Origin of the sequence: Pseudomonas sp. PDM04 (assembly GCF_014851765.1) — a bacterium.
Taxonomy (GTDB): domain Bacteria; phylum Pseudomonadota; class Gammaproteobacteria; order Pseudomonadales; family Pseudomonadaceae; genus Aquipseudomonas.
Map to the genome: position 1 here is coordinate 1,315,011 of NZ_JACVAI010000001.1, position 57,671 is coordinate 1,372,681.

A 57,671-nucleotide genomic window follows, 5' to 3' on the forward strand; every position below is an offset into this window, starting at 1 on the left:
CAACCCAGCCGAAATCCGACCTCAACCTCATGCCACCGCCGCTGCAGGAGCGTGACATGTGGGGTGTCACGCCGTTCGACCAGCTGATCTGCCGGATCGAGTTCAAATCCATGCGCTACGACGGTCCGTTCACGCCGCCGTCGCTGCAGGGTTCGATCGTTTATCCCGGCAACTTCGGGGTGTTCGACTGGGGCGGTATCTCGGTCGACCCGGTACGCCAGATCGCCTTCGTGAACCCGAGCTACATGGCGTTCAAATCGAAGATGATCCCGGCCGCCGAAATCGCCGCCCAAGGCCCGCGCAAAAGCGAAACCGAAGGCGTGCAGCCGAACAAGGGCGCGCCCTACGGCGTGGTGCTCGAAGCGCTGCTGTCGCCGATGGGCCTGCCGTGCCAGGCACCGGCCTGGGGGTATGTGGCGGCCATCGATCTGACCACGGCCAAGGTCCTGTGGAAACACAAGAACGGTACCGTGCGCGACAGCTCGCCGGTACCGATCCCGCTGAGCATGGGCGTTCCGAGCCTGGGCGGCACCTTCACCACCGCCGGTGGCGTGGGCTTCCTGAGCGGCACCCTCGACCAGTACCTGCGTGCCTATGACGTGAAAAACGGCAAGCAACTGTGGGAAGGCCGCCTGCCAGCAGGCGCGCAAACCACGCCGATGACCTACACCGGCAAGGACGGCAAGCAATACGTGCTGGTCGTTGCGGGCGGTCACGGCTCGCTGGGCACCAAACAGGGTGACTACGTGATTGCCTACAAACTGGCCGACTAGGTTTCAACGCCGGTAAAACAAAGGCGACGCCCCCACGGGTGTCGCCTTTTTTGTCTGTGGGAGCCCACGGGTTCTCTGCAGTGCATCGATATGGAGCTAACCTGAATCCCTGCTGAATACACCTTCGAATGATCCATTAACCCCCAGGTATCATTGAAACCACCGCCGACCTGCCCCATCTAAGACCCATACCCCATTGCGCAGGTACCCCAATGAGCGACCAGCAAGCATTCCCCGAAGACCCGAGCGAATACGCCGACCCCGAGAACGTTGAACACCACACCCCCGGCAAAGGCCTGGCACTGCCCGGGCAGAACCTGCCGGACAAGGTCTACATCATCCCGATCCACAACCGTCCGTTCTTCCCGGCCCAGGTGCTGCCGGTCATCGTCAACGAAGAACCCTGGGCTGAAACCCTGGACCTGGTGAGCAAATCCGAACATCACTCCCTGGCCCTGTTCTACATGGACACGCCCCAGGAAGACCCGCGTCATTTCGACACCTCCGCGCTGCCGCTGTACGGCACGCTGGTCAAGGTGCATCACGCCAGCCGCGAAAACGGCAAGCTGCAGTTCGTCGCCCAGGGCCTGACCCGTGTACGTCTCAAGACCTGGCTCAAGCACCACCGTCCGCCGTATCTGGTGGAGGTCGAATACCCGCACCAGCCGAGCGAGCCGACCGACGAGGTCAAGGCCTACGGCATGGCGCTGATCAACGCGATCAAGGAACTGCTGCCGCTCAACCCGCTGTACAGCGAGGAGCTGAAGAACTACCTCAACCGCTTCAGCCCCAACGATCCCTCGCCGCTGACCGACTTCGCCGCCGCCCTCACCTCGGCCACCGGCAGCGAGCTGCAGGAAGTGCTCGACTGCGTACCGATGCTCAAGCGCATGGAAAAAGTCCTGCCGATGCTGCGCAAGGAAGTCGAGGTCGCGCGCCTGCAAAAGGAAATTTCCGCTGAAGTGAACCGCAAGATCGGCGAGCATCAGCGCGAGTTTTTCCTCAAGGAACAACTCAAGGTCATCCAGCAGGAACTGGGCCTGACCAAGGACGACCGCAGCGCCGATATCGAGCAGTTCGAGCAGCGCCTGACCGGCAAGGTCCTGCCGGCCCCGGTGCAAAAGCGCATCGAAGAGGAAATGAACAAGCTGTCGATCCTCGAGACCGGCTCTCCGGAGTATGCGGTCACCCGCAACTACCTCGACTGGGCCACATCGGTGCCGTGGGGCGTGTATGGCGAAGACAAACTCGACCTCAAGCACGCGCGCAAGGTGCTGGACCAACACCACGCCGGGCTCGATGACATCAAGGACCGCATCCTCGAATTCCTCGCAGTCGGCGCCTACAAGGGCGAGATCAGCGGCTCCATCGTCCTGTTGGTCGGCCCGCCAGGCGTGGGCAAGACCAGCGTCGGCAAATCCATCGCCGAAACCCTGGGCCGGCCGTTCTACCGCTTCAGCCTCGGCGGCATGCGCGACGAAGCCGAGATCAAGGGGCATCGCCGCACTTACATCGGCGCGCAACCGGGCAAGCTGGTCCAGGCCCTGAAAGACGTCGAAGTGATGAACCCGGTGATCATGCTCGACGAAATCGACAAGATGGGCCAAAGCTACCAGGGCGACCCGGCCTCGGCGTTGCTGGAAACGCTGGACCCGGAACAGAACGTCGAATTCCTCGACCACTACCTCGACCTGCGAATGGACCTGTCGAAGGTGCTGTTCGTCTGCACCGCCAACACCCTGGATTCGATTCCCGGCCCGTTGCTGGACCGCATGGAAGTGATCCGCCTGTCGGGTTACATCACCGAGGAAAAAGTCGCCATCGCCAAGCGCCACCTGTGGCCCAAGTTGCTGGAGAAGGCCGGCGTGTCCAAGGGCAGCCTGTCCATCAGCGACAGCGCCTTGAAGGCCCTGATCGACGGCTACGCCCGTGAAGCGGGTGTGCGTCAGCTGGAAAAACAACTGGGCAAACTGGTGCGCAAAGCCGTGGTGAAGTTGATCGACGAGCCGAAAGCGGTGATCAAGCTAGGCCCGAAAGACCTCGAAGCCTCACTTGGCCATCCGGTGTTCCGTAATGAACAGGTACTGTCCGGCACCGGGGTGATCACCGGCCTGGCCTGGACCAGCATGGGCGGCGCCACCTTGCCCATCGAGGCCACGCGCATCCATACGCTGAACCGTGGCTTCAAGCTCACCGGGCAACTGGGTGACGTGATGAAGGAGTCTGCAGAAATTGCCTACAGCTACGTCAGCTCGAACCTGAAGTCGTTTGGCGGCGATCCGAAGTTCTTCGACGAGGCCTTCGTCCACCTGCACGTGCCGGAAGGTGCCACGCCGAAGGACGGCCCGAGCGCGGGCGTGACCATGGCCAGCGCCCTGCTCTCGCTCGCCCGCAACCAGCCGCCGAAAAAGGGCGTGGCCATGACCGGCGAACTGACCCTGACCGGGCATGTGCTGCCGATTGGCGGGGTGCGCGAGAAGGTGATCGCGGCGCGACGGCAGAAAATCTTCGAACTGATCCTGCCGGAGGCCAATCGCGGGAGCTTCGAGGAATTGCCGGATTATCTGAAGGAAGGAATCACCGTGCACTTCGCCAAGCGGTTTGCGGATGTGGCGAAGGTGTTGTTCAAGTGATTCTGTAGGTCCGCACCACCGGCATCGCGAGCAGGCTCGCTCCCACAGGGATCTGAGGAGACACAGACATTTTGTGCCAACCCAGTCCTTGTGGGAGCGAGCCTGCTCGCGAAGGCGTCAGCCCTGACACCGCCCATTCCCGCCGCTGTCACAATTTGTCTCATCTCGGTTATGCTCGCCGTTCGTCGTGAATGCCCGGAGCCCCTGCCCCCATGTCCCCCACTCGCCTGTTGATCCCCCTCGCCCTCTCCTTGCTGGCCGCCTGCGCCTCGCAACCGAAACACAACGTGACGGTGGAAAAACAAAGCGAATGCCCGGTGAAGCTGAGCAGCGGGCAAAACCTGATCCTGACTCTGCCGAGCAACCCGACCACGGGCTACCGCTGGGCGATCCAGGATTCGGCCGGTGGCGTGCTGCGCTCGCTGGGACCGGAGGTCTATCGCAACCCTGAAGACGCCGGCGTGGTCGGCGCGGCCGGGGTTTCGACCTGGCGCTTTCAGGCCTTCGCGCCGGGCAGCGGGCGTCTGCGCCTGACTTCGCAACAACCCTGGGCGCCGGAAGTGTTGCCGGTGGACAGCTTCGACTGCGCGATCTCGGTCAACTGACCATGGGCTGGCTGATTCTGGCGCTGATGGGCGCGGCGACGTTTCTCTACGGGCTCAGCGTGCATGCGGCGCTGTTGTGCCTGTTGGTCAAACCGTTGCCGGTGCTCGCCTTGCTCGGCTGGCTGCACGACGCGCCGCCCAGCGAATACCGGCGCTGGATCAGCCTGGGCCTGATGTTCTCCCTGCTCGGCGACGTGCTGCTGGCCTGGCCCGGGGATTTGTTCGTGTTCGGCCTCGGGGCGTTCCTGCTCGCTCACCTGGCGTACCTGAAAGCCTATCTGAGCGATTGCCGGCGGCTGGCGCTGCTGCCGCTGATCATCGCGCTGGCGGTGGGTGCGGTGCTGCTGGGGATTCTGATCGCCAATGGTCTGGGCCCATTGCTGATCCCGGTGATCGTGTACGGCATGGCCATCACGGCAATGCTCTGGAGAGCCCTGGCCCGCCTCGGCACCGACGTGCCCAAACGCTCGGCGCTGCTCGCCGCTGGCGGTGCCGTGGCGTTCGTGTTTTCGGACAGCGTGATTGGGATCAACCGCTTCGTTGCACCGTTCTATGCAGCGCCGTACGTGATCATCCTCAGCTACTGGCTGGGGCAATGGGGGATTGCGGCGTCGGCCTTTGGCCATAGACCGCGCTGAATGCTTCGCGAGCAGCCTCGCTCCCACCGTTGTAGGTGATCACTGTGGGAGCGAGCCTGCTCGCGATAGCGATATCACTGAATGCACAGTCCTCGGCGCCAGCCCGGCGGTTTATCAGACAACCCGCGCATCCCCGCGCCAACTTGGCTAAAATGCCGGCCTTTTCCACCGACACTGCCGGAACCGCCGTGAGCAAAGAACCCGATCGCCTTTTCGCCCAGCCGTTGGCCCAGGTGCCTGACTTCGCCTTTAACGAGGACGTGGTGCGGGTGTTCCCGGACATGATCAAGCGCTCGGTGCCCGGTTATCCGACCATCGTGGAAAACCTCGGCGTGCTCGCCGCACAGTTCGCCCAACCCAACAGCGTGCTCTACGACCTGGGCTCGTCCCTCGGCGCCGTGACCCAGGCATTGCGCCGTCATGTGCGCACCGACGGCTGCCGCGTCATCGCTGTGGATAACTCGGCGGCCATGGTCGAGCGCTGCCGCGAATACCTCAACGGCCAGGACTCGATGTTCCAGGAACTGCTGCCGGTGGAGGTGATCGAGGGCGACATCCTCGCCCTCGAGTTCCAGCCGGCCTCGGTGGTGGCCCTGAACTTCACCCTGCAATTCATTGCCCCGGCGCAGCGTACCGAACTGCTCTCGCGCATTCGTCGCTCGCTGCTGCCCGGTGGCGCCTTGATCCTGTCGGAGAAACTGCGCTTCGAAGACGAACAGGAACATGCTCTGCTCACTGACCTGCACGTGGCGTTCAAACGCGCCAACGGCTACAGCGAACTGGAAATCGCCCAGAAGCGCAGCGCCATCGAAAACGTCATGAAACCCGACAGCCTCGAAGAACACCGCGAACGCCTGCTGGCGGCCGGGTTCTCCAGGGTCGTGCCGTGGTTCCAGTGCCTTAACTTTGCCTCGTTGATTGCCTTGCCATGATTGATCTGTCTCCCCTCGCCCGCCGTCTGGCCGGCACGCCGCTGGCCGATTGGGCCAACACCCTGCAAGCCCAGCTCGACAAGAAAATGGAAAAGGGTCACGGCGACCTGGAGCGCTGGCAGAGTGCGCTGGACGCCCTGCCGAAGCTGCAGCCCAGCCAAGTCGATCTGCTCGACGGCCTGACGCTGGACACCGACTGCGACGAGGCCACCCGCACGCAGATGCGCACCGCGCTGATGGGCCTGTCGCCGTGGCGCAAGGGGCCGTTCGACTTGTTTGGCGTGCATGTCGACACCGAGTGGCGTTCGGACTGGAAATGGTCGCGGGTGTCGAAGCACCTGGACCTGAAAGGCAAACGCATCCTCGACGTCGGTTGCGGCAACGGCTACTACATGTGGCGCATGCTCGGTGCCGGCGCCGACAGCGTGATCGGCGTCGATCCGAACTGGCTGTTCTTCTGCCAGTTCCAGGCGGTGCAGCGCTACCTGTCAGAACCGAACGCCTGGCACCTGCCGTTTCCCTTCGAAGACCTGCCGCCCAACCTGGAAGGCTTCGACACGGTGTTTTCCATGGGCGTGTTCTACCATCGCCGTTCGCCCATCGAACATTTGCTGGCGCTGAAGGATTGCCTGGTCAAGGGCGGTGAACTGGTGCTGGAAACCCTGGTGATCGAAGGCGACCAGCAGCAGGTGCTGGTGCCGGAAGACCGCTATGCACAGATGCGCAACGTGTGGTTCCTGCCGTCCGTGCCGGCGCTGGAATTGTGGCTGCGCCGTGCCGGGTTCAGTGAGGTGAAGTGCGTGGACGTCAGCGTGACCACGGTCGAGGAACAACGCGGGACGGAGTGGATGAAGTACCAGTCGCTCAGCGATTTCCTCGACCCCGAGGATCACAGCAAGACGATTGAAGGGTTGCCGGCACCGATGCGGGCGGTGATCGTGGCCCGTAAGTAACCCCGATTTTCCAGCCCACGAAGATCTCCTGTGGGAGCGAGCCTGCTCGCGATGAGAGACTGACAGTCAACAGTGGTTTGAATGTCAGGCCGCTATCGCGAGCAGGCTCGCTCCCACAGAAGGTGTGGGTTCAGTCCGAAGGCCTGGCGCGCCGGGCCTTGAAGAACTCGCTCAACACCGTCCCGCACTCTTGCGCCAGCACGCCGCCTTCAAACAGCACCCGGTGATTCAAAAAGCCCTGGGTAAAGAACTGCCCCTGACTCTGCACAATCCCGGCCTTGGGCTCCAGCGCACCGTACACCACGCGCGCGATGCGCGAATGCACGATCAGCCCGGCGCACATGCTGCACGGTTCCAGTGTCACGTAGAGCGTGCTGCCGGGCAGACGATAATTGCTCACCGCCAACGCGGCGGCGCGGATCGCGACCATTTCCGCATGGGCGCTCGGGTCGTTGCCGCTGATCGGGCAGTTGAAGCCGCGACCGATGATTTCGCCGTCCTGCACCAGCACCGCGCCCACCGGCACTTCACCCAGCGCCGCGCCCTGTGCGGCCAGGGCCAGGGCCTCGTGCATGAACTCGCGATCACGGCTGCGATCGATGATCGCGGCGGGACGAATCTGCCGCATCACGCCACCTCGATGGCGGCCATCAGGCCGGTTTCCATGTGGTCGATCACATGGCAATGGAACATCCATACCCCCGGGTTATCCGCCACCAGCGCGACTTGCGCCCGCTCGTTCTTGCCCAGCAGGTAGGTGTCGGTGAAATACGGAATCACCTTGTGCCGGTTCGAGGCGATCACCTTGAAGCTCATGCCGTGCAGGTGGATCGGGTGCTGGTACTGGGTCATGTTCTTCAATTCGAAAATGTAGCTCTTGCCCTTTTCGAGCGTGGCAATCGGCCGGTCGGCGCAGGTCTTGTCGGTGATGTCCCAGGCCTTGCCGTTGATCTGCCACAGGCTCGGCGGCTTGCCATTATCGACGTTGACCGACACCGAGCCGACCCATTCGAAATTGAAGTTGAGTTTCTCGGCATTGGCCAGGTCCGGCTCGGCCACCGGGTTGGCCGGCAGCGCCGCTGGCCAGGCGGTCGGCGCGTCGTTGTTGGGCACCGAGCGCAAGGTGCCCAGGCGCACCGGACCGTTGCGCAGGGACAATTCCTCGCCGGCCGGTGGTGCCTTGATCGCCAGGCAGATGCGCATGCCCGGGCCGAGCCAGTACTCCTTGCCCAACGGCCGAGGTTCGACGGGATTGCCGTCCAGCGCATAGATCTGCGCTTCGACACCGGGGATGTTGATACGGTAAGTCAGGGTGTTGTCGAGATTGAGCAGCCGCACTCGGGTGATCTGGCCGGCGGGCAGATCGATGACCGGCGACGGCACGCCATTGATCGTCACCAGCCGTCCGGCCGTACCGCCCCGGGCCGCTTCCCGGGGAATGCTGAACTCGACGAAGTTGCCTTGCTCATCGACGTGCCAGTTTTTCAGGCTGAGGGTCTGTTCGTACTTGAAACCGGTGGGTTCTCGTTCTTCGACTATCAACGGCCCGACCAGCCCGCGCCCCAGTTCCTCGCTGCTGTTCACGTGGGGGTGATACCAGTAGCTGCCGGCGTCCGGTACGCGGAATTTGTAATCGAAATATTCCCCCGGCAACACCGGAAGCTGCGAGACGTAGGGCACGCCGTCCATCTCCAGCGGCAGGCGAATGCCGTGCCAGTGAATGGTGGTGGCCACCGGCAGATGATTGATGAAACGCACCCGCAGCCATTCGCCCTGACGCACCCGCAATTCGGTGCCCGGCGCCGACGGCCCGAACGCCCAGGCCGGAGTCTTGTGGCCGGCGACCAGCTCGACGTCCAATGGCGCGGCAATCAGCTCATAGTCGTGGCCCGCCTCGGCATCGGCCCTCTTGCCCAGCCAGTAGCGCGACGCGCCCCCCGCACCGACGCCAACGACAACAAGACCGGCCAGGCCACCGAGGATTTGCCGACGGGTAAAGGACATGAACTCAACCACCTTACGTTTCCAGCGCAAGCCCGCGAGCCTGCAAAAGGCGAATACGATACACCTGCGGTTGCGAAACAGTAAGGGCGGCGCGGCGGATGGACGCAGGCGCGGGTGCGGTACATATGTAGCGCACCGCCCCGGATCGAATGGTTCACCCTCGCCGTCCCTGTTCTCAAGGAATCGAGCCAATGAACCCGAAACAACCCCGCCCCTTGCCCAACGCCGCCGACAAGGCGGCCCTCAAGGTGCTCGCCGCCCATGTCGTCAAGGCCTGTCCGAGCCTGCACGATGCGGCCCACGAAGTCGCCGCCCACCTGCTGGTCCAGCATGGCCTCAGCCATCTGGACCCCGACCAGGTGTATTTCCACCGCTTCAAGTCTGCGCAAAGCCTGGAGTCTTCGTTCACCGGTTGGCAGCATTACGGCGAAAAGCCTTATGAATCCCTGACCCTGACGCAACTGGTGATCCACCGGTTCCGCGCCACCGACCAGGACAACGCCGACCTGCTGGACCTGTACGGCGGGTTCTATACCGCAGGCCCCGAGGCGGAAAACTTCGATGCCAGCAACGAAGTGCAGCTGCGGGGCAACGAGGTGCTGAAGGCCTTCTGGGACATCGACTTCAGCCAGTTGTACCGCCATCAACTGCATGCGTTCTGGGACGCCTGGGCCGGCGATTTCCGCACGCTGGCCAAGTGCACCTTCCTCGGCAAAGCCATCGAGGCCCGGGACAACGGGCAGTTGAGCGACGATGATTGGCAAACCGCGCTCGATGCCGTCATCGGCCCGCTCACCTGGCCCATCACGTTGAAGCTGCTGCAAACCGATGCCGAGCCCGGCCCGCATCTGCGTGTCGCGGCACTGGATATCGCCGGGCATGCCGCCAGCAACATCCTGCGCATCATCGATGCCAAGGGCCGGCAGATCCTCTATGTGCCGGGCGAAAGCCAGGCGTTCCATGTGTTCGAAACGCCCTCGGACCTGCACGCGTGGATCCTGACTCAAATGAACGATGAAGCGCTTCGCCGCGCCTTCATGAGTCACTTCCCGCTGTCCGAACGCCAGGCCATCGACGATCACCTCGCCGACCTGATGAATCGCCTGGTGAACACCTGGGGTCATGCCGATCATCAGCTGATCAATCAGAAAGACCAGGCCATCGCCGGGGACGCCTTCGGCTGGCTGCGTGATTCGACCCGCCGCGCCATGACCGATGAAGCCGATCTGGCGCTGACCTCCAATGGCGATCTGCGCAAAAAGCTCTGGATCGGCTACCTGAGTGCCGGCCTGAAGGTGTTCGGCCCGATGGCCGCCGTCGGCTGGCCGGTGGCGCTGCCGGTGATCGGCGCCGGGGTGGCCAGCATGGGCCTGAACATCGACCAGGCGGTCAACGGCAAGACGGCCGCCGAGCGCAAGGACGGCGTGATCGGGGCGATCTTCAATGCCATCGACGTGCTGTTCAACCTGCCGTTTCTCAAAGGGGTCGGCCCGATGGTCGAGGTCGGTGCCGAGGTCGAGGCAGCAGAAGCGGCGGAATGGGATGAGTATTCCGAAGCGCTGCGCCCCCCGGAAGAACCCGCGCCTCCGAGCAAGCCTGAGGTACAGACCGAGGGGGCTTTGCCGACTCCGGGGGAAATCCGCCGCGTGCCCGCAGAACCGGTTCGCCCCCGCGACATACCGCAAAAATTTCAAACCAACGAACTGCTGGACGGCAAAACCCCGATCAGCGAGCCCGGAAAATACCAGGGCATCTACACGCTCGACGGCGATCCGCCCCACGCCATCCTGATCGACGACAGCGCCTACTACGTGCGCTACTTTCCCGACGCCCGGGGCGGCGGGTACTGGGCCATCGTCGATCCCGCCAGACCCAATCAGTTCATCCATTCGCTGCCCGTGCACCTGAACGCCGAAGGCCAATGGGAACGGATGCCCAGGCTGCGTTTGCCGGCGGGCGGGCAATGCTTTGGCAAGGGCTGTGTGCTCGAACTGGACTCATCGCTGGAAGGTTCGCAGACGGAAAACTCGCTGGACACCCTGCCGTCCCGCACTGAAGAAACAGAGTTATCCGACGCTTCGGCCCCGCGGCTGGTGACGACCGCCTACGATGTCGACAGGCACGCCTTGCCCGGTCTGAAACGCTGGGCACTGGGCATTCCTGAAACCCACGTTCGAGTGCAGATCGGCCCCGGCGGCGCACTGGTCGTGCCCGACCGCTATGCCCCGAACTTTGCCGAGAAAGCGCGGGCACTGCTGCTGTCGAGCAGGCGCTTCTACGCAAACCTGCAGTGGCAAAGCCTGCCTGTGCGCCCGACAATCCCCACCCTGGAGCCCTCGACATCGTTCAGTGCATTGGTGGAACGTGTGTTCATCGAAGCGCCCGGCCTGGTCATCGGTGAAACCCTTGACCGGCTCACCAGCATGCGTCTGGTGATCGAGAACATGCCCTCGATGGCGGCCCAAGGGCTGAAAACCATTTACATGCGTCGATTGCTGGCCGACTTTGCCCAGGCAGATCTCAACGACTACTTCACCAGCGGTGTCATGTCCGAGGACCTGCTGAGCTATCTGCGTCGTCTGGGCACCGACCCCACCGGCCGATTCAACCAGCTGGAACTGGTCAAGAGCGCGCAGGCCAATGGGGTTCGCGTCCAGGCCCTGGATTGCGCGGCGAACTATCGCAGACCGGTCCCGCAAACCGCCGTGGACGAACAGATGATGGCCAATCACCTGACCAACGAAATCATGTTCACCGACAAGTTACTGAACGGTCATGGCAAGTGGCTGATACTGACCGGTGCCGAGAGCACCAACACCTTCAGAGGCCTGGCAGGGCTCGCCGAGCTGGAAGGTGGCATCGGTGTGCGGATCGAAGACGTCAACCCGGGGCAAGGGCAGCGCCTGGAGATCGATCCTGGTATCGACGTCGATCGCGGGCCCTTTTTCACCGACGACAACACGCGCGGAACCTCCGATACGCTGCAGGCGGACTTGCGCCTGCAAGTGGAAGCGCCTCAGCTGACACGCACCGACGAGTATCTCCAGCGCTTGCTGTATCGCAAGGGGATGTACCTGTTCGAGAAGGCCGGGGATGCGTACACCCTCGTCCATCGCGGTACCAGTGGCTCCCTTGTGCGAACCGCCGTGGAGCCCATGGCCGATGGCAACGTCTGCATCAATCGCCCGGCGTGGCCCCAAGTCAGCGGCAAGCCGTTCGCCAACATCGATCAGCTGTCGCACGCACTCAATGGCATGGGGCTGGTGCTGCAGAACCGTATACCGAGTTGATCAGCCTGCTCGATGTTCAATGACCCGCCGGGCCGTGTTCGGCCTGCGCGGGTTCAGGATTCACTCGTCTGGCGCGACGTTTTCCTATGCACCCCATCCTTGATCCGACATCACGGTGCCCTGACGTCTGACAGACCCATCGCCCTCCGGCCTGAAATGATCGCGGCTGTTTTCACCCACCCACGATCAAGGAAAGCCTGTGGACACTCAAAAAGACCCCGCACTGCCCAACGCCGCTGACAGAGAGGCACTCAAGGCGCTGGTTCCGACCATGGTCGAAGCCTGCCCCGACCTGTATGAAATGGCCTGCGCCATCGCCCGGGACATTCTTGTCAGACATGACCTTGCCCACCTGGAGCCCGAGCAGGTTTATTTCCACCGTTTTCGCGCCGCCCAAAGCAGCCCGCGCACCTTTACCGGCTGGGAACACCGGCTCGAAACCCCGCGCGAATCGATGACCCTGCCGCAACTGGTGATCCAGCGCTTCAACGTGCATGACCAAGACAACGCCGACCTGCTGGACGCCGACGCCGGTTTCTACAGCGCCGGGCCGGACGCGCAAAACTATGACGAAAGCAATGAAATCCGGCTGCACGCCAAGGACGTGTTGAAGTCTTTCTGGGAGATCGACTTCGCCGATCACTACCGGCAAAAGATCAAGTCGTTCTGGAACAAGCACAGCAAAACCTTCCGCGCGCTGGCCAAGTGCACCTTCCTCGCCAAGGCCATGGAAGACCGTGAAAGCGGCCGGCTATCCGATCAAAACTTCAAGACGGTGGTCAACGCCGTGGCGGGAAACATCCGTTGGCCGGTGACGCGACAGATGCTCGAAGACGAAGCACCGCCAGCCAAGGGCGTGCGTGTCAGCCTGCTGAAGATCGGCGGGTTCGTGGCCACCGACATCCTGTGCATCGTCGATGCCCAGGGCCGGAAAATGATCTACACCCCTGGCGAAATCTGGGGCGTGCACGCCTTGCAGTCCGATCGCCATGTGCATTGGTGGGTCCTGTCGAAAATCGGCAAGCCATCGGACCGCAAGCGTTTCATGGCGCATTTCCAGGTCGCCGACCACGACATCATGCAAGACACGGCCTCGCGCCAGAGTGCCAAGCGCAGCTGGCTCTCCCTGGAGAATCCGGGCGTGAACCTCGTCGCCCTGTTGTTCCGTGAGCCGCACATCGAGAACGTCGGGCTCAATCATGTGCTGGACCTGCTGGTCAGCACCTGGGACAGCAACGATCACCAACTGGTGGAACACAGCGCCGAAGCCCTGGACGGCGATGCCTTCACCTTTCTGGCGAACGCCACCCATGCGCGCATGGTCAGCGACGCCGAGTTCATGCTGCACTCCAATGGCGAGCTGCGTAAAAAACTGTGGATCGGCTACCTCAACGCCTTCAACAAAATGTTCGGTCCCATGGCCGCCGTGGGCTGGCCGGTCGCTCTGGCGGTCGTCGGCGCGGGTATCGCCAACGTTGGCCTGCAGATCGACCAGGCGGTCAACGGCAAAACCCCGGGCGCGCGCAAATCGGCGGTGACCGCAGCGATTTTCACCGCCATCGACACGCTGTTCAACGCCACGTTCCTCAAGGGCCCGGAGCTTCCGGAAATCGCCGAGACCTCGATGCTCATCGAGGAAGAAGAGCATCTGCTGTTTGCCGAGCAGGCCCGGACGCCACTGCCGACACTGCAGGAGATCGCCCCGAAACAGGTGCTCCCCGCCGCACCGGAAGACTTTCTCGCGGCCTTCAAGACCACGGTCGGCGAAGCCACGATGGTCCAGACCGATAGCCCGAAATTCCAGGAGATCATCACCACTGCGTCCGGCAAGCATTACATCTACATGCGTCGCGCTGGCAGCGATGGGTTCTATGCGGTGCGTTACGTCGAGCAGATCCGCGGCTGGGTCATCGTCGATCCGCTTCATCCGCATTCGTTTTATCGCAATGTGCCAGTGCGCCTGAACGAGGCGCTGAAATGGCAACCGGTCGCGCGTCCCGGCCTGCGGGGCGGCATGAAGATTTTCGGCGAATGGCCCTGGGGCCACACCGCCAGCGCGCTGCCAGAGACGGCGACACCCCCGATGCCGTATGACGTTCCGCCCACGTCGACACCGGCGCTGCGAGCGTTGGCGCAAAGCCGAGTCGAGGATTTCCCGCTGGACCCGGTGCACGGCAGCGACAGCCTCTATCAGGACTTCAAGAGCCTGCGCCGCAGCCTGTATGACGACGCCATCGACTTCTACAGCGCCCCGAGTGTACCGCTGCGCCCGACGGTGCCGACCTTCAAACCCTCGACCCCGTTCGCCGACATGAGCAAGCGCCTGTTCAAGGAGGCGCCCGGCCTGGTGATCAGTCAGGACACCGCCACCACGGGCGCCCGGCAAGTGCTGATCGACAACTTCAAAGTGCTGAACAAGCAGAAGGTCAGAACCCTGTACCTGGATCATCTGCTGACCGATTTTCATCAGGCGGATCTCGACCTGTTCCATCGCACCGGGAAGATGCCGTCCGCGCTCGAGGAATCGCTGCAGGCGCTGGATGTCCGCTTCGGCAGCGACCCGACCGGCCCCCACAGCTACACGGCGCTGGTCAAGGCGGCGCAGAAAAACCATCTTCGCGTACAAGCCATCGACTGCATGGCCAGCCGCCGCTTCCCACGCATGGAGCGGACCACGGAGGCCAGCAGCCGCAAGATGATGAATTACTTCTCCGACACCGCGATCCGCGCAGACCAGGCCGCACACGGGGCCAATCGCTGGGTGGCGCTGGTGGACGACGTGCGTGCCAGCACCTTCGACCGCGTCGCCGGCGTCAGCGAACTGCAAGGTGCCGTCTCCCTTCGCGTGGAAGAATTGCCCATCGGCAGGGCGAATGGCCTGGGGGCCGATCCGGGGAAAAAGGTGCGGGACCTGCTGGGCAACCCCATTGATCTGCTCAAGAGCGACCTGCGCCTGCAACTGGACGGCCCGCCGCCGACGATCACCGCCAACAGCGTCGAGACCGCCTTGCCCAGGAGCGGCATGTTCATGATCCAGGACAACGACACACTCATCCATCGCAGCGGTGATGGTTCACTGGTGCAGACACCGATCCAGCACGATGCCGGCGGCTTTTTTGTCGTGCGCCCGCGATGGGTCCGGGTCAGCGGCCGGCACTTCGACAGCGTCCATGAACTGGCCCTGGGGATTGAGGATGAAGGCCTGTCGCTGACGCGTGTGCGCATTGACCCTCTGGCGGGCGAATCGCCGGTGCGCGAGCCGTCGCCCTCCACGTCCGGCACCCGCGACCAGGCCACAGCGCAATCGACGCTGCCCGACACCGCGCTGTTCCGTTCGCCCTATGAAATTCCCCACCCGTATCGCGCAAGACTGAAACAGGCCGCCTCTGCACCGGGCGGCCGATCACTGGGGGACCACATCGCGAGCATCAGCGGCGACTCCCCCCTGACAGCGTTCAAGGCTCTGCGCAAAGACCTGCGCGACGCGGCCACGCGCTTCTATACCGAATTGAACCTTGCACCGCGTCCGGCGATGCCGCCCCTTGACCCGGCTTCCAGCGCCGAGTCATTCATCGACTGGTGGATCGAACATTTCGACGGGCTGGTCATCGGTGAAAGTCATGCCGAAATCGGCAGCAAGCAATGGTTGATCGAACAGATGCCGATGCTCTCTCGCAAGGGTGTGAAAACCCTGTACATGGAGCATCTGCTCACCGACTTCCATCAGGCCGCGCTGGACAACTTCGCCAAGACCTCGGTCATGCCCAGGGATCTTGAGTTGTACCTGCAATCCCTGGATCAAGGTCATTTGACCGATCCCGTCGAGCGTTTCAACTTCCTTGAGTTGGTCAAGGAAGCCAACCGCCACGGCATACGGGTCCAGGCCATCGACTGCATGGCCAGTTATCGCCTTGAAGGCCTGTCGGGCCTGGGCAAGACGACCCGGCAACAGATGATGAATTACTACGCCCATACCGTGATCGAAGCCGATCAGGCCCTGCGCGGGTCACACAAATGGGTGGCGCTGATGGGCAATTCACACGCGAACACCTTTGAAGGTGTCGCCGGGGTCAGTGAACTGGAAAAAGCTGTCGGGCTGCGCATCGAGGACGTGGGCAAAGGGCCGTCGAGGGGCTACGAGCCGGATCCCGGACGAACCTTTGTCGACGACGATGGCAATCCCGTCGGTCGGGCCAGAAGCGATCTGCGCCTGCAAATTCACACCCCCTACACCTCAAAGTCGACACAAGCGATCAAGCAGCTACTCAATCGGCCGGGGATGTACACCCTGAAGAGGGAGCCCGTTGGAACGTGGCTGATTCACTGCGGGCGTGACAACCTCGTCGTGAAAACGTCGATTGAATCGGAGTCCGGCCGTTACTTCATCAAGCGTCCCGCCTGGCCGACGTTGGACCAGAAACGCTTCGACAGCATGCAAGCCCTGCTCAAGGCACTGGATGAGCGAGGCATGACCCTGGCCAGTTGATCGAATGATCCCTCCCTGTCTCGTCCCGAATGCCCCGATCCGGGGCGAGACAGGGTTCAAACCGCCGCCTGCGCCCCTCCATGTGACAAAATGTTTCCCAGCCACTTTTGATGTTGTACGATGACGTACCTGTCCAGGGCAGACCCACAATTCATAAAAAATGGGGAAGATCGACCTGTGATCATCAGCAGCATCGAAGTTATTCGCATCAGCATCCCGTTCAGCACCGGCGCCAGCCAACGGCAGAATCACGGCCAGGCCAAGGACGACGACGCTTTCAATGCCGCCTCGCCGAGCCATCAGCGCATGCAGAGCCTGATGCTGAAAATCACCACAGACACCGGATTGGTAGGCTGGGGTGAAGCCTTCGGGCACGGGTCCAATCCGGTGACGTACCAGGCGTTGACGGCGGTCGTCGGCCCGATGTTCATCGGCACGTCGCTGGCAGACCGCGAGCAGACCCTGGAAAAGGCGCGTCGCGCCTTGCATGGCTTTGGCTCGACCGGTGCGATGGTCTACGCCCTTTCGGGCATCGACATCGCCTTGTGGGACCTCGCGGCCCAGGTCGCTGGCGTTCCCCTGTACCAACTGCTGGGCGGCACCGCGCGTACGCTCGAGTTGTATGCGAGCCTGGTCAGCTATGGCAACGATCCTGACGAAGTCTATCGACAAGTCAGTCGTGCCCGCGACCTGGGCTTTCGCAAGATCAAACTGCACGAGACCCACGTCGACGCGATAGCCGCTGCCCGCCGGGCACTGCCAGTAGCGGCCGGCGAGTTGATGGTGGATGTGAATTGCCCATGGTCGGTGGCTGAAGCCAGCGAAGTCGCCGAGCGCTTGCGCGCGCTGGAACTGACCTGGCTGGAGGAACCGGTCTGGCCACCTGACGATGCCGCCGGGCTGGCGCTGGTACGTCGCAACGGCGTGCCGCTGTCCGCCGGGGAGAACGCTGCCGGCGTGCAGGGCATCAAGACCCTGCTGGAACAGCAGGCGATTGACGTCGTGCAACCCAGCGTGGCGAAAATCGGCGGCATCGGCGCCATGCTCCAGGTGTTTGCCCTGGCCAGGCAGCATGGCGTGAAAGTCGTGCCGCACTGCTTCTACTTTGGCCCGGGCCTGTTGGCCGTGGCGCACCTGTGCACGTTGCTGCCCCAGGAAGTGGCGGTGGAGGTGCCGTTCATTGAATTCGAACGCCTGCTCTACCCCGCCCTGGCCTTCAAGCCCCGCATGGAACTGCCGACTGACGCCGGCCTGGGTTTCAAACCGGATCTGCAAGTGATCGAAGACTACTGCCTGGAACGGACTTTGATCGACTGAGCCCCCGCTGTTTTCTGTCAATAATAAAGGCCATAAAAGAATGAAAGGCTATTACCGCTGGAACATTGCCGGGCTGCTGTTCTTCGCCGGCATGCTCAATTACCTCGACCGCGCGGCGCTCTCGGTGGTCGCGCCACTGCTCAAGACCGAACTGCACATCGACGATGCGCAAATGGGTTTCATCTTCAGCTCGTTTTTCTTCGGCTACTGCGCCCTGTGCTTCATCGGCGGCTGGGCGGCGGACAAATACGGGCCAAAAAAGGTGTTCGCCTGGGCCGCCGGCAGCTGGTCGGTGTTCTGCGGCCTGACTGCGGTCATCACCGGTTACCTGCAACTGCTTATCTTCCGGGTGTTGTTCGGCATGGGCGAGGGGCCGATGGGCACCACCACCAACAAGTCGATCACCAACTGGTTTCCGCGCCAGGAAGCCGGACGGGCGCTGGGCTTCACCAACTGCGGGCAACCCCTGGGCGCGGCCCTGGCCGGCCCGGTGGTCGGACTGGTAGCGTTCAACTTCGGCTGGCGCATTTCCTTCGTCGTCATCGCCGTGCTGGGCGCCCTGTGGTTGCTGGCCTGGCTGATGATCTTCAAGGACACCCCGGATCAGCATGCGAGCGTTTCCCAGGCCGAGCGCGACTTCATTCGCGCGGGCCGCGAGGAAGTGCTGGTGGAGAACGTTGAAGAAGGCCGCAGCCTGTTCAGCTACATCTTCTCCATCCCGGTGCTGGCGGTCGCGACCGCGTTCTTCTGCTTCAACTACGTGTTGTACTTCTTCCTCACCTGGTTACCCAGCTACCTGATGGACTACCAGCATCTCGACATCAAGAGTATGAGCATCATCGGCGTCATCCCTTGGCTTGGCGCGGCGGTGGGCTTCCTCGGTGGCGGCTTCCTGACCGATGCCCTGACCAAACGGCTGGGCAACGTCATCCTTGCCCGCAAAATCATGCTCACCCTGGGCCTGGGCGTTGCGGCGACGTGCGTGCTGATCACCACACAGGTGACCTCGCTGGGCATGGCGGTGGCCTGCATCACCGTCTCCAGCGTGTTCCTGTTCGTGACCCCACAGATCTGCTGGGCGCTGATCCAGGACATCGTGCCGAAAAACCGCGTCGGCGGCACCGGTGGCTTCGTTCACCTGCTGGCCAACATCGCCGGGATCATCGCGCCCACGCTGACCGGGCTGGTCGTTCAATACGGCGGCGGCTACAACGTGGCCTTCATCATCTCGGCGGCGGTCTGCGGTCTGGGCATGTTGGTGGTGATACTCGCGGTGAAAGGACAGGGCCATCAGGCGCCCGTTGCGGCCGCCGCGATGCGCTGAGGCCTGCGGGTCATTCAGATACGACAAGGGCGCCTTTCGGCGCCCCTTCGTACACGCTCATGACTCGGGTGTCGGCTCGGGCATGAAAAAACCGGCAAAAGCCGGTTTTTTCATGCTGCGCTGTAGGATCACTCCCACTCAATCGTCGCAGGCGGCTTGCTCGACACGTCGTAAGTGACGCGGGAGATGCCTTCGATTTCATTGATGATACGGCCGCTGACGGTTTCCAGCAGTTCGTACGGCAGGTGCGCCCAACGGGCGGTCATGAAGTCGATGGTTTCCACGGCACGCAGGGCCACGACCCAGGCGTAACGACGGCCATCGCCCACCACGCCTACCGATTTCACCGGCTGGAACACCACGAAGGCCTGGCTGACCTTGTGGTACCAGTCGGCCTTGCGCAGTTCTTCGATGAAGATGTGGTCGGCGCGACGCAGCAGGTCGGCGTATTCCTTCTTCACTTCACCGAGGATCCGCACGCCCAGGCCCGGGCCCGGGAACGGGTGGCGGTAGACCATGTCGTACGGCAGGCCCAGTTCCAGGCCCAGACGACGGACTTCGTCCTTGAACAGTTCGCGCAGTGGCTCGACCAGCTTCAGGTTCATCTCTTCCGGCAGGCCGCCCACGTTGTGGTGCGACTTGATCACGTGGGCCTTGCCGCTTTTCGCGCCAGCCGACTCGATCACGTCCGGGTAGATGGTGCCCTGGGCCAGGTACTTGATGTTGTCCAGCTTGCAGGATTCGGCATCGAACACGTCGATGAAGGTACGGCCGATGATCTTGCGCTTCTTCTCCGGGTCGGCTTCGCCGGCCAGGTTGTTGAGGAACTGCTCTTCGGCGTTGGCGCGGATCACCTTGACGCCCATGTTCTCGGCGAACATGGCCATCACTTGCTCGCCTTCGTGCAGGCGCAGCAGGCCGTTGTCGACGAAGACGCAGGTCAGTTGGTCGCCGATCGCCTTGTGCAGCAGCGCGGCAACCACCGAGGAGTCGACACCGCCGGACAGGCCCAGCAGCACGTTGTCGGTGCCGACCTGGGCGCGCACCTGGGCGATGGCGTCTTCGGCGATCTTCGACGGGGTCCACAGCGCTTCGCAGCCACAGATGTCGAGGACGAAGCGCGACAGGATGCGACCGCCCTGCTTGGTGTGGGTCACTTCCGGGTGGAACTGCACGCCGTAATAGGCGCGCTCGTCGCTGAACATGCCGGCGATCGGGCAGCTCGGGGTGCTGGCCAGGACGTGGAAATCGCCCGGCATCCGGGTGACCTTGTCACCGTGGCTCATCCACACGTCGAGGCCGAACAGGCCGTCGGCGTCGACGTGGTCTTCGATACCGTCCAGCAGGCGGCTCTTGCCGACCACATCGACACGGGCGTAACCGAACTCACGCAGCTCGGAGCCTTCCACCTTGCCGCCCAACTGCTCGGCCATGGTCTGCATGCCGTAGCAAATGCCGAACACCGGTACGCCCAGGTCCCAGACCGCCTGTGGCGCGCGCGGGCTGTCCGCCACGTGTACCGACTCCGGGCCACCCGCGAGGATGATCCCCTTTGGCGCGAATTCGCGAATCGCTTCGTCGTCCATGTCGAACGGATGCAGTTCGCAGTACACACCGATTTCACGCACGCGGCGGGCGATCAGCTGGGTGTACTGGGAACCGAAATCGAGGATCAGGATGCGGTGAGCGTGAATATCGAGGGCCATGATTCAGTCTCGTCTAAGTCATTCAGAAACAGTCGTGATTCAGAAACAACTCGGGGCTGAATAAAACAGCCCCGGTCGTTAACTTTTTGCTTGAAGGCTCAACCTACGCGGTAGTTTGGCGCTTCCTTAGTGATCTGTACGTCGTGTACGTGGGACTCGGCCATGCCAGCGCCGGTGATCCGCACGAACTCGGGGATGGTGCGCATTTGTTCGATGTCGGCGCTACCGGTGTAGCCCATCGAGGAACGCAGGCCGCCCATCAACTGGTGGATGATCGCGCTCAGGCTGCCCTTGTACGGAACACGCCCTTCGATGCCTTCCGGAACCAGTTTCTCGGCGCCGGCCGAGGAGTCCTGGAAGTAGCGGTCGGAGGAGCCCTGGGCCTGGGACATGGCGCCCAGCGAACCCATGCCACGGTAAGCCTTGTACGAACGGCCCTGGAACAGTTCGATCTCGCCCGGCGCCTCTTCGGTACCGGCGAACATCGAGCCCATCATCACGCAGGAAGCACCGGCCACGATGGCCTTGGACAGGTCACCGGAGAAACGGATGCCGCCGTCGGCGATCAACGGAACGCCGGTGCCTTCAAGGGCAGCGGCAACGTTGGCGATGGCACTGATTTGCGGGACGCCGACACCGGCGACGATACGGGTGGTGCAGATCGAGCCTGGGCCGATACCGACCTTGACGGCGTCGGCGCCCGCTTCGGCCAGGGCCTTGGCGGCAGCGCCGGTGGCGATGTTGCCGCCGATGACCTGCACTTCAGGGAAGTTCTGCTTGACCCAGCGAACGCGGTCGATCACGCCCTTGGAGTGACCGTGGGCGGTGTCGACCACCACCACGTCAACCCCGGCATTGACCAGGGCGGCCACGCGCTCACCGGTGTCTTTGCCGGTACCGACGGCAGCGCCAACGCGCAGACGACCTTGATCGTCCTTGCTGGCCAGCGGGTAGGCCTTGGCTTTTTCGATGTCGTTGACGGTCATCATGCCCTTGAGGGCGAACTTGTCGTCGACGATCAGCACGCGTTCGATGCGGTGCTTGTGCAGCAGCTCGCGAACGTCGTTCTTGTCGGCGCCTTCCTTGACGGTGACCAGACGCTCTTTGGGCGTCATCACGTCGCGGACGCTGGCGTCCAGGCGGCTTTCGAAACGCACGTCACGGGAAGTGACGATGCCGACCAGGTCGCCATCGTGCAGGACCGGAACGCCGGAAATGTTGTGCAGGCGGGTCAGTTCGAACAGATCACGAACCGTGGCGTCAGCCTCGATGGTGATCGGGTCCTTGACCACGCCGGCTTCGAACTTCTTGACCTTGCGCACTTCGGCAGCTTGCTGCTCGATGGTCATGTTCTTGTGGATGATGCCGATGCCACCTTCCTGAGCCATGGCGATTGCCAGACGGGCTTCAGTGACGGTGTCCATGGCGGCAGAAACCAGAGGAATGTTCAGCTCGATGCCGCGGGTAAGGCGGGTCTTCAGACTGACTTCGTTAGGAAGCACCTCGGAATAACCGGGCACGAGGAGAATGTCGTCGAATGTCAGAGCTTCTTGGCTGATACGCAGCATCGCGGGGGCTCCCGAGCGGGAAAATGGAAGCGCGCCATTATAGTCAGACACCCCCTCGGGTTCAATGTAAAACTCTGTCTATTATCAGCATTACGGATGTACGGGTTCAGAGCTCGACCTTGACCCAACTGACGGGCTGATCCAGCCAGTCGGCAAATTCATCGAGAAAGCTCTGCTTGAAGCCGGCCTCGGCCCAGTTGTTGAAGATGAAACCGAGGTTGGAGAAGCCGCATTCCTGGAGGAACAGAAAGCCATTGATGTCATCTTCGTGCCCGCACTCCGGGCAGGTGAAGTTGTCGGTGCGCCCCGGCATCCAGTCTTCCAGGCTTTCGAACAGCGCTTCGCCGACCTCCTGGCGGCATTCGGCGCAGCCCGCCTCCCCCAGAAAACCCTTGGCCGGCGTATAGATGCAGCGCTTGGTCACGATCTCCAGGCCGTTGATCGCCTCGCCGAACGGCAGAGCTTGCGGGTGCAGGACCACCGCACGGGCGCCATCGGCGATCGCGTGGCCCATGCGGTTGCCGGTGCGCCCGCAGGTGCTCAGTTCTTCCTTGATGATGTTCTTGCGCACCAGCCAACGCACCACCGCCCTGGCCCGGGGCTCATGCACCGGCAGCGTGGAGATTTTCGGGACGATGATGCTTTGCGAGTTCATGGTGCAAGCCCTGCTGCAAATACTGAAAATTTTCCCTTCGGTGGGAGCGAGCCTGCTCGCGATAGCGGTGGGTCAGTCACCGTTGAGTCGGCTGACATTGCGCTATCGCGAGCAGGCCCGCTCCCACAAGAAGAAAAGAGGCCGGCAGCTTAATCCCTGACGCGATCCGGTCAAGTGCTCAAATAACGCCCGATCAGGGCAATCCCGCTGGCCAGTACCAGCCAGGTCACCAGCCGCACGAACGCCTCGCGGGACAACCGCAGGGTCAGCCGCCGGCCGATCCACAAACCCAGCGCCATCGCCGGCAACAGACACAGCGCCAGCATCAACAAGGGTAGCTCGGCATACACCCCTGCGACAGCAAACAGGCTCAGGCGGACCACGGTGCTGCAACTGATCAGCGCACTCTGGGTCGCCCGGGCGGCCTCTTTCGACAACCGGCTGTTCAGGTAGATCGCATAGAGAAAGCCGCCACTGCCAAACAATGCCCCGAACATCCCGCCCACCGTGCCCATCGGCACCGACCAGGCGGCCGACAACTGCGTCGGCCGGCGTTTGACCCCCAGGCTGTAGATCGCATAGGCGCTGATGAACAGCCCCATCAACAGCAGCAACACGTCCGAATGCAGGTTCAGCAGGAAAATCACCCCCAGCGTGCAGCCCACCGCCATGCACGGCAACAGCCGCAACAACTCCGGCCTGGCCACGTCCCGCCGCGACGGCAGCAGATTGCCGAACGCCGCGATGAAATCCAGCAGCACCAGCAACGGCACGATCTTCGACAGCGGCATGAACAGAATAAGAATCGGCCCCGCCACCAGCGCCGTGCCGAAACCGGCGATGCCGAACACGATATACGCCAGGGCAATGCCCAGGCCGATCAGTAACCAATCCGTCAGGCCGAAGGGCCATTGGTTCAACAACTCGAGCACATTCATTCCCCTGTCATCCTTGAATTCCGAAGCGAACTCTACCCTCTGTGAGAGCGGGCTTGCTCGCGAAAGCGCTATTTCATTCAATTTCGCCATCGACTGATACACCGTTTTCGCCAGCAAGCCCGCTCCCAACATCGGATGTATCTTGGTCATGGAGATTGAGCCGCGAATGCCTTTAAACTGCGCCCATGATTAAAGATCCCTTTGCAAGACTCGGCCTGGACCGGGAAGTCCTGACTGTCACCCAGCTCAACGGCCGTGCGCGGGTGTTGCTGGAGGACGTGTTCAGCAACATCTGGGTCGAAGGCGAAATCTCCAACCTCGCCCGCCCGGCGTCCGGCCACGTGTATTTCACCCTCAAGGACAGCGGCGCACAGGTGCGCTGCGCATTGTTCCGGCAGAACGCCGCGCGGGTTCGCCAGGCGTTGAAGGACGGCCTGGCGGTGAAAGTGCGTGGCAAGGTTTCGCTGTTCGAAGGCCGTGGCGACTATCAGTTGATCCTCGACACGGTCGAACCGGCCGGTGACGGCGCGCTGCGCCTGGCCTTCGATGCGCTGAAGGAAAAACTCAGCGCCGAAGGCCTGTTCAGCGCCGAGCGCAAGGTGCCGCTGCCCGCGCATCCGCAACGCATCGGCATTATCAGCTCGCCGACCGGCGCGGTGATCCGCGACATCATCAGCGTGTTCCGCCGCCGGGCGCCGCAGGTGCAATTGACGTTGATCCCCACCGCCGTGCAGGGCCGCGAAGCCACCGCGCAAATCGTCCGCGCCTTGAAACTGGCGGACGCCCGTGGTTTCGATGCCTTGATCCTGGCCCGTGGCGGCGGCTCGCTGGAAGACCTCTGGTGTTTCAACGAAGAAGCCGTGGCCCGCGCCGTGGATGCCTGTGTGACACCGATCGTCAGTGCCGTCGGCCATGAAACCGATGTGTCGATCAGCGACTTCGTCGCCGACGTCCGCGCGCCCACGCCGTCGGCCGCCGCCGAACTGCTGGCCCCGGATTCCAGCGACCTGGTGCGCCGGGTCGAAAGCCTGCACCGCCGCCTGGTGATGCGCATGCGCGACCGCCTGATGCGCGACCGCCTGCGTCTGGAGGGCATCGCTCGGCGCCTGCGCCACCCGGGCGAACGCCTGCGCCAGCAGGCACAGCGTCTGGATGACTTGGACATGCGTCTGCGCCGGGCTTTCGAACGCAGCCTCAACACCCGTCGCGAACGCTTGATCCGCCTGGAAACCCGCCTCGCCGGACAGCATCCGGGTCGACAACTGGCCATGTTGCGTCAACGCCTGGACAGCCTCGCCGAACGCCTGCCCCGGGCCATGCGCGAAGGGCTGAAGGGCCGTCGCCTGCAACTGCAAAGCCAGGTGCAGACGCTGCACGTGGTCAGCCCGCTGGCGACCCTCGGGCGTGGCTACAGCATCCTGCTGGACGAGCGCGGCCATGCGATCCGCAACGCGGCACAAACCCACAATGGCCAGCGCCTGAAAGCCCGCTTGGGCGAAGGTGAGCTGCACGTGCGGGTCGAGGACAACCACCTGACGCCCGTCACCCTCTCTTTACTGGATTGATCGATGCCACGCCTTTTCGCTTCGCTGCTTGTGTTGTGCCTGAGCTTCAACGCCCATGCCGACAGCTACATCACCCGCCTGTTGAACAAACCCGTGCCGGGCGGCGTGGCCGTGATCGATCTGGGCAGCGCCGCGCAGGCACCGACCGCCCGCTACCAGGGCAAACCGGTTCTGGTGGTCAGGGAGCAGGACAACTGGCGGGCCATCGTCGGCGTACCGCTGACGGTCAAGCCCGGCGTGCAGTCCATCAGCAGCGGCGGTCGAACCCTCAACTTCAGCGTCGGCAGCAAGAAGTACCCGGAACAGCGCATCACCCTGAAAAACACTCAGCAGGTCAACCCGGACCCGGACAACCTCAAGCGCATCGAGCGCGAGTTGGCCGAGCAGATCGCCGCCTACCGCACGTTCAGCCCGAACACGCCGAGCAACCTGCTGCTGGACAAGCCGGTCAATGGCCCGCTGTCGAGCAAGTTCGGGGTGCGTCGGTTCTTCAACGGCGAGGAGCGCAATCCCCACTCCGGCCTGGATTTCGCCGTGCCCGCCGGCACACCGATCAAGACCCCCGCCGCCGGCAAGGTGATCCTGATCGGCAACTACTTCTTCAATGGCAACACCGTGTTCGTCGACCACGGGCAGGGCTTCATCAGCATGTTCTGCCACATGTCGAAGATCGACGTGAAGGTCGGCCAACCGCTGGCCCGCGGCGCGGTGGTCGGGAAGGTCGGCGCCACCGGCCGGGCGACCGGGCCGCACATGCACTGGAATGTCAGCCTGAACGATGCGCGGGTGGATCCGGCGATTTTTATCGGGGCGTTCCAGCCCTGAATTTTGTGGTGAGGCGACTTGCGTCATCGCGAGCAGGCTCGCTCCCACAGGGGGACGTGATCAAAGGTGGGAGCGAGCCTGCTCTCGATGAGGCCAGCAAAGGCACCGGATTCCAATTGCGCAGCTTCCAAAGCCTGCGCAACCACTGGGAATATTCGCGCTATCTAAAGCAATAAAATCGCGAGAGAACTGCAATTTCGGATATTCCTCTCAATTTTTTTCGACTGCTTGCCATCCTCCCCCCTCGCGGTTAGGGTTGAAGGCATGAAAACCTCTCACACCCTCATTCAGCTTCGCCAGCACCGCAGCCTGTGCCTCGTCAGCGCACGACTGCCGGGCTGAATCGCGACGCCTCGTCCCACGCTTTGCCCAAGAACAGTTGAACCACCGGCAGGCCGCCTCTTCTCGGCCCACACAATAAGGATTCCTCCGATGAGCATGCTCAAAGACCCGTCTTCGAAATACCGCGCCTTCCCGGCCATTGACCTCCCGGACCGCACCTGGCCGTCGAAGACCATCACCGCCGTGCCGATCTGGTGCAGTTCCGACCTGCGTGACGGCAACCAGTCGCTGATCGAACCGATGGATTCGGCCAAGAAACTGCGCTTCTGGAAAACCCTGGTGCAGGTCGGCGTGAAGGAAATCGAAGCGTCGTTCCCGGCGGCTTCGCAAACCGACTTCGACTTCGTGCGCACCCTGATCGAAGACAACCACATCCCGGACGACACCACCATCCAGGTGCTGACCCAGGGCCGTGAAGACCTGATCGCCCGCACCTTCGAATCCCTGCGTGGCGCGAAGAAAGCCATCGTTCACCTGTACAACGCGACCTCCCCTTCCTTCCGCCGCATTGTCTTCAACCAGGACAAGGACGGGATCAAGGAAATCGCCGTGAGCGCGGCCAAGCTGTTCGTCAAATACGCGGCCCAGCAGCCTGAAACCCAGTGGACGTTCGAATACTCGCCAGAGACGTTCAGCGCCACCGAACTGGAGTTCGCCAAGGAAGTGTGCGACGCCGTGATCGAGGTGTGGAACCCGACGCCCGAGCACAAGATGATCCTCAACCTGCCGGCCACCGTCGAATGCGCGACGCCGAACGTGTATGCCGACCAGATCGAATGGTTCGGCCGTCACATCAACCGTCGTGACAGCGTGATCATCAGCCTGCACACTCACAACGACCGTGGCACCGGCGTGGCCGCCACCGAACTGGGCCTGATGGCCGGCGCCGATCGTGTCGAAGGCTGCCTGTTCGGCAACGGCGAACGCACCGGTAACGTCGACCTGGTGACCGTCGCGCTGAACATGTACACCCAGGGCCTGAACCCTGAGCTGGACTTCTCCGACATCGACGGCGTGCGCAAGGTCGTCGAAGAGTGCAACCAGATCCCGGTGCACCCTCGCCACCCGTACGTCGGCGACCTGGTACACACCGCGTTCTCCGGCTCGCACCAGGATGCCATCCGCAAGGGCTTCGCCCAGCAGAAACCGGACGCCCTGTGGGAAGTGCCGTACCTGCCGATCGACCCGGCCGACATCGGCCGCAGCTACGAGGCGGTCATCCGCGTCAACAGCCAGTCGGGCAAGGGCGGCATCGCCTACCTGCTGGAGTCGGAATACGGCATCAGCCTGCCGCGTCGCATGCAGATCGAGTTCAGCCAGGTCGTGCAGCGTGAAACCGATCGCCTGGGCCTGGAAATGACCGCCCAGCAGATCCACGCCTTGCTGCACAGCGAGTACTTGCAGGCCAACACCCCGTATGCGCTGGTCAGCCATCGCCTGCAGGAAGAAAACGGTCACAGCGCCGTGGAAGTGGAAGTGTCCGGCAAAGGCCAGGGCGAGACCAACCTGCACTGGCGCGGCAAGGGCAACGGCGCACTGGAAGCCCTGGTGGCCGGCCTGCCGGTGCCGGTGGAAATCATGGACTACAACGAACACGCCATCGGCGCGGGTACCCACGCCAAAGCGGCGGCCTACATCGAGCTGCGGGTGAACGGTGAGCGTGCGGTGCATGGCGTCGGCATCGACGAAAACATCACCACCGCCAGCTTCAAGGCCCTGTTCAGCGCGCTGAACCGCTCGCTGAGCCAGCCGGAAGCCAAAGCGGCGTAAGCCAGGCCGTTACGCGAAAGGCCCCGGGGTGAGAACCTCGGGGCCTTTTTGTTTGTGCGGGATTCGCCCCCACCGGCACACCGCACTGTGGGAGCGAGCCTGCTCGCGATGACGTTATGTCAGGCGACAGATATCTCAGGTGAACTCAAAGGTATCTGCATCCAGATTCGCCGGAAACCGCGTGCGATACGCCTGCAGCTCGGCCGCACTCAACACCGCCTGGAACACCCCGTCCGCATCGCCGGCACTGAGCAGGGTCTCGCCCTGGAAATCCAGCACCTGGCTGTCCCCGGTGTAGGCAAAGCCCTTGCCGTCGGTGCCGATGCGGTTCACCGCCGCCACATAACAGAGGTTTTCAATCGCCCGCGCCGGCAACAGGCGGTTCCAGTGCTGGCGCCGTGCGCCCGGCCAGTTCGCGGTGTAAAGCAACAGATCGGTGTCCTGGGCATCCCGGCTCCACACCGGGAAGCGCAGGTCGTAGCAAATCAGCGGCCGCACCCGCCAGCCCTTGAGCTCGAACTGCACCTGGCGCTCGCCGGGGGTGTAATGGTTGTGTTCACCGGCCATGCGGAACAGGTGGCGCTTGTCGTAGTGCCAGACTTCGCCGTCCGGCCGCGCCCACAACAGGCGGTTACGATGACTGCCGTCGGCGGCCTGCACGATCACGCTGCCGGTGATCACGGCATCGAGGTGCGCCGCCTGGGCGCGCAACCACTTGCTGGTCGGACCGTTTTCCGCCTCGGCGAGGGTGTCCGACTCCATGGAAAAACCGGTGGTGAACATCTCCGGAAGGATGATCAGGTCGGCGCCACGCGCCTGTTCCAGCAACGGCTCGAAATGCTCCAGGTTGGCCTGGCGGTCATGCCAGGCCAGGCTGGTCTGGATCAGGGCGATGTTCAGATTGGGCAGTGCACTCAGATCACGCATAGTTTTTCCGCTGCCTGACGCAGGGTCTCCTCACGTTTGGCGAAGCACAGGCGCACCAGGCGCTGGCCTTCGGGTGGCGTCTGGTAGAACACCGAGATCGGGATGCTCGCCACGCCGTGCTCGCGGGTCATCCACAGCGACATCTCGACGTCGTTGAGGTCCGGGCGGATCTGCGAGTAATCGACCAACTGGAAATAGGTGCCGGTCACGCGGGCGAAGCTGAAACGCGACGGCGCGAGCAGGTCGCAGAACAGGTCGCGCTTGGCCTGATAGAAGGCGGGCAACGCTTCCACGTGTTCCGGGTGCTCGGCCATGAAATCGGCCAGGGCGAACTGCAGCGGCGTCACCCCGCAGAAACTCACGTATTGATGCACCTTGCGCAGCTCTGCCGTGAGCGCCGGTGGCGCGACCACGTAGCCGGTTTTCCAGCCGGTGACGTGATAGGTCTTGCCGAACGAGCTGACCACGAAAGCACGCTGGTACAGCTCCTGATGATTCAACACGCTGACATGAGCCACGCCGTCGAACACCAGGTGTTCGTAGACCTCATCGCTGACCAGGTAGATATCGCGATCACGGATCAGGTCCGCCAACCGATCCAGCTCGGCACGACTGATCAGCGCTCCGCTCGGGTTGTGCGGAGTGTTCAACACGATCATTCGGGTGCGCGGGCTGATCGCCGCCGCGAGTTTTTCGAAGTCGATGGAAAAATCATTCAACCCCAGTTGCACATGCACGCAGCGGCCGCCCGCCAGCTCCACCGAAGGCTCGTAGCTGTCATAGCAGGGATCGAACACGATCACTTCGTCGCCACTGTGGATAACCGCCTGGATCGCACAGAAGATCGCCTGGGTGGCGCCGGGGGTGATGGTTACTTCGTGATCGGCATCGACCTGCACGCCGTAGCTGCGCGCAATTTTCGCCGACACCTGCTGACGCAGCCCCGGCAGGCCGGTCATCGGCGAATACTGGTTGTGGCCACTGGCGATGTGCCGGCCGACCGCGTCGCACAAGGCCTGCGGTGCATCGAAATCGGGAAAACCCTGGGACAGGTTGATCGCCCCGGTCTGCGCCGCGAGCTGCGACATCTGCGTGAAAATAGTGACGCCGACATTCGGCAGCTTACTGGTGATCATCGGTGGTTCCCTGCTCTACACCCGGCTCTGACGCGGCGCGGGAGAGCCCGAGGATAGCCCATCCGGCGCCCATAAAAAAAGGGCGCATAAAGCGCCCTTTCTTCTGTTACCGCCCCTGTGGGAGCGAGCCTGCTCGCGATGGCGTCGACAGCTTCAACATCAACGTGTCAGACAGATCGCTATCGCGAGCAGGCTCGCTCCCACCCAAGGCGGCCCGCCTTGAATCAGCGCTTGTCGCGGCGCTTCTTGTCGGCCTTCTTGTGGTGCGACATCAAGCGACGCTTCTTGTTGACCTGGCGGTCGGTCAGCGAGTTCTTGTTGCCTTCGTACGGGTTCTCGCCGCCCTTGAACTCGATGCGGATCGGCGTACCGACCAGCTTCAGGACACGGCGGTAAGTGTTCTCCAGGTAACGCACGTAAGACTTCGGCACCTTCTCGATCTGGTTACCGTGAATCACGATGATCGGCGGGTTCGCGCCACCCAGGTGGGCATAACGCAGCTTGATCCGGCGGCTGTTGACCATCGGCGGCTGGTGCTCGCTGACGGCGTCTTCGAGGATCTGGGTCAGGCGACTGGTCGGCCAGCGGGTGACCGCCGACTTGAACGAGTTCTGCACCGACGCATAGAGGTTGCCCACGCCCGTGCCGTGCAACGCCGAAATGAAGTGGATGTCGGCGAAGTCGACGAAGAACAACCGGCGTTCCAGCTCGATCTTCACAAAATCGCGTTCGCCCGGGGTCATGCCGTCCCACTTGTTCAGTGCGATGACCAAGGCCCGACCGGCCTCCAGGGCGAAGCCCAGCAGGTTGAGGTCGTGATCCACCACACCCTCGCGGGCGTCCATGACGAAGATCACCACGTTGGCGTCCTTGATCGCCTGCAGGGTCTTGACCACCGAGAACTTTTCGACTTCCTCGTGGATCTTGCCGCGCTTGCGCACACCGGCGGTGTCGATCAGGGTGTACTTCTCGTCATTGCGCTCGAACGGGATGTAGATGCTGTCCCGGGTGGTGCCGGGCTGGTCGTAGACGATCACCCGGTCTTCACCGAGCATGCGGTTGACCAGGGTCGACTTGCCCACGTTCGGGCGGCCGATGATGGCGATCTTGATCCCGTCTTTTTCGCTCGGGCCAGGAATGCGCTTGGCTTCCTCGCCTTCGGCCACTTCCTCTTCCTCGCCTTCCTGCAGCTCATCCTCGTCTTTCGGGAAGTCGCTCAGGGCGATTTCCAGCAACTGGGTGATGCCACGGCCGTGGGCGCCGGCGATCGGGATCGCGTCGCCCATGCCCAACGGCGCGAACTCGGCGCGGGCCATTTCAGGGTCGATGTTGTCGACCTTGTTCGCGACCACGTGGGAGCGCTTGTTACGCTTGCGCAAGTGCTCGGCGATCATCTGGTCCGCAGCGGTGAAACCCGCCTTGGCATCGACCAGGAACAGGACCACATCTGCTTCTTCAATGGCCAGCAGCGACTGCTCGGCCATTTTTTCGTCCATACCATGCTCGTCACCGGAGATACCGCCGGTGTCGATCAGAATGTAGGAACGCCCTTGCCACTTGGCCTCACCGTATTGGCGATCACGGGTCAGACCGGACAGGTCGCCGACGATGGCGTCACGAGTCCTGGTCAGGCGGTTGAACAAGGTGGACTTGCCGACGTTCGGTCGACCCACCAGGGCGATTACGGGAACCATGCGGCTCTCCACTTCGTTATTTCAGAAAATACAAAAGCCGCTGCTAGGCAGCGGCTGGTGCTCGAGGCAATCTCCATGACGATTTCTGCAGGAGCGAGCTTGCTCGCGATAAACGCATGGACACCGCGTTTAATCAGGACGCCAACGTCATCGTTGGCGTCCATCGCGAGCAAGCTCGCTCCTACATTCCGACATAGGTGAAGCCGCCTGGGGGTTAAACCCCAAGCATAGTCGTTACTTGATGGTCAGGGCTTCCAGTTTGCCGCTGTTGCCATACACATAAATCGTGTCACCCACCACCAGCGGACGGGCACGCAGGCCGTCGCTGTCGATGCGCTCGCGGCCGACGAAGCGACCGTCCACCTGACTCAGCAGGTGCAGGTAACCTTCCAGGTCACCCACTGCAACGTAGCTGGAGAACACTTCCGGCGCCGACAGTTGACGGCGAGCCAGTGCATCGTTGCTCCACAGGGCAGTGGTCGAACGCTCGTCGACGCCTTCAACGGTGCCCGAAGACAGGCTCACGTAAACGTTGCCGAAACCCTGGGCAACGCCGGCATAGCTGGAGGCATCACGCTGCCAGAGCTGACGACCGCTTTCCAGGTCCAGTGCCGCTACGCGACCCTGGTAGCTGGCGACGTACAGCGTGCCGCCGGACAGCAGCAAGCCGCCGTCGATGTCGACCACACGTTCCAGCTCCGAACGACCTTGCGGGATCGCGACCCGTTGTTCCCACACCGGCACGCCGTTGGAGATATCGAGGGCGACCACTTTACCGGTCGACAGGCCAGCCACCGCCATGCGGTTGGTGACGATCGGCGCGCTGGTGCCACGCAGGGTCAGGACCGCCGGGGTGCTGTCATACAACCAGCGCTGGCTGCCGGTGGCAGCGTCCAGGCCGATCAGACGGTCGTCCTGGGTCTGGACCACCACCACATCACCGTTGTTGGCCGGTGGTGCGAGGACTTCGCTGGACACGCGAGCGCGCCATTTCTCTTCGCCGTTGATGGCGTCCAGGGCAACGATTTCACCCTTGAGCGTACCGATCGTCAGCAGACCGTAACCGACGCCGACGGCACCGGACACAGGCAGTTCGAGATCTTTCTTCCACTTGACGTCGCCGTTGCTGCGATCCAGCGCCATCACCACACCGGTGACGTCGGCAGCATAGATGGTATCGCCATCGATCGCCGGTACCAGCATGTTGTAGGTTTCGCCCTGACCGTCACCGATCGAGCGACTCCACTGTTTGTGCAGAACCACTTCTTCCTTGAAGTCGGTCAGTTCGGCCGGTGGCAGTTCTTTTTTGCTGTTGCTGCTGCAACCCGCGGCCAGAATGGCCAGAGCCAGCAATGCTGCATGTTTCCAACGGATCACGTCACGCATCCCCTTTGGCCAGGTCGTCCAGCTTGATTTGTAGGCCACCGACTGCCGCTTCATCCGACAGTGCCGCCTTGGCTTTTTGATACGCCGTGTTCGCTTCATCGGTACGACCCAACTGCACCAGCAGGTCGCCCTTGAGTTCTTCGCGAGTGGCCAGGAAGGCTTTGTCGGCATCGCCTTCGAGCAACTTCAGGGCTTCATCGGCCTTGTTCTGCGCACCCAGCACCTGCGCCAGGCGCTGACGGGCGATTTCGCCCAGTGCCGGATTGGCAGGCTTGGCGACGATGGCCTTCAGTTCGCTGGCGGCGTCGTCCAGCTTGCCGCTGTCCACCGCGACCTTGGCCACGAACAGGCTGCCGTACTGCGCGTAGGCGCTGCCGCCGAACTCGCTGTTGAGCTTGCCGGCCAGGTCCGAGACGCGGGCTGCGTCTGGCTTGCCGTCAGGCGTCAGCGTGGTTTCGAGCAATTGCTGATAAAGCACCGAAGCGCCTTGCGACTGGTTGCCCTGATACTTCTGGAACGCCTGCCAGCCGAATACGATGACCAGCGCCAACAGGCCGCCAGTGACCAGGGGCTTGCCGTTGCGTGACCACCATTCCTTCAAATCCGCCAGCTGTTCGTCTTCGGTACTCGACACCCCAATACTCCTTAATCGCTAAATCGGCTGTTTGGACAGCTTCAACCCTGCACGACGCAGGTGGCCAGGTGTGCAGCAAGCGCATCCCAGGCAATGCTTTGTTGTTCGCCCTGGCCACGCAGGGGTTTGAAACCTACCACTTGCTGGGCCATTTCGTCGTCGCCGAGGATCAGCGCGTACAGCGCACCGCTCTTGTCGGCTTTCTTGAACTGGCTTTTGAAGCTGCCGGCGCCGGCATTCACTTGCAGGCGCAGGTTGGGTAGCTGGTCACGCACACGCTCGGCCAGCGCCAGGCCGGCCAACTCGGCTTCTTCACCGAAGGCACACAGGTAGACGTCGACCTGGCGGGAGATCTCTTGCGGGATCTGCTCCAGGGTCTCCAGCAGCAGCACCAGGCGCTCGATCCCCATGGCGAAACCAACGCCCGGGGTCGGCTTGCCGCCCATCTGCTCCACCAGACCGTCGTAACGGCCGCCGGCACACACGGTGCCCTGGGCGCCCAACTTGTCGGTGACCCATTCGAAAACGGTCTTGCTGTAGTAATCCAGCCCGCGCACCAGCTTCGGGTTGATCACGTAAGGAATGCCCGCGGCGTCCAGGCGAGCCTTGAGGCCCTCGAAGTGCGCACGGGATTCGTCGTCCAGGTAGTCGGCCATTTTCGGCGCGTCCACCAGGATCGCCTGCGTGTCGGCATTCTTGGTGTCCAGGACCCGCAGCGGGTTGGTCTTCAGGCGGCGCTGGCTGTCTTCGTCCAGCTTGTCCAGGTGTTGCGACAGGAACGCCACCAGCGCTTCACGGTAACGCCCACGGGACTCGCTGGTGCCCAGGCTGTTGAGTTCGAGCTTGACCGCATCACGGATGCCCAGCTCGCCCCACAGGCGCCAGGTCAGCACGATCAGCTCGGCGTCGATGTCCGGACCGTCGAGGTTGAACACCTCCACGCCGATCTGGTGGAACTGGCGATAACGCCCTTTTTGCGGACGCTCGTGACGGAACATCGGGCCGATGTACCAGAGTTTCTGCACCTGGCCACCGCCGGTGATGCCGTGTTCGAGCACCGCACGCACGCAGGCCGCCGTGCCTTCGGGGCGCAGGGTCAGGGAATCGCCGTTGCGGTCGTCGAAGGTGTACATCTCTTTTTCGACGATGTCGGTCACTTCGCCGATCGAGCGCTTGAACAGCTCGGTGAACTCGACGATCGGCATGCGGATCTGCTTGTAACCGTAGTTATCCAGCAGGCGCGCAACGGTGCCCTCGAAGTGACGCCACAGGGGGGTCTGTTCGGGCAGGATGTCGTTCATGCCACGAATGGCTTGCAGAGACTTGCTCACTATCAATCCTTAAATTCGTTCGACCTAGCCGCGCGCAATGACGGCAGCGTCGGCTTCGACCTTTTCGGCCGCTTTCTCGCGGATCAAGCGTTCAAGCTCATCCACCAGATTGTCATTCGTCAGTTTCTGCGACGGCTTGCCGTCGATGTAAATCAGGTTGGGCGTGCCGCCGGTCAAGCCGATATGGGCTTCCTTGGCTTCGCCCGGCCCGTTGACCACGCAACCGATGACCGCGACATCCAGCGGCACCAGCAGGTCTTCGAGGCGCCCTTCCAGCTCGTTCATGGTCTTGACCACATCGAAGTTCTGCCGCGAGCAGCTCGGGCAGGCGATGAAGTTGATGCCACGGGAACGCAGGTGCAGGGACTTGAGAATGTCGTAGCCGACTTTCACTTCCTCGACCGGATCGGCCGCCAGCGAGATGCGGATAGTATCGCCAATCCCTTCGGCGAGCAGCATACCGAGGCCCACTGCGGATTTCACCGTGCCTGAACGCAAACCACCGGCTTCGGTGATGCCCAGGTGCAGCGGCTGGACGATTTCCTTGGCGAGCAGGCGATACGCCTCGACCGCCATGAACACATCGGACGCCTTCACGCTGACCTTGAAGTCCTGGAAATTCAGGCGCTCCAGGTGTTCGACGTGGCGCAGCGCGGACTCGACCAGCGCGGCCGGGGTCGGCTCACCGTATTTCTTCTGCAGGTCTTTTTCCAGGGAACCGGCGTTGACGCCGATACGGATCGGGATGCCACGGTCACGGGCGGCATCGACCACCGCACGCACGCGGTCCTCGCGGCCGATGTTGCCCGGGTTGATCCGCAGGCAATCGACGCCCAGCTCGGCCACGCGCAAGGCAATGCGGTAGTCGAAGTGAATGTCGGCCACCAGCGGCACCTTGACCAGCTGCTTGATCTGGCCGAACGCCTCGGCGGCGTCCATGTCCGGCACGGACACGCGCACGATGTCGACACCAGCGGCTTCCAGGCGATTGATCTGGGCGACGGTGGCCGCCACGTCATTGGTGTCGCTGTTGGTCATGCTCTGCACAGCGATAGGCGCATCGCCGCCCACAGGCACGTTACCCACCCAGATCTTGCGGGATTCGCGACGTTTGATTGGAGATTCGCCGTGCATGACTTATTGACCCAACTTCAGGCGAGCAGTCTCGCCACTGGTGAACGGAGCGACATCAACCACCTGCCCGTTGTAACTGACCTGCGCGCCACGGGCATAACCCAGGCGCACGGCAAATGGCGGCTTGCCGCTGAGGCTGACACTGTCACCTTTGCGCTTGAGGCCACTCAACAGCACCTTGCCGGAGCCATCGGTCACCTGCGTCCAGCAATCAGCGGTGAATTGCAGTTGAACCTGCCCCTGGCCAGCGGTGGTGGCCGCGGCGGTCGGCGCCGGGATGGTCGGGGTGACCGAAGCCGTTGCAGGCGGCGTCGACACCACCGGAGCGGTCGGAGCTGGTGCGACGGGCGCGGCGACAACCGGCGCAGCATTGTGCGTCGGTGCAGCCGGTGCAGGCGTCGCCGGGGCCGCAGGAGCTGCCGGCTCGGCAGCCGGCGCAGTGGCGGTGTCGGCCGGTGCTTCAGCAGCGCTCTCGGACTGTGGCAATGCCAGCGCGGTGGAGTTTTCGGCTTGGCCTTCGGCAACGGCCTGGTCTTCCGGCTCGTCCAGCGGATGGATCTGGGTGGTGCCGTCCGCGCCTTCGACTTCAACGTGTTCCGGGCTGAGGCTGATCAGGTCCTTGGTCCGCAGCGAGGTCTGATCCTGCCACCAGACAAAACCGCCACCGATCACGGCGATGAGCAGCAACAGGCTGACGATGCGCAAAATGGTGTGGGAAACCCGCACCGGCTCTTCGATGCGCCCCAGGGCGTGGACGCTGCTGCCCTGGGAGTCGGTGCCGGTGGACTGGTCGAACTGCTGGACCAGCACGGTCTGGTCCATGCCCAGCAACTTGGCATACGCGCGAATGTAACCGCGAGCGAAGGTATGCCCAGGCAGCTTGTCGAAAGCGCCCGCTTCAAGATTGCTCAGGGAATTGACAGTGAGGTTGAGCTTGAGGGCCACTTCGGCCAGCGACCAGCCATTGCTTTCGCGGGCCTGGCGCAAAGTCTCACCGGGGTTAACGCGATTCGCTGCTACAACTTCAGGATGCGCCGCTTTCATCATTGCTCCGACAGGTATTGCTGATATTCCGGCGTACCGGGATAGAGTCGTTTTAGTTGCAGGCCAAAACTGGCGGCCTTGTCGCGATCTTCAAATACTTTTGCCAACCGCACGCCGAGCAACAGACTACGTGCATTTTGCTCCGTGAGCAGGCTGAAACGGTCGTAATAGTCTCGCGCGGGCACATAATGCCTGTCTTCGTAAGACAACTCAGCCATTTCCAGCAAGGCGCGTGGTTGTTGCTGATTCAACCGCAGGGCTTTTTCCAGTTGCTGGCGGGCCAATTCACGCTGGCCCAGCATCGAAGCGGTCATTCCCAGGTTCTCGAACACCCGTGAGCGCTCAGGATACAGGGTATCGGCGGCAGCTTGCTCGAAGCGCTCGTACGCCTCTTTATAGCGCTTCTGCTCGTAGAGGAAACTGCCGTAGTTGTTCAGGATTCGCGCATCCTTGGGGCTGGACGACAGCGCCTTGCGAAAATGCTCATCCGCCAGCTCCGGCTCCATTTCGGCCTGGAACACCAGGCCCAGCGCCGCGTTGGCGTCCGGGTCCGAGCTGTCCAGCTCCAGCGCTTTCTTCAGCGGCACCTTGGCGCGTTCCGTCATGCCCTGTTGCAGGTAACCCAGACCCAGTTGCACGTAGGCATTACGCGCCTCGTCGCGCCCCTTGCTGGTCTTCATCGGATTGAAATCGCCCGACAGGACGCAACCAGTACAAAGACTGGCCAACAGCAAAAGCAGCGCGAAGCGCAGGGACATGGAGATCCTCTCTAATTATTTCGCGGCGTTCTGCGCCATATCGCTGTCGGCGCTCAACTCGCGCACGGCAATATAACGTTCGCTGCGACGGGTGCGATCCAGCACCTGCCCTACCAATTGACCGCAGGCCGCGTCGATGTCCTCACCACGGGTGGTGCGCACGGTGACGTTGAAACCTGCCTGATGAAGCTGATCCTGGAAACGCCGAATCGCATTGTTGCTCGGACGCTCGTAACCGGAATGTGGGAACGGGTTGAACGGGATCAGGTTGATCTTGCACGGGATGTTCCTGAGCAACTCGATCATTTCCACGGCGTGCTCAAGCTTGTCGTTGACGTCCTTGAGCAAGGTGTACTCGATGGTCAGCACACGTTTCTCGCCCAGGGCGGACATGTAGCGCTGGCACGACTCGAGCAACATCTTAAGCGGATATTTCTTGTTGATCGGCACCAATTGGTTACGCAATGCGTCATTCGGTGCGTGCAGGGACAACGCCAGCGAGACGTCGATGTGCTTGGCCAGCTCATCGATCATCGGCACCACGCCGGAGGTCGACAGGGTCACACGGCGCTTGGAGATGCCGTAGCCCAGGTCGTCCATCATCAGGTGCATGGCCGCAATGACGTTGTCGAAGTTCAGCAGCGGCTCACCCATGCCCATCATCACCACGTTGGTGATGGCACGGTCGACGGTTGCCGGGACGCTGCCAAAGGATTTGTTGGCAATCCACACCTGGCCGATGACTTCGGCGGCGGTGAGGTTGCTGTTGAAGCCTTGCTTGCCCGTGGAGCAGAAACTGCAATCCAGGGCACAGCCTGCCTGGGACGAAACGCACAAGGTGCCGCGCTTGCCCTGGGGAATGTAGACGGTCTCGACACAGCTGCCGGACGCCACGCGCACGACCCATTTACGGGTACCGTCGCTGGAGATGTCCTCGCTGACCACTTCCGGACCGCGAACCTCGGCAACCGCCTTGAGCTTTTCGCGCAGGGCCTTGCTGACGTTCGTCATGGCGTCGAAATCATCGACGCCAAAGTGGTGAATCCATTTCATTACCTGACCGGCACGGAAACGCTTCTCCCCGATTGAGTCGAAGAATTTTTCCATTTCCGGCTGGGTCAGCCCCAGCAGGTTGGTTTTAACAGTCGATGTCGTCATGGATTCACCTTCACTCTTTAAGCCGATGCTTAGCGAGTGGTTACTTCGGTAGCTGCGAAGAAGTATGCGATTTCGCGAGCGGCAGCGGCTTCGGAGTCCGAACCGTGTACAGCGTTGGCGTCGATGGATTCAGCGAAGTCAGCACGGATGGTGCCGGCAGCCGCTTCTTTAGGGTTGGTAGCGCCCATCAGCTCACGGTTGCGAGCGATAGCGTTTTCGCCTTCCAGAACCTGAACGACAACCGGACCGGAAGTCATGAAGGCAACCAGGTCGCCGAAGAAACCACGAGCGCTGTGCTCAGCGTAGAAGCCTTCAGCTTCAGCTTTGGACAGTTGCTTCAGTTTCGAAGCTACAACGCGCAGGCCGGCTTTTTCGAAACGGGTGGTGATCTCACCGATGACGTTTTTTGCAACAGCGTCAGGCTTGATGATGGAGAAAGTACGTTGAACAGCCATGGTGTAACTCCAGAAACGGTAATTTGTGAAAAATTAAACCCGCGAATTATACGCGGGTTCTTGGGTATTGCCTAACCTGCAGCGTGGCTCAGTCGCGTTCTTCGATCCAGTGGGCCTGGATGGCCTCGAGGATCTTTTCGCCACAATGTTCAGGCTTGTCGTCGAACTCGGGCAATTCCATCACCCATTTACGCAGATCGACGAAGTTGACCGACATTGGGTCAACTTCAGGTTTGCTTTCAGCCAGCTGGATAGCGATTTCCAGCACATCAGTCCACTTGAGACTCATGATAGTTCCTTGAATCAGTGCGGCGCTTCGGCTGCGTGGTTGAGCGAGTATTTCGGAATTTCGACGGTCAGGTCTTCCGTCCCGACAATCGCCTGGCACGCCAGACGCGACTGCGCTTCCAGGCCCCAGGCGCGATCGAGGAAATCTTCTTCCAGCTCGTCCGCTTCTTCCAGCGAATCGAACCCTTCGCGGACGATGCAATGACAGGTGGTGCAGGCGCAGACGCCGCCACAGGCACTTTCCATCTCGATATGGTGCTCATGGGCCAGCTCGAGGATCGACGTACCGGGCTCAGCCTCCACAACCATGCCTTCCGGGCAAAACTTTTCGTGTGGCAGAAAAATGACCTGCGGCATCGTTATTCCTCAATCTCATTCAGGTTGCGCCCCGCCAGGGCGGCTTTCACCGTGGAGTCCAGGCGGCGGGCGGCAAAGGCATCGGTCACTTGCGACAGACGCTTGGTCTGCTGCTCGATGGCGTAGCCATCGGTACCTTTCATCAGTTCGGTCAGTTCCTGCACCTGCAAGTCGATGACCAGACGCTCCTCGGCATCGAGCAGGCGGTCGCCGTCGGCCTCCAGGGCCGCCTGCACCGCCTCGATCAGACGCTGGGCGTCGACCTGCTGCTCACGCAGCACACGGGCGACCTTGTCATCGTTGGCGTGCTGGAACGAATCCTTGAGCATCTTGGCGATTTCGCCGTCGGTCAGGCCATAGGACGGCTTGACCTGAATGCTGGCTTCAACGCCCGAGCCCATTTCCCGCGCCGAAACGCTGAGCAGGCCGTCGGCGTCGACCTGGAAGGTCACGCGAATCTTCGCCGCGCCGGCCACCATCGCCGGAATGCCGCGCAATTCGAAACGTGCCAGGGAGCGGCAGTCGCTGATCAGCTCGCGCTCGCCCTGCAACACGTGGATCGCCATGGCCGACTGGCCGTCCTTGTAGGTGGTGAAGTCCTGGGCGCGAGCGACGGGAATGGTGGTGTTGCGCGGAATCACCTTCTCCATCAGGCCGCCCATGGTTTCCAGCCCCAGGGACAGTGGAATCACGTCGAGCAGCAGCAGTTCGCCACCGTCGCGCTTGTTGCCGGCCAGCGTATCGGCCTGGATCGCGGCCCCGATGGCCACCACTTGATCCGGATCGATTTCGGTCAGCGGCTGGCGACCGAACGCTTCGGCGACCGCTTCGCGCACGCGCGGCACGCGTGTCGAGCCGCCGACCATGACCACCGCGTGCACGTCTTCGAGCTCGATGCCGGAATCGCGCACGGCACGACGGCAGGCTTTCAGGCTGCGCGCCACCATGGGTTCGATCAGCGCATTGAAGGCTTCACGGGTCAGTTCGGCTTTCCAGTCGCCATAAACCACTTCAACCGATGCGGCATCGGTCAGCGCCTCTTTGGCCGCACAGGCGGTTTGCAGCAGATTGCGCTGTGCCCCCGGATCAAGGTCGGCCGACAGACCGGCACTGGCGATGATCCAGCCGGCAATGGCGTGGTCGAAGTCATCGCCACCCAGGGCGCTGTCGCCGCCGGTGGCCAGCACTTCGAACACGCCGCCGGTCAGGCGCAGAATCGAAATATCGAAGGTGCCGCCGCCCAAGTCATAAATGGCGACCAGGCCCTCGGCATGTTGATCCAGGCCGTACGCAACAGCGGCAGCGGTCGGCTCGTTGAGCAAACGCAGCACGTTCAGACCGGCCAGTTTCGCCGCGTCCTTGGTGGCCTGGCGCTGAGCGTCGTCGAAATAGGCCGGAACGGTGATCACCGCGCCGACCAGTTCGCCACCCAGGGTCGCCTCAGCGCGCAGGCGCAAGACCTTGAGGATATCGGCCGAGACTTCGACCGGGCTTTTCGGCCCCTGAACGGTGTCGATGAACGGCATGTGCGATTCGCCACCGACAAAGCGGTACGGCAGTTGCTCGCCCAGCTGCTTGACGTCGGACAACCCGCGCCCCATCAGGCGCTTGACCGACAGCACAGTATTCAACGGGTCGGTTGACGCGGCCAGCCTGGCTGACTCGCCCACTTCGACGCGATCGGCGTGGTAGCGCACGGCAGACGGCAGGATGACCTGCCCGTCAGCATCGGCCAGCGGCTCGGAAAGACCACTGCGCAATGCAGCGACCAGCGAATTGGTAGTGCCCAAGTCGATCCCCACAGCCAGACGACGCTGGTGCGGTTGAGGACTTTGGCCGGGTTCGGCGATCTGCAGTAGGGCCATCGTGATCAGGACTTATCTGTATATCAGGCGTGCGACCGGAGCGGCACTGGGTTAATCGTCGAGGCGCTCTTCTAACTGGCGCACTTCGTAGGTCAGCTTGTCGAGGAATTGCATGCGTCGCATCAGGCGCTCGGCCTGTTCGCGCTGCGCAGCATCGTTCCAGCAAGCGGCAAAGCTCTGGTTCAGTTCTTCCTGGGCAGCCTTCAGGCGCCGCTTGAAGGCGGCAACGCCAGACAGATCGGCGCTGTCCTGCAGGTCTTCAAGCTCTTCGCGCAACGCCATCTGTTGCAGAAGGAACTCCGGATCATGCACCGTGACCTCCAGCGGCAGCTCGCCACCGTTCAAGGCGAGCAGGTAACGCGCGCGCTTGGGTGGACTCTTGAGCGTCTGGTAGGCCTCGTTGAGGCTCGCGGATTGCTCCAGCGCCAACCGCTGCTCGCGCTCGGAAGCGTCCGCAAAACGGTCCGGATGAACACTGCGCGCCAACTCACGGTAGCGCGTAGCCAGCTGGTCGAGGTCCAGATTGAAGCTCGGTTGCAGCTCGAATAAAGCGAAATGACAAGGAGTACCCACAAGAAGCCTCAGATGTTGAAGCTTTCGCCGCAGCCACACTCACCGCGTACGTTGGGGTTGTTGAACTTGAAGCCTTCGTTCAACCCTTCCTTGACGAAATCGAGCTCGGTGCCGTCCAGGTAGGCCAGGCTTTTCGGGTCGATGATCACTTTCTCGCCGTGACTTTCGAACACCTGATCCTCTGCAACCACCTCGTCGACAAACTCCAGCACATAGGCAAGGCCGGAACAGCCTGTGGTGCGAACACCCAGACGAATCCCTTCACCTTTGCCGCGCCCGTCAAGGGAGCGCCGCACGTGTCGAGCAGCCGCTTCTGTCATGCTGATAGCCATCGGTGACTCCTTACTCGTCGCTCATTCTTGAAAGTCAGATCAAGCCTTTCTTCTGCTTGTAGTCGCGAACGGCCGCCTTGATGGCGTCTTCAGCGAGCACGGAGCAGTGAATTTTCACTGGCGGCAGGGCCAGTTCTTCGGCCAGTTGAGTGTTCTTGATGGTCTCTGCTTCATCCAGAGTCTTGCCTTTCATCCACTCGGTCGCCAGGGAGCTGGAGGCGATGGCCGAACCGCAGCCATAGGTCTTGAACTTGGCGTCTTCGATGATGCCTTGCTCGTTGACCTTGATCTGCAGGCGCATGACGTCGCCGCACGCCGGGGCGCCGACCATGCCAGTGCCGACATCCGGGTCTTCCGCGTCCATCTTGCCGACGTTGCGCGGGTTTTCGTAGTGGTCGATGACCTTTTCGCTGTAAGCCATGGTACTTATTCCTCACTCATCAGAGAGTCGCTCTTGAGGCCCCGGGAACCGTGGTTCGACGGGGCTGTTTGCGGCGACTTGAAATCAGTGTGCCGCCCACTCGATTTTCGAAATGTCGACACCGTCTTTATACATGTCCCACAGCGGCGACAGGGCGCGCAGCTTGGTAACGGCCTCGCAGACTTTCTGCGCGGCGTAGTCGATTTCTTCTTCGGTGGTGAAACGACCGAAGGTGAAGCGGATCGAGCTGTGTGCCAGTTCGTCGTTGCGGCCCAGGGCGCGCAGCACGTACGAAGGCTCCAGCGAGGCCGAGGTGCAGGCCGAACCGGACGACACCGCCAGGTCCTTGAGGGCCATGATCAGCGACTCGCCTTCGACGTAGTTGAAGCTCAGGTTCAGGTTGTGCGGAACACGAGCGGTCAGGCTGCCGTTGACGTACAGCTCTTCCAGGTCTTCGACCTGCTTGAAGAAACGGTCGCTCAGGGCCTTGATGCGCACGTTCTCGGCCGCCATGTCTTCCTTGGCGACGCGGAAGGCTTCACCCATGCCGACGATCTGGTGAGTGGCCAGGGTGCCGGAACGCATGCCGCGCTCGTGACCGCCGCCGTGCATGGTCGCTTCGATGCGCACGCGTGGCTTGCGGCTCACGTACAGCGCGCCGATGCCTTTCGGACCGTAGGTCTTGTGGGCGGAGAACGACATCATGTCGACTTTCAGCTTCTGCAGGTCGATCTCGACCTTGCCGGTGGACTGAGCAGCGTCGACGTGGAACAGGATGCCCTTGGAGCGGGTCAGTTCGCCGATGGCGGCGATGTCGTTGACGGTGCCGATTTCGTTGTTCACGTGCATGATCGAAACCAGGATGGTGTCGTCGCGCAGGGCGGCTTCGATCATGGCCGGGGTGATCAGGCCATCTTCCTGAGGATCGAGGTAGGTGACTTCGAAGCCTTCACGCTCCAGTTGGCGCATGGTGTCCAGGACAGCCTTGTGCTCGATCTTGGAGGTGATCAGGTGCTTGCCCTTGGTCTGGTAGAAATGTGCCGCACCCTTGATTGCCAGGTTGTCGGACTCGGTGGCGCCAGAGGTCCAGACGATTTCACGCGGGTCGGCGTTGACCAGGTCGGCGACCTGACGACGGGCGTTCTCGACGGACTCTTCAGCTTTCCAGCCGAACACGTGGGAGCGGGACGCCGGGTTACCGAAGTTCCCGTCGACCAGCAGGCATTCACTCATCTTTTGCGCAACACGCGGATCAACCGGGGTGGTCGCAGAGTAATCAAGGTAAATCGGCAATTTCATGGACTCTCTCCTAAATCAGGCTGGCTGGCGCGCCGCTAGCTCTCTGGCTGTCATTCGACGGCGGACGCTTCAATCTTGTCCAGGCGTGGCGCCTTGCTGTTGCAACGGCGTTGGTCCTGACGCATGGCTACTTCTTGCACCTCACGGCGAGTGACAAGGTCAGCCAAGCTGATACCGCTCAGAAATTCGTGGATCTGCAGGCTCAGGTCGCACCACAAGTGGTGAGTCAGGCAGGTGTCGCCGGAATGGCAATCGCCCTGGCCCTGGCATTTGGTGGCATCTACCGATTCGTTGACCGCATCGATCACCTGGGCGACCTGGATGCCCTGCATGTCGCGGGACAACTGGTAGCCGCCGCCCGGACCGCGAACGCTGGAGACCAGATTGCTGCGGCGCAATTTGGCGAAAAGCTGTTCGAGGTAGGACAGGGAGATGCCTTGGCGCTCGGAGATATCGGCCAGGGACACGGGCCCGTGCTGCGCGTGCAACGCCAGATCGAGCATGGCGGTCACGGCGTATCGGCCTTTTGTAGTCAGTCGCATGGACAATTACCACGGAGTTTCGGAAGTGAGGCGAGTATGCAATTCCCGAGTATTTAAGTCAACTATAAGACCTAGTACTTTAGTCAGGTTTACCCGCAAAACAGCGCGCGCATCATAGCAAAGGCTGGTCGGTTACAGCCAGCAGTACCGTGTTATCGTTCATCGCGAGCAGGCTCGCTCCCACACTGGATCGCATTCCCCCTGTGGGAGCGAGCCTGCTCGCGATGAATTCACCTCAATTCAGCCGGCCTGGCTCTGATCCTTGTCCTTCACGCACGCAAAGTCTTCCTCGCGCAGTTCAGGCAGGTCTTTCGCACAGTAATTGCTGCCCAGCTCGGTCAATGCGCCGCACATCCCCTCCAGGCGACCATCGACCGCCTGCAGGTGATCGAGCAACTGGTTGATGGCGCGGGCCACCGGGTCCGGCATGTCTTCGCCGACACCGTAGGCATCGAAGCCGATTTTCTCGGCCATGGCCTTGCGCCTGGCGTCCTGCTCCTCGTCGGTCTTGACGATGATCCGCCCCGGAATACCCACCACCGTCGCCCCGGCCGGCACCGCCTTGGTGACCACGGCATTGGAACCGACCTTGGCCCCTGCGCCGACGGTGAACGGGCCGAGCACCTTGGCACCGGCGCCCACCACCACGCCGTCTTCCAGGGTCGGGTGACGCTTGCCCTTGTTCCAGCTGGTGCCGCCCAGGGTCACGCCCTGGTACAGGGTGACGTCGTTGCCGATTTCGGCGGTTTCACCGATGACGATGCCCATGCCATGGTCAATGAAGAAGCGACGACCGACCTTGGCCCCCGGATGAATCTCGATCCCGGTCAGCCAGCGGCCGAAGTTCGACACCAGCCGCGCCAGCCATTTCAGTTCGGCGCGCCACAGGGCCGCCGACAGACGGTGAATCCAGATGGCATGCATGCCCGGGTAGCACGTCAGGACTTCAAAAGCGTTACGCGCTGCCGGGTCACGATGGAAAACACTCTGGATATCTTCACGCAAACGCTCGAACATCATTAATCCTTCCGCTTCAGAAGCTCGCCACGGGCCGCTTTTTGGGTTTCCGTGAGGATGCCACGCAATATATTCATCTCAGCCCGGCTGACCGAGCTGCGTCCGTACAACCGACGCAGGCGCGCCATCAAGTGCCGTGGCTTTTCCGGATCGAGGAACTCAATGGCCACCAGGGTCTGCTCCAGGTGCTCATAGAATCGCTCCAGCTCATCCATGGTCGCCAGCTCCGCGCTTTTGACCGAAGCCACTTCTTCCTTCTCGACCTTGCTCGGCTGCCCCTGGGCCGCCAGCCAGGCCATGCGCACTTCATAACTCAACACCTGCACCGCCGCCCCCAGGTTCAGCGAACTGAACTCGGGGTCGGATGGGATGTGCACGTGATAATGACATCGCTGCAGCTCTTCGTTGGTCAGGCCGGAATCTTCACGACCAAAGACCAGGGCGATCTGCGCGTCCTGCCCGGCTTCCTCGACCACTTTCGTGCCGCATTCGCGAGGATCGAGCAGCGGCCACGGAATGCGTCGGTCACGGGCGCTGGTGCCCAGCACCAGGTTGCAGCCGACCAGGGCATCCTCCAAGGTGGCGACGACCTGCGCATTTTCAAGGATGTCGCCGGCGCCTGAGGCTCGGGCATCGGCCTCGTGATGCGGGAACACGCGTGGTTCAACCAGCACCAGCCGCGACAGGCCCATGTTCTTCATGGCACGCGCAGTCCCGCCGATATTGCCTGGATGACTGGTATTGACCAGCACGACACGAATGTTTTGCAGCAAGGGAGGCGCTCTCGAACACGATAATCGGGAGCCGAATCTTACAGCTCAAACTACCGTTAAGCCACGAAAGCGAACACCGACCTTCACCTGTAGAAACTTTCTGATAGAATGCGCGGCTTTCTTTAACAACCTTAGGTGACACATCCATGCAGCCCATGCTGAATATCGCGCTGCGCGCCGCCCGCAGCGCCAGTGAATTGATCTTCCGCTCCATCGAGCGCCTGGATACCATCAAGGTCGACGAAAAAGACGCCAAGGATTACGTATCCGAGGTGGATCGCGCCGCCGAACAGAAAATCATCGACGCCCTGCGCAAGGCGTACCCGAACCACTCGATCATGGGTGAAGAAACCGGCATGCACGCCGGCACCGGGATCGAAGGCGAAGAATACCTGTGGATCATCGATCCGCTGGACGGCACCACCAACTTCCTGCGCGGCATTCCTCACTTCGCTGTCAGCATCGCCTGCAAATACCGCGGTCGCCTCGAGCACGCCGTTGTGCTGGACCCGGTTCGCCAGGAAGAATTCACCGCCAGCCGTGGCCGTGGCGCCCAGTTGAACGGTCGTCGCCTGCGCGTCAGCGGCCGCACCAGCCTGGACGGCGCCCTGCTGGGCACCGGCTTCCCGTTCCGTGACGACCAGATGGACAACCTCGACAACTACCTGGGCATGTTCCGCGCCCTGGTTGGCCAGACCGCCGGCATCCGCCGCGCCGGCTCCGCCAGCCTGGACCTGGCGTATGTGGCCGCCGGTCGTTTCGACGCTTTCTGGGAATCGGGCCTGTCCGAGTGGGACATGGCCGCAGGCGCCCTGCTGATTCAAGAAGCTGGCGGCCTGGTGAGCGACTTCACCGGCGGTCACGACTTCCTCGAGAAAGGCCACGTGGTTGCCGGCAACACCAAATGCTTCAAGGCTGTCCTGACCGCGATCCAGCCGCACCTGCCGGCTTCGCTGAAGCGCTAAGCTTGCAGTGACATGAAAAAGCACCCTGCGGGGTGCTTTTTTTATGCTCAAAAACCGGCCCCGCCCTTGCAGGAGCAGCCGGTCGACGCTCGATTGCTCGCAATGACGGTTGAACATCCAGCGCTGTGGCGCCTGATACGCCGCTATCGCGAGCAGGCTCGCTCCCACAAGGTGAGGCTCAGCATTCCCCCTGTAGGAGCATCGACGGTTGCTCCTACAAGGGTTGAACGATGGCCTATCCAAGGCCGGCGATCGCCCACAAAAAAGCACCCCGCAGGGTGCTTCTTTTGAATCTGGCCTCAGCGCATCACTGCCCCGGCTGAGCCTGCGATAGAATCAGCTTGCCTTCCTTGTCCACAGGAATCTGGTTGCCCGGGTCGCGGTCCATCCGCACCTTGCCTTCCTTGCCGTCCAGCGAGTAACGAACGTCATACCCCACGACCTTGTCGCTGATGTCATTCACCGTGTTACAGCGAGTCTGGGTGGTGGTGTAGGTGTCACGCTCCTGCATGCCCTCCTGAACCTTGTTACCGGCATAACCGCCACCGACCGCACCGGCAACCGTGGCAATCTTCTTGCCGGTGCCGCCGCCGATCTGGTTACCCAGCAGACCGCCTGCCAGCGCACCGACCACCGTACCGGCGATCTGGTGTTGATCCTTGACCGGCGCCTGCCGGGTCACCGTGACGTCCTTGCACACTTCACGTGGAGTCTTGATCTGTGTCTTGACCGGCTCGACGGCCAGTACTTGCGCATACTCAGGGCCGCTTTTTACCAGGCTGTAGGTGGCAACAGCACCCCCGGCAGTCACACCGACAGCACCCAATACCGCACCAACCAGTAACGACTTGTTCACATGAACCTCCTGACCATCACATGCGGGAACGCGCCCGCGCTTCTCCCAGCCTTGGAGCACAAAAAAAGGCGCGAGTTCAACTCGCGCCTTTTTTGGTCATGCACAGCCGGGATCGCTTGAGGTCAAAGAGCCCTCAAGGACGGTCGTCGACTTCCTTCTCGGTGTTCACCGTCGGGATCAGGTCTTCCGAGCTCAGGTTCAGCCAGATCAGCACCACGTTGGCGATGTAGATCGACGAGTAGGTACCCGCCAACACACCCACCAGCAGCGCCAGGGAGAAGCCGTACAGGTTGTCGCCGCCGAAGAACAGCAGCGCCGCGATGGCCAGCAAGGTCGACACCGAGGTCGCGATGGTCCGCAGCAGGGTCTGGGTGGTCGAGATGTTGATGTTCTCGATCAGGCTGGCCTTGCGCAGCACACGGAAGTTCTCGCGAACCCGGTCGAATACCACGATGGTGTCGTTGAGCGAGTAACCGATGATCGCCAGTACCGCCGCCAGCACCGTCAGGTCGAAGGTGATCTGGAAGAACGACAGGATACCGATGGTCACGATCACGTCGTGGATCAGCGAAACGATGGCGCCGACCGCGAATTTCCACTGAAAGCGGAACGCCAGGTAGATCAGGATGCCGCCCAGCGCCATCAGCATGCCGAGGCCGCCCTGGTCGCGCAGTTCTTCACCGACCTGCGGGCCGACGAACTCGACGCGCTTGACCGTCGCCGGGTTGTCGCCGCCGACCTTCTGCAGCGCCTCGGCCACCTGGTGGCCCAGTTGCGGGTCTTCACCCGGCATCCGCACCAGCAGGTCGGTGGTGGCGCCGAAGTTCTGCACCACGGCTTCGTGATAACCGGACGAGACCAGCTGCTCACGCACCTTGGTCACGTCGGCCGGACGCTCGTAGGTCAGCTCGATGAGCGTACCGCCGGTGAAGTCCAGGCCCCAGTTCATGCCCTTGGTGAAGACACTGAACAACGCCAGCAGGGTGAGGAACAATGTGACGCCGAACGCGAAGTTGCGGACGCCCATGAAGTTGATTGTACGTAACATGGCAGCCCCTTAAATCCACAACTTCTTGAAGTCACGACCGCCGAAGATCAGGTTGACCATCGCGCGGGTGACCATGATGGCCGTGAACATCGAAGTCAAAACCCCGAGGGACATGGTAACTGCGAAGCCCTTGACCGGGCCCGTGCCCATGGCGAACAGGATACCGCCCACCAGCAAGGTGGTCAGGTTGGCGTCGAGAATCGCGGTGAATGCGCGACTGAAACCTTCGTTGATCGCCCGCTGTACGGTCATGCCCGCCGCGATCTCTTCACGGATCCGCGAGAAGATCAGTACGTTGGCGTCGACCGCCATACCCATGGTCAACACGATACCGGCGATACCCGGCAGGGTCAGCGTTGCCCCCAGCAGCGACATCAGGGCCAGCAGCAGCACCATGTTCACCGCCAGCGCAACGGTGGCGATGATGCCGAAGAAGCGGTAGATGGCGATGATGAACAGCGACACGAACAGCATGCCCCACAGCGAGGCATCGATACCCTTGGTGATGTTGTCGGCACCCAGGCTCGGGCCAATGGTGCGCTCTTCAGCGAAGTACATCGGTGCCGCCAGACCACCGGCACGCAGCAGCAGCGCCAGTTCGGACGATTCGCCCTGGCCGTTCAGACCGGTGATACGGAACTGCGCACCCAGCGGCGACTGGATGGTCGCCAGGCTGATGATCTTCTTCTCTTCCTTGAAGGTCTGCACCGCGACGTCTTTCTCGACGCCATCGACCACTTGCTTGGTGTAGGTGGTGACCGGACGCTGTTCGATGAAGATCACCGCCATGCTGCGACCGACGTTCGAACGGGTCGCACGGCTCATCAGCTCGCCGCCGTGACCGTCCAGACGAATGTTCACTTCCGGGGTGCCGTGCTCGCCGAAGCCGGCCTTGGCGTCAGTCACCTGGTCGCCGGTGATGATCAGGCCACGCTCGATCTGCGCCGGTGGACGGTTGCCCTCACGGAACTCGAAGGATTCGGAAGTGGCTTTCGAAGCACCCGGCTCGGCGGCCAGGCGGAACTCGAGGTTGGCCGTCTTGCCGAGGATACGCTTGGCTTCTGCGGTGTCCTGCACGCCCGGCAGCTCAACCACGATGCGGTTGGCGCCCTGACGCTGGACGATCGGTTCGGCAACACCCAGCTCGTTGACGCGGTTACGTACCGTGGTCAAGTTCTGCTTGATGGAGTATTCGCGGATTTCCGCCAGCTTGGCCGGGGTCATCGCCAGACGCAGTACCGCCTGACCATTGAGGTCGGCCGGAACGATGTCGAAATCGGTGAAACTCTTGCGGATCAGTGCACGGGCCTGTTCGCGGGAAGCCTCATCGGCGAAACCCAGCTGAATGGCGCCGTTGAGCTGCGGCAGGCTGCGATAGCGCAGCTTCTCTTTGCGCAACAGGCTCTTGACGTCGCCTTCGTAGACTTTCAGGCGTGCGTCGAGGGCTTTGTCCATGTCCACTTCGAGCAGGAAGTGCACACCACCGGACAAGTCCAGACCCAGCTTCATCGGGTGCGCGGCGAGGCTGCGCAGCCATTGCGGGGTGGTTTGTGCCAGGTTCAGGGCCACGACGTAGTCATCACCCAACGCCTTGCGCACAACGTCCTTGGCAGGCAACTGGTCTTCAGCCTTGACCAGGCGAATCAGACCGCCCTTGCCGCCGGCCGTCAGCGAAGTCGCCTTGACCTGCATCCCGGATTCCTTGAGCGCAGCGCTCACGCGATCCAGGTCAGCCTGATTGACCTGCAGCGCAGTACTTGCACCGCTGATCTGAATGGCCGGGTCATCGGGATAAAGATTGGGAGCGGAATAAATCAGCCCGATCGCCAGCACCGCCAGGATCAGAATGTATTTCCACAGAGGGTATTTGTTCAGCATCACGCCGCCCGTTTAGAACGCGGGGCGCCTTGCGCGCCCCGTCGATTGAGTAGAAGTTGAAACTTAGATCGCTTTCAGCGTGCCCTTGGGCAGAGTGGCGGCGATGGCGCCTTTCTGGAACTTCATTTCGACGGTGTCGGAAACTTCCAGCACCACGAAATCATCGGCCACTTTGGTGATCTTGCCGGCGATGCCGCCGGTGGTGACCACTTCGTCGCCCTTCTGCAGGCTGCTCAGCAGGTTCTTCTGCTCTTTGGCGCGCTTGGCCTGTGGACGCCAGATCATCAGGTAGAAGATGACCAGGAAACCGACCAGGAAAATCCACTCAAAACCGCCACCCATAGGGCCGGCAGCTGCCGGTGCAGCAGCGTCAGCCATGGCATTCGAGATAAAAAAGCTCATTTAGCACTCCAGTTGCAAATGTTGAATCTTGGGGTCAGAAAACTCAGTCCAAAGGCGGAACAGGTAACCCGCGTTTGGCGTAGAAGGCATCGACAAAGGCGGCCAATGTACCCTGTTGAATAGCCTCGCGCAAACCAGCCATAAGCACTTGATAATGGCGCAAGTTATGGATGGTATTGAGCATGCTCCCCAGCATTTCGCCGCACTTGTCCAGGTGATGCAGATAAGCGCGGGAGAAGTTCTGGCAGGTATAGCAATCGCAGGTCGGATCGAGCGGCGAATCATCATGGCGATGGAACGCGTTACGGATCTTCAGCACGCCAGTATCAATGAACAGATGCCCATTGCGGGCATTACGGGTTGGCATCACGCAATCGAACATGTCCACACCGCGGCGCACACCCTCAACCAGATCTTCCGGTTTGCCAACGCCCATAAGGTAACGAGGTTTGTCAGCGGGCATCTGGCCCGGCAGATAATCCAGCACCTTGATCATTTCGTGCTTGGGCTCGCCCACCGACAGGCCGCCAATGGCCAGGCCGTCGAAGCCGATCTTGTCCAGGCCTTCCAGCGAGCGCATGCGCAGGTCCTGGTGCATGCCACCCTGGACGATGCCGAACAACGCCGCCGTGTTGTCGCCATGGGCGTTTTTCGAGCGCTGGGCCCAACGCAGCGACAACTCCATGGACACGCGGGCGACGTCTTCGTCGGCCGGGTACGGCGTGCATTCGTCGAAAATCATCACGATGTCGGAGCCCAGGTCACGCTGGACCTGCATCGATTCTTCCGGGCCCATGAACACTTTCGCGCCATCCACCGGCGAGGCGAAGGTCACGCCCTCCTCCTTGATCTTGCGCATGGCCCCCAGGCTGAACACCTGGAAACCGCCGGAGTCGGTCAGGATCGGGCCTTTCCACTGCATGAAATCGTGCAGGTCGCCGTGTTTCTTGATTACTTCGGTGCCCGGACGCAGCCACAGGTGAAAGGTGTTGCCCAGAATGATCTCCGCGCCAATCGCCTCGATATCCCGTGGCAGCATGCCCTTGACCGTGCCGTAGGTGCCGACCGGCATGAAGGCCGGGGTCTCGACGGTGCCACGGGGGAAGGTCAAGCGACCACGACGAGCCTTGCCGTCGGTGGCAAGCAACTCAAACGACATACGACTTTGGCGACTCATTGTGTTTCCTCTGGGCCACGTGGTGCGGGGTTACGGGTGATAAACATCGCATCACCGTAGCTGAAAAAGCGGTATTCATGCTCGACGGCGGCTTTGTAGGCGGCCATCGCTTCGGGATAACCGGCGAACGCCGAAACCAGCATCAACAGCGTGGATTCGGGCAAATGGAAATTGGTGACCAGGGCATCGACCACATGAAACGGCCGGCCCGGGTAGATGAAGATGTCCGTATCGCCGCTGAACGGCTTGAGCACGCCATCGCGCGCGGCGCTCTCAAGGGATCGCACGCTGGTGGTCCCCACCGCCACCACGCGCCCACCGCGAGCACGGCACGCGGCCACGGCGTCCACCACGTCCTGGCCGACTTCCAGCCACTCGCTGTGCATGTGATGGTCTTCGATCTTCTCGACCCGCACCGGCTGAAACGTCCCCGCCCCCACGTGCAAGGTCACGAACGCCGTCTCGACGCCCTTGGCGGCAATCGCCTCCATCAGCGGCTGGTCGAAATGCAGCCCCGCCGTCGGCGCCGCCACCGCGCCCAGGCGCTGGGCGTACACCGTCTGATAACGCTCGCGGTCCGAGCCTTCATCCGGGCGGTCTATATAAGGAGGCAACGGCATGTGCCCGACACGGTCGAGCAGCGGCAGGACTTCCTCGGCAAACCCCAGCTCGAACAACGCGTCATGACGCGCCAGCATCTCGGCCTCGCCACCGCCGTCGATCAGGATCTTCGACCCCGGCTTCGGCGACTTGCTGGAGCGCACATGGGCCAGCACACGATGACTGTCGAGCACCCGCTCCACCAGAATCTCCAGCTTGCCGCCGGACGCCTTCTGGCCAAACAGCCGCGCCGGAATCACCCGGGTATTGTTGAACACCATCAAATCGCCCGGGCGCAAATGCTCAAGCAAATCAGTGAATTGACGGTGTGCCAGGGCACCGCTGACCCCATCCAGGGTCAACAGCCGACTGTTGCGACGCTCGGCCAACGGATGGCGGGCAATCAGCGAATCAGGGAGCTCAAAAGTAAAGTCAGAAACACGCATGATGGGGTTCGTCTAGCAGGGCCGGGAAGTCTAGCGGAAATATCAAAAATTCTCCATGTACCTGATTGACCGAGGGTTATCACCTCTCTATACTTCGCCGCCATTGAGCCCTGATGGCGGAATTGGTAGACGCGGCGGATTCAAAATCCGTTTTCGAAAGGAGTGGGAGTTCGAGTCTCCCTCGGGGCACCACATAGCAGTATCTGAGAGTCTCTACCAGCCTCTCAGACCCAAAGAAACCGGCCACTTGGCCGGTTTTTTTGTGTCTATCTATCTACCCCTGTCTCCCCTTATCCGTTGTATCCCTGTATCCCTACTTGTATCCTGAGAAAAATACCGAACTTTGGGATACAAGGATGAAGCGCGCAGACATCAAGCGCCGCCCTCTCGCTGACACGACACTTGCGGGATTGGAGCCGGAATCAAAGGAATACCGGGAACTGGACGGAAACGGCCTCTACTTCAGAGTCAAACCTGATGGTGGTAAATCCTGGCAGCTCCGCTACAAACGTCCGGCGGGCAATTGGGCTTGGATGGGGCTCGGGGGCTACCCGGAAGTAAGTGGCGCGTTGGCTCGGGACAAAGCTGCTGAACTGCGTAAGGTAGTTAGCAGCGGCGCCGATCCTCTCGAACAGAAACGCTCTGCCAAAGCTGCCATTGACGCTGCCAGGACTCGGACCTTTCGAGCTGCCGCGGAAGCTTGGCTCAAGGCCAAAGAAGAAAAGGGCCTCGCCCCCTCCACTCTTAACAAAATCCGCACTTACCTCGACAAGGACATACTCCCGGCGCTGGGAGATAAGCCCCTCGACGAAATCACCCGTACCGACTGCGCAAATCTTCAGGCATCCCTCGAAGCCCGAGACGCACACAACGTGGCGGAAAAGTGCCGCACTTGGATAAATCAGATCTTCGGCCGAGCCATCGGCCTAGGGCTCACGGAAAACGATCCGGGCAGCCGGCTCCGTGACATCGCGGCTCAAGCACCTAGAACTCAACAGCATCCACATTTGCTTGAGCCTGAGTTGCCGGAATTTCTCCAGGCACTCAAAAATACGCCGAGCAGGTTGACGGCCCGTACTGCGGCACGACTTTGTATCTGGACAGCATCCCGGCCCGGCATGGTGCGTTTAGCTGAATGGAAGGAGTTTGATCTTGAGAAGGCCATTTGGACCACACCTGCTGCCAAGATGAAGATGCGTCGAGACTTTGTTTGCCCACTCCCGCATCAAGCCGTTGCAGCACTGAAGGAGCTTCGTAGCTTAACTGGTAGGAGCCGCTGGCTCTTCCCCGGAGTTGGGGCTAAACATCCGACCATCAGTGAAAACACTATCAACAAGATCTTTGCGACCATTGGCTACAAAGGTCGGCTTGTGGGTCACGGCACTCGCCATACGGCAAGCACCTTGCTTCGAGAACACGGCTGGCCGAAAGAACACGTCGAAGCACAGCTGGCTCATAAAGAGGAAGGCATTTCAGGGGTGTATAACAAGGCCCAGTACCTGGAACAACGCATAAAGATGATGCAGTGGTATGCCGATCACCTCGATTCGCTGGAGGCGGGAAATGTAGTTCAAGGTCAATTTGGAAAGGCTGTATGAGAGTTCGTAACCGCCCCCCCTCTAAAACCGGTGTAACGCGTGTAACTCGTGTAACGCTCAGCGCGAAACGCCCAGATTCATTGGCTTTCATAGCTGTTACACACTCGAGCGGGATGGCGTTGCACCGATGTAACGACGATCAAACGTGTAACGCCAAAAGCGGCACTCGATTGCTGCCGGCCGATCTCCTTTGCGCATCGCTAAAGCACGTCTCTCGCTGGTTACGCTCGAATTACTTAGGGCGTGGGATCGAGCGTCACACGCTAAGAGCCGTGGTCAATGATTAACCACAACCCAATTTTGCACTCAGCACTTGCTGCTAGCCTGATCGAGTATTTCTCAGATCGACCGCTCTACAGGTTGTGCACCGAGCAATTGGCCGACGCATTTGAATTGATTCATCAAAGCTCCGCGCGCCTTCAAACCGGCCACATCAACAGTGATCTGGGCCGTCTGTGCATCCAAACAACAAAGCACGAAGAGGTTATCTATCAGTACGCCTCAACGGACAATAAAGCTCGTCTTGCGCACTGGGTTCGCCAGTACAGCAAGTGCCACACGGCATCGGATCGCGAGGCACATGCTGCCTATGTCATGGCCTGTGCGGTGAAGGCATTGGAAGCACTGGATGATTGGATGCGTGATACCGATCGCGCGGCGTGGTCGCATGGGGGTGAACCTCCACCTGACTGGCCGTGGGATCTTTATTGCCAATTTGTGGAGACGCAAATCGACCCCAACGAGCGCGCCCACGCGCTCGACCAGTTTGTTCTTCACTTGGAACCCATCAAAGCATTGCCGTGCTTGATCGACGACGAGCTGCGCCCCATCGCAGAAAGAACGATCAAGAGGGCCATCCGCGCTAAAGGGGGCATCCTAAGCGGCATCGAGCGCAGCAAAGATGTGAGCGCCCGCGACGCCGCTATCGTTCGCCAGGGCCGACACTACTTTTTGAGCGGAAAGGCTGACCGGGACATCACATCGGCGGTGCTTGCCTGGCTGAAACGAGAGGTCGCTAAACCACCAACGCAGCGAGCAGAATGGGTTACTCCCGAAACGGAAAAGGCACTTTCACGCAAAAGCGTGGAGGACATTCTTAAACGCAACTTCGTTCTGTGAATTCAGATTTCAACTGGATTTCAAATGGAAGTGAACTGCTTACCGGCGTCCATTCTCTAGACCATTGCTCTCGACTGTCCAAACCAATCGAGAGCAATGCCTATGAATACCTCTGTAACCGAACTTCCTCGCAA

At 61.7% G+C, this 57,671-nt stretch carries 50 protein-coding genes and 1 tRNA gene (2 of these 51 cut by a window edge); 18 read left to right on the forward strand and 33 right to left on the reverse strand.

Going from position 1 to position 57,671, the window contains the following annotated elements; all coding sequences use genetic code 11:
* From IB249_RS06125 to cmoB, 6 genes are all read left to right on the forward strand, one after another.
* On the forward strand, positions 1 to 773 hold the 3' portion of the coding sequence (locus IB249_RS06125; protein WP_192302589.1) for a glucose/quinate/shikimate family membrane-bound PQQ-dependent dehydrogenase. The gene continues 1,639 nt to the left of window position 1, outside the view; only the last 773 of its 2,412 coding nucleotides appear in the window; its start codon lies beyond the left edge, outside the window; it ends in the stop codon at positions 771 to 773.
* Positions 774 to 985: 212 nt separating this feature from the next.
* On the forward strand, positions 986 to 3,406 hold the full coding sequence (gene lon, locus IB249_RS06130) for an endopeptidase La (RefSeq protein ID WP_225606819.1): 2,421 nt from the start codon (positions 986 to 988) through the stop codon (positions 3,404 to 3,406).
* A 212-nt stretch (positions 3,407 to 3,618) separates the two neighbouring features.
* Complete coding sequence (locus IB249_RS06135; protein ID WP_192302590.1) at positions 3,619 to 4,011, forward strand: protease inhibitor I42 family protein; 393 nt, start codon at positions 3,619 to 3,621, stop codon at positions 4,009 to 4,011.
* Positions 4,012 to 4,013: 2 nt separating this feature from the next.
* Complete coding sequence (locus IB249_RS06140; protein WP_192302591.1) at positions 4,014 to 4,649, forward strand: lysoplasmalogenase; 636 nt, start codon at positions 4,014 to 4,016, stop codon at positions 4,647 to 4,649.
* Between the two features lie 152 nt (positions 4,650 to 4,801).
* A complete protein-coding gene (cmoA, locus tag IB249_RS06145) occupies positions 4,802 to 5,581 on the forward strand; it encodes a carboxy-S-adenosyl-L-methionine synthase CmoA (RefSeq protein ID WP_192302875.1) in 780 nt (259 codons plus the stop codon).
* On the forward strand, positions 5,578 to 6,534 hold the full coding sequence (gene cmoB / locus IB249_RS06150) for a tRNA 5-methoxyuridine(34)/uridine 5-oxyacetic acid(34) synthase CmoB (RefSeq protein WP_192302592.1): 957 nt from the start codon (positions 5,578 to 5,580) through the stop codon (positions 6,532 to 6,534). The genes cmoA and cmoB overlap by 4 nt, the downstream gene beginning before the upstream one ends.
* Before the next feature lie 130 nt (positions 6,535 to 6,664).
* Here the strand turns inward: cmoB and tadA are convergent, their stop codons facing one another.
* Together tadA and IB249_RS06160 are read right to left on the reverse strand one after the other, a co-directional pair.
* Complete coding sequence (tadA, locus tag IB249_RS06155; protein ID WP_192302593.1) at positions 6,665 to 7,162, reverse strand: tRNA adenosine(34) deaminase TadA; 498 nt, start codon at positions 7,160 to 7,162, stop codon at positions 6,665 to 6,667.
* Complete coding sequence (locus IB249_RS06160) at positions 7,162 to 8,538, reverse strand: multicopper oxidase family protein (RefSeq protein WP_192302594.1); 1,377 nt, start codon at positions 8,536 to 8,538, stop codon at positions 7,162 to 7,164. Before IB249_RS06160 ends, tadA begins: the two co-directional genes overlap by 1 nt.
* A 191-nt stretch (positions 8,539 to 8,729) precedes the next feature.
* On the opposite strand from IB249_RS06160, the gene IB249_RS06165 reads away from it, so the two are divergent.
* From IB249_RS06165 to IB249_RS06180, 4 genes are all read left to right on the forward strand, one after another.
* A complete protein-coding gene (locus tag IB249_RS06165; protein WP_192302595.1) occupies positions 8,730 to 11,828 on the forward strand; it encodes a membrane-targeted effector domain-containing toxin in 3,099 nt (1,032 codons plus the stop codon).
* 199 nt (positions 11,829 to 12,027) lie between these two features.
* The gene (locus IB249_RS06170) at positions 12,028 to 16,314 is read left to right on the forward strand and encodes a membrane-targeted effector domain-containing toxin (RefSeq protein WP_192302596.1); all 4,287 of its coding nucleotides are present in this window, start codon (positions 12,028 to 12,030) and stop codon (positions 16,312 to 16,314) included.
* A gap of 177 nt (positions 16,315 to 16,491) precedes the next feature.
* Positions 16,492 to 17,631: a mandelate racemase/muconate lactonizing enzyme family protein gene (locus IB249_RS06175; RefSeq protein ID WP_192302597.1), complete on the forward strand. Its 1,140-nt coding sequence runs from the start codon at positions 16,492 to 16,494 to the stop codon at positions 17,629 to 17,631.
* 40 nt (positions 17,632 to 17,671) lie between these two features.
* Positions 17,672 to 18,955, forward strand: a complete 1,284-nt coding sequence (locus IB249_RS06180) for an MFS transporter (protein ID WP_192302598.1) — start codon at positions 17,672 to 17,674, stop codon at positions 18,953 to 18,955.
* 128 nt (positions 18,956 to 19,083) lie between these two features.
* Here IB249_RS06180 and guaA read toward each other — a convergent pair whose 3' ends face one another.
* The 4 genes from guaA to IB249_RS06200 form a co-directional block, all read right to left on the reverse strand.
* Positions 19,084 to 20,661, reverse strand: a complete 1,578-nt coding sequence (gene guaA / locus IB249_RS06185; protein WP_192302599.1) for a glutamine-hydrolyzing GMP synthase — start codon at positions 20,659 to 20,661, stop codon at positions 19,084 to 19,086.
* 98 nt (positions 20,662 to 20,759) lie between these two features.
* Positions 20,760 to 22,229: an IMP dehydrogenase gene (gene guaB / locus IB249_RS06190; RefSeq protein ID WP_192302600.1), complete on the reverse strand. Its 1,470-nt coding sequence runs from the start codon at positions 22,227 to 22,229 to the stop codon at positions 20,760 to 20,762.
* A 106-nt stretch (positions 22,230 to 22,335) separates the two neighbouring features.
* Positions 22,336 to 22,884 carry a sugar ABC transporter ATPase gene (locus IB249_RS06195; RefSeq protein ID WP_192302601.1) on the reverse strand — a complete coding sequence of 183 codons (549 nt, stop codon included), beginning with the start codon at positions 22,882 to 22,884 and terminating at the stop codon, positions 22,336 to 22,338.
* A 170-nt stretch (positions 22,885 to 23,054) separates the two neighbouring features.
* Entirely contained in the window at positions 23,055 to 23,822 is a 768-nt protein-coding gene (locus IB249_RS06200) for a sulfite exporter TauE/SafE family protein (RefSeq protein ID WP_192302602.1), read from the reverse strand.
* Positions 23,823 to 24,007: 185 nt separating this feature from the next.
* Here IB249_RS06200 and xseA point away from each other — a divergent pair, with 185 nt between their 5' ends.
* The 3 genes from xseA (at position 24,008) to leuA (ending at position 28,324) form a co-directional block, all read left to right on the forward strand.
* The gene (gene xseA / locus IB249_RS06205; protein WP_192302603.1) at positions 24,008 to 25,387 is read left to right on the forward strand and encodes an exodeoxyribonuclease VII large subunit; all 1,380 of its coding nucleotides are present in this window, start codon (positions 24,008 to 24,010) and stop codon (positions 25,385 to 25,387) included.
* A 3-nt stretch (positions 25,388 to 25,390) separates the two neighbouring features.
* Positions 25,391 to 26,212, forward strand: coding sequence for a peptidoglycan DD-metalloendopeptidase family protein (locus IB249_RS06210; protein WP_192302604.1), 822 nt, complete (start codon positions 25,391 to 25,393; stop codon positions 26,210 to 26,212).
* A gap of 432 nt (positions 26,213 to 26,644) precedes the next feature.
* On the forward strand, positions 26,645 to 28,324 hold the full coding sequence (gene leuA, locus IB249_RS06215; protein WP_192302605.1) for a 2-isopropylmalate synthase: 1,680 nt from the start codon (positions 26,645 to 26,647) through the stop codon (positions 28,322 to 28,324).
* Between the two features lie 135 nt (positions 28,325 to 28,459).
* Here leuA and IB249_RS06220 read toward each other — a convergent pair whose 3' ends face one another.
* The 21 genes from IB249_RS06220 to trmJ all read right to left on the reverse strand — a co-directional run bounded on the left by IB249_RS06220 (position 28,460) and on the right by trmJ (position 47,448).
* Positions 28,460 to 29,251: an amidohydrolase gene (locus IB249_RS06220; protein WP_192302606.1), complete on the reverse strand. Its 792-nt coding sequence runs from the start codon at positions 29,249 to 29,251 to the stop codon at positions 28,460 to 28,462.
* Positions 29,239 to 30,387, reverse strand: coding sequence for a pyridoxal phosphate-dependent aminotransferase (locus IB249_RS06225; RefSeq protein WP_192302607.1), 1,149 nt, complete (start codon positions 30,385 to 30,387; stop codon positions 29,239 to 29,241). The genes IB249_RS06220 and IB249_RS06225 overlap by 13 nt, the downstream gene beginning before the upstream one ends.
* A 224-nt stretch (positions 30,388 to 30,611) precedes the next feature.
* Positions 30,612 to 32,081, reverse strand: coding sequence for a ribosome biogenesis GTPase Der (gene der, locus IB249_RS06230; protein WP_192302608.1), 1,470 nt, complete (start codon positions 32,079 to 32,081; stop codon positions 30,612 to 30,614).
* 234 nt (positions 32,082 to 32,315) lie between these two features.
* Positions 32,316 to 33,467, reverse strand: coding sequence for an outer membrane protein assembly factor BamB (bamB, locus tag IB249_RS06235; RefSeq protein WP_192302609.1), 1,152 nt, complete (start codon positions 33,465 to 33,467; stop codon positions 32,316 to 32,318).
* On the reverse strand, positions 33,460 to 34,101 hold the full coding sequence (locus IB249_RS06240; RefSeq protein WP_192302610.1) for a YfgM family protein: 642 nt from the start codon (positions 34,099 to 34,101) through the stop codon (positions 33,460 to 33,462). Before IB249_RS06240 ends, bamB begins: the two co-directional genes overlap by 8 nt.
* A 41-nt stretch (positions 34,102 to 34,142) precedes the next feature.
* Positions 34,143 to 35,432, reverse strand: coding sequence for a histidine--tRNA ligase (gene hisS / locus IB249_RS06245; protein ID WP_192302611.1), 1,290 nt, complete (start codon positions 35,430 to 35,432; stop codon positions 34,143 to 34,145).
* A gap of 24 nt (positions 35,433 to 35,456) precedes the next feature.
* A complete protein-coding gene (gene ispG / locus IB249_RS06250; RefSeq protein WP_192302612.1) occupies positions 35,457 to 36,566 on the reverse strand; it encodes a flavodoxin-dependent (E)-4-hydroxy-3-methylbut-2-enyl-diphosphate synthase in 1,110 nt (369 codons plus the stop codon).
* A gap of 3 nt (positions 36,567 to 36,569) precedes the next feature.
* Positions 36,570 to 37,610, reverse strand: coding sequence for a helix-turn-helix domain-containing protein (locus IB249_RS06255; protein WP_192302613.1), 1,041 nt, complete (start codon positions 37,608 to 37,610; stop codon positions 36,570 to 36,572).
* Entirely contained in the window at positions 37,610 to 38,368 is a 759-nt protein-coding gene (gene pilW / locus IB249_RS06260; protein ID WP_192302614.1) for a type IV pilus biogenesis/stability protein PilW, read from the reverse strand. The genes IB249_RS06255 and pilW overlap by 1 nt, the downstream gene beginning before the upstream one ends.
* Before the next feature lie 15 nt (positions 38,369 to 38,383).
* Positions 38,384 to 39,526, reverse strand: coding sequence for a 23S rRNA (adenine(2503)-C(2))-methyltransferase RlmN (gene rlmN / locus IB249_RS06265; protein ID WP_192302615.1), 1,143 nt, complete (start codon positions 39,524 to 39,526; stop codon positions 38,384 to 38,386).
* 29 nt (positions 39,527 to 39,555) lie between these two features.
* The gene (gene ndk / locus IB249_RS06270; protein WP_192302616.1) at positions 39,556 to 39,981 is read right to left on the reverse strand and encodes a nucleoside-diphosphate kinase; all 426 of its coding nucleotides are present in this window, start codon (positions 39,979 to 39,981) and stop codon (positions 39,556 to 39,558) included.
* Between the two features lie 88 nt (positions 39,982 to 40,069).
* Complete coding sequence (iscX, locus tag IB249_RS06275) at positions 40,070 to 40,270, reverse strand: Fe-S cluster assembly protein IscX (protein WP_168757286.1); 201 nt, start codon at positions 40,268 to 40,270, stop codon at positions 40,070 to 40,072.
* A gap of 14 nt (positions 40,271 to 40,284) precedes the next feature.
* Positions 40,285 to 40,626 carry an ISC system 2Fe-2S type ferredoxin gene (fdx, locus tag IB249_RS06280; RefSeq protein WP_192302617.1) on the reverse strand — a complete coding sequence of 114 codons (342 nt, stop codon included), beginning with the start codon at positions 40,624 to 40,626 and terminating at the stop codon, positions 40,285 to 40,287.
* Positions 40,627 to 40,628: 2 nt separating this feature from the next.
* Complete coding sequence (gene hscA / locus IB249_RS06285) at positions 40,629 to 42,491, reverse strand: Fe-S protein assembly chaperone HscA (RefSeq protein WP_192302618.1); 1,863 nt, start codon at positions 42,489 to 42,491, stop codon at positions 40,629 to 40,631.
* Positions 42,492 to 42,542: 51 nt separating this feature from the next.
* Positions 42,543 to 43,064, reverse strand: coding sequence for a co-chaperone HscB (gene hscB, locus IB249_RS06290; RefSeq protein WP_192302619.1), 522 nt, complete (start codon positions 43,062 to 43,064; stop codon positions 42,543 to 42,545).
* A gap of 8 nt (positions 43,065 to 43,072) precedes the next feature.
* Entirely contained in the window at positions 43,073 to 43,396 is a 324-nt protein-coding gene (gene iscA / locus IB249_RS06295; protein WP_003227904.1) for an iron-sulfur cluster assembly protein IscA, read from the reverse strand.
* 34 nt (positions 43,397 to 43,430) lie between these two features.
* Entirely contained in the window at positions 43,431 to 43,817 is a 387-nt protein-coding gene (gene iscU / locus IB249_RS06300) for a Fe-S cluster assembly scaffold IscU (protein ID WP_003443374.1), read from the reverse strand.
* An 84-nt stretch (positions 43,818 to 43,901) separates the two neighbouring features.
* On the reverse strand, positions 43,902 to 45,116 hold the full coding sequence (locus IB249_RS06305) for an IscS subfamily cysteine desulfurase (protein WP_192302620.1): 1,215 nt from the start codon (positions 45,114 to 45,116) through the stop codon (positions 43,902 to 43,904).
* A gap of 50 nt (positions 45,117 to 45,166) precedes the next feature.
* Positions 45,167 to 45,658: a Fe-S cluster assembly transcriptional regulator IscR gene (iscR, locus tag IB249_RS06310; protein ID WP_192302621.1), complete on the reverse strand. Its 492-nt coding sequence runs from the start codon at positions 45,656 to 45,658 to the stop codon at positions 45,167 to 45,169.
* A gap of 240 nt (positions 45,659 to 45,898) precedes the next feature.
* Positions 45,899 to 46,675, reverse strand: a complete 777-nt coding sequence (gene cysE / locus IB249_RS06315) for a serine O-acetyltransferase (RefSeq protein ID WP_192302622.1) — start codon at positions 46,673 to 46,675, stop codon at positions 45,899 to 45,901.
* A gap of 2 nt (positions 46,676 to 46,677) precedes the next feature.
* Positions 46,678 to 47,448 carry a tRNA (cytosine(32)/uridine(32)-2'-O)-methyltransferase TrmJ gene (trmJ, locus tag IB249_RS06320; RefSeq protein ID WP_192302623.1) on the reverse strand — a complete coding sequence of 257 codons (771 nt, stop codon included), beginning with the start codon at positions 47,446 to 47,448 and terminating at the stop codon, positions 46,678 to 46,680.
* Positions 47,449 to 47,594: 146 nt separating this feature from the next.
* Between trmJ and suhB the strand changes: the two genes are divergently transcribed.
* Positions 47,595 to 48,413 carry an inositol-phosphate phosphatase gene (suhB, locus tag IB249_RS06325; protein ID WP_007982736.1) on the forward strand — a complete coding sequence of 273 codons (819 nt, stop codon included), beginning with the start codon at positions 47,595 to 47,597 and terminating at the stop codon, positions 48,411 to 48,413.
* Between the two features lie 307 nt (positions 48,414 to 48,720).
* Here suhB and IB249_RS06330 read toward each other — a convergent pair whose 3' ends face one another.
* From IB249_RS06330 to queA, 6 genes are all read right to left on the reverse strand, one after another.
* Entirely contained in the window at positions 48,721 to 49,269 is a 549-nt protein-coding gene (locus IB249_RS06330; RefSeq protein WP_085586634.1) for a glycine zipper 2TM domain-containing protein, read from the reverse strand.
* A 133-nt stretch (positions 49,270 to 49,402) separates the two neighbouring features.
* Positions 49,403 to 50,317: a protein translocase subunit SecF gene (gene secF / locus IB249_RS06335; protein WP_192302624.1), complete on the reverse strand. Its 915-nt coding sequence runs from the start codon at positions 50,315 to 50,317 to the stop codon at positions 49,403 to 49,405.
* A gap of 9 nt (positions 50,318 to 50,326) precedes the next feature.
* Positions 50,327 to 52,195, reverse strand: coding sequence for a protein translocase subunit SecD (gene secD / locus IB249_RS06340; protein WP_192302625.1), 1,869 nt, complete (start codon positions 52,193 to 52,195; stop codon positions 50,327 to 50,329).
* Between the two features lie 63 nt (positions 52,196 to 52,258).
* Positions 52,259 to 52,597, reverse strand: coding sequence for a preprotein translocase subunit YajC (gene yajC / locus IB249_RS06345; RefSeq protein ID WP_007916913.1), 339 nt, complete (start codon positions 52,595 to 52,597; stop codon positions 52,259 to 52,261).
* Positions 52,598 to 52,640: 43 nt separating this feature from the next.
* A complete protein-coding gene (gene tgt, locus IB249_RS06350; protein ID WP_168185069.1) occupies positions 52,641 to 53,756 on the reverse strand; it encodes a tRNA guanosine(34) transglycosylase Tgt in 1,116 nt (371 codons plus the stop codon).
* Between the two features lie 14 nt (positions 53,757 to 53,770).
* Positions 53,771 to 54,820 carry a tRNA preQ1(34) S-adenosylmethionine ribosyltransferase-isomerase QueA gene (queA, locus tag IB249_RS06355; RefSeq protein ID WP_192302626.1) on the reverse strand — a complete coding sequence of 350 codons (1,050 nt, stop codon included), beginning with the start codon at positions 54,818 to 54,820 and terminating at the stop codon, positions 53,771 to 53,773.
* A 107-nt stretch (positions 54,821 to 54,927) separates the two neighbouring features.
* On the opposite strand from queA, the gene IB249_RS06360 reads away from it, so the two are divergent.
* From IB249_RS06360 to IB249_RS06375, 4 genes are all read left to right on the forward strand, one after another.
* Positions 54,928 to 55,012 (forward strand) — tRNA-Leu (locus tag IB249_RS06360).
* Between the two features lie 164 nt (positions 55,013 to 55,176).
* Positions 55,177 to 56,418, forward strand: coding sequence for a tyrosine-type recombinase/integrase (locus IB249_RS06365; RefSeq protein ID WP_192302627.1), 1,242 nt, complete (start codon positions 55,177 to 55,179; stop codon positions 56,416 to 56,418).
* 279 nt (positions 56,419 to 56,697) lie between these two features.
* Positions 56,698 to 57,537, forward strand: a complete 840-nt coding sequence (locus IB249_RS29715; RefSeq protein ID WP_225606821.1) for a hypothetical protein — start codon at positions 56,698 to 56,700, stop codon at positions 57,535 to 57,537.
* 102 nt (positions 57,538 to 57,639) lie between these two features.
* Positions 57,640 to 57,671: the start of a helix-turn-helix transcriptional regulator gene (locus tag IB249_RS06375; RefSeq protein ID WP_192302628.1), read on the forward strand. The gene runs 250 nt beyond the window's last position; 32 of the gene's 282 nt are visible here — the first part of the coding sequence; its start codon is at positions 57,640 to 57,642; its stop codon lies beyond the right edge, outside the window.

Bases quoted from the DNA above. Each gene is read 5' to 3' on its own strand.
- lon (WP_225606819.1), top strand. From the start codon at position 986: ATGAGCGACCAGCAAGCATTCCCCGAAGACCCGAGCGAATACGCCGAC.
- IB249_RS06135 (WP_192302590.1), top strand. From the start codon at position 3,619: ATGTCCCCCACTCGCCTGTTGATCCCCCTCGCCCTCTCCTTGCTGGCC.
- IB249_RS06140 (WP_192302591.1), top strand. From the start codon at position 4,014: ATGGGCTGGCTGATTCTGGCGCTGATGGGCGCGGCGACGTTTCTCTAC.
- cmoA (WP_192302875.1), top strand. From the start codon at position 4,802: ATGCCGGCCTTTTCCACCGACACTGCCGGAACCGCCGTGAGCAAAGAA.
- cmoB (WP_192302592.1), top strand. From the start codon at position 5,578: ATGATTGATCTGTCTCCCCTCGCCCGCCGTCTGGCCGGCACGCCGCTG.
- tadA (WP_192302593.1), bottom strand. From the start codon at position 7,162: ATGCGGCAGATTCGTCCCGCCGCGATCATCGATCGCAGCCGTGATCGC.
- IB249_RS06160 (WP_192302594.1), bottom strand. From the start codon at position 8,538: ATGTCCTTTACCCGTCGGCAAATCCTCGGTGGCCTGGCCGGTCTTGTT.
- IB249_RS06165 (WP_192302595.1), top strand. From the start codon at position 8,730: ATGAACCCGAAACAACCCCGCCCCTTGCCCAACGCCGCCGACAAGGCG.
- IB249_RS06180 (WP_192302598.1), top strand. From the start codon at position 17,672: ATGAAAGGCTATTACCGCTGGAACATTGCCGGGCTGCTGTTCTTCGCC.
- guaA (WP_192302599.1), bottom strand. From the start codon at position 20,661: ATGGCCCTCGATATTCACGCTCACCGCATCCTGATCCTCGATTTCGGT.
- guaB (WP_192302600.1), bottom strand. From the start codon at position 22,229: ATGCTGCGTATCAGCCAAGAAGCTCTGACATTCGACGACATTCTCCTC.
- IB249_RS06195 (WP_192302601.1), bottom strand. From the start codon at position 22,884: ATGAACTCGCAAAGCATCATCGTCCCGAAAATCTCCACGCTGCCGGTG.
- IB249_RS06200 (WP_192302602.1), bottom strand. From the start codon at position 23,822: ATGAATGTGCTCGAGTTGTTGAACCAATGGCCCTTCGGCCTGACGGAT.
- xseA (WP_192302603.1), top strand. From the start codon at position 24,008: ATGATTAAAGATCCCTTTGCAAGACTCGGCCTGGACCGGGAAGTCCTG.
- IB249_RS06210 (WP_192302604.1), top strand. From the start codon at position 25,391: ATGCCACGCCTTTTCGCTTCGCTGCTTGTGTTGTGCCTGAGCTTCAAC.
- leuA (WP_192302605.1), top strand. From the start codon at position 26,645: ATGAGCATGCTCAAAGACCCGTCTTCGAAATACCGCGCCTTCCCGGCC.
- IB249_RS06220 (WP_192302606.1), bottom strand. From the start codon at position 29,251: ATGCGTGATCTGAGTGCACTGCCCAATCTGAACATCGCCCTGATCCAG.
- IB249_RS06225 (WP_192302607.1), bottom strand. From the start codon at position 30,387: ATGATCACCAGTAAGCTGCCGAATGTCGGCGTCACTATTTTCACGCAG.
- der (WP_192302608.1), bottom strand. From the start codon at position 32,081: ATGGTTCCCGTAATCGCCCTGGTGGGTCGACCGAACGTCGGCAAGTCC.
- bamB (WP_192302609.1), bottom strand. From the start codon at position 33,467: ATGCGTGACGTGATCCGTTGGAAACATGCAGCATTGCTGGCTCTGGCC.
- ispG (WP_192302612.1), bottom strand. From the start codon at position 36,566: ATGCACGGCGAATCTCCAATCAAACGTCGCGAATCCCGCAAGATCTGG.
- IB249_RS06255 (WP_192302613.1), bottom strand. From the start codon at position 37,610: ATGAAAGCGGCGCATCCTGAAGTTGTAGCAGCGAATCGCGTTAACCCC.
- pilW (WP_192302614.1), bottom strand. From the start codon at position 38,368: ATGTCCCTGCGCTTCGCGCTGCTTTTGCTGTTGGCCAGTCTTTGTACT.
- rlmN (WP_192302615.1), bottom strand. From the start codon at position 39,526: ATGACGACATCGACTGTTAAAACCAACCTGCTGGGGCTGACCCAGCCG.
- ndk (WP_192302616.1), bottom strand. From the start codon at position 39,981: ATGGCTGTTCAACGTACTTTCTCCATCATCAAGCCTGACGCTGTTGCA.
- iscX (WP_168757286.1), bottom strand. From the start codon at position 40,270: ATGAGTCTCAAGTGGACTGATGTGCTGGAAATCGCTATCCAGCTGGCT.
- fdx (WP_192302617.1), bottom strand. From the start codon at position 40,626: ATGCCGCAGGTCATTTTTCTGCCACACGAAAAGTTTTGCCCGGAAGGC.
- hscA (WP_192302618.1), bottom strand. From the start codon at position 42,491: ATGGCCCTACTGCAGATCGCCGAACCCGGCCAAAGTCCTCAACCGCAC.
- iscA (WP_003227904.1), bottom strand. From the start codon at position 43,396: ATGGCTATCAGCATGACAGAAGCGGCTGCTCGACACGTGCGGCGCTCC.
- iscU (WP_003443374.1), bottom strand. From the start codon at position 43,817: ATGGCTTACAGCGAAAAGGTCATCGACCACTACGAAAACCCGCGCAAC.
- IB249_RS06305 (WP_192302620.1), bottom strand. From the start codon at position 45,116: ATGAAATTGCCGATTTACCTTGATTACTCTGCGACCACCCCGGTTGAT.
- iscR (WP_192302621.1), bottom strand. From the start codon at position 45,658: ATGCGACTGACTACAAAAGGCCGATACGCCGTGACCGCCATGCTCGAT.
- cysE (WP_192302622.1), bottom strand. From the start codon at position 46,675: ATGTTCGAGCGTTTGCGTGAAGATATCCAGAGTGTTTTCCATCGTGAC.
- suhB (WP_007982736.1), top strand. From the start codon at position 47,595: ATGCAGCCCATGCTGAATATCGCGCTGCGCGCCGCCCGCAGCGCCAGT.
- secF (WP_192302624.1), bottom strand. From the start codon at position 50,317: ATGTTACGTACAATCAACTTCATGGGCGTCCGCAACTTCGCGTTCGGC.
- secD (WP_192302625.1), bottom strand. From the start codon at position 52,195: ATGCTGAACAAATACCCTCTGTGGAAATACATTCTGATCCTGGCGGTG.
- yajC (WP_007916913.1), bottom strand. From the start codon at position 52,597: ATGAGCTTTTTTATCTCGAATGCCATGGCTGACGCTGCTGCACCGGCA.
- tgt (WP_168185069.1), bottom strand. From the start codon at position 53,756: ATGTCGTTTGAGTTGCTTGCCACCGACGGCAAGGCTCGTCGTGGTCGC.
- queA (WP_192302626.1), bottom strand. From the start codon at position 54,820: ATGCGTGTTTCTGACTTTACTTTTGAGCTCCCTGATTCGCTGATTGCC.
- IB249_RS06365 (WP_192302627.1), top strand. From the start codon at position 55,177: ATGAAGCGCGCAGACATCAAGCGCCGCCCTCTCGCTGACACGACACTT.
- IB249_RS29715 (WP_225606821.1), top strand. From the start codon at position 56,698: ATGATTAACCACAACCCAATTTTGCACTCAGCACTTGCTGCTAGCCTG.